The sequence below is a fragment of the Aeromonas sp. LsrichE-8G genome, from assembly GCF_022869435.1.
Taxonomy (GTDB): domain Bacteria; phylum Pseudomonadota; class Gammaproteobacteria; order Enterobacterales; family Aeromonadaceae; genus Aeromonas; species Aeromonas caviae.
Window position 1 is genome coordinate 1 of sequence record NZ_JALIHH010000089.1, and the last position, 45,079, is coordinate 45,079.

Genomic DNA, 45,079 nt, shown 5'->3' on the forward strand with positions numbered 1-45,079 from the left:
GCTTTGTCTCTGCCAGCCCGTGATTCCAGACATAACGAGCACAACCGCCCAACTGGCGCAGGCGTTGCGCTTGTTGGGCGGTCGGTTCGAGTCGGAACTTGTAGGCTTTCAGAATTTGCATTTATCGCTCAGTGTGTAGCATTATTACCATATCTATTAAGCCCGATTGAGTGACAGAATGCAATTCACTAAAATTAATAAATCACGCCATGCGACCTACGTTTTGCACGTACATTTGGTGTTTATCACCAAGTATCGAAAGCCGATACTGGGGGATCTGCATCACGCTTCCTTCGGTCAGTGTGCGGCAGAGGTTTGCAGAGATTTTGGTGCGGAACTGAAAGAGTGTGACGGAGAGGCTGATCATGTTCACATGCTGATAGAGTACGGCCCAACAGTGCAGCTATCGGTGCTGGTGAACTCGTTAAAGGCGGTCACATCAAGGCGACTGCGTAATGAATTTCTGGACTTGAGGGGTGCTTACAGCAAACCCGTACTCTGGTCACGCTCTTACTTTGTGGGCTCTTGCGGCGGAGCACCGTTGGAGGTGATCAAGCAATACATTCAAAACCAGCGGGGCTGACGCCCCGGCGAAATTCCCCTCCCACCTACGTCGGAGGGAGTCCCCTTTCGCATTTAAGATGGGGTTGAAGGGGCGATCGATCACCCCGTGTTCAACGTTGAGATCGAGCGGCGAGACGTAGACCCGCTCCCAGGGCAGCGCCATGGCATCGCGAAAGTAGTAACGCTCCCCCTTGTTCTGCAACTGGTCGTCCGTCACACGCCACAGATGCTGGCCCTGGCGATCGATGCGCACCCGCTCCATGCCATCCGGGGCAAGCCAACGCACCTGGGCATAGTCGGGATTGCGGTTCAGCAGGATGGTGAACTGGACGGCCAGGGTGTCACGGTCATTGCGAGCCGCCGCTTCGAGCAGGATGGGTTCTTCCGACATGCTGCGCACATGGCGCAGCGGCACCGCCAGCTCGCCGTCAAGGCGGCCGCTGGCAAGCGCCAGGAAGGTGCTCTCATCACTGCGAACGCGATAGAGCTCGCGCTCGATCAGTGCATTGCCCAGCAGATAGCTACCTGCCAGGACAAGCAGCAGAATAGGTGAAAACAGCAGGATATTGCTGTAAAAACAAAGAGGCCACCCGATTGGGTGGCCTCTTCACAGGAAAGTTCGTTGTCGATTAGACGCGAACGAAATCCAGGTGAACCAGCTTGTAGCGAACCGGGTGACGCTGGATAGCCTTCACGTTCACTTTGACTTCTTCACCGTTGATGACCAGGGTCAGCTCGGAGGAGTAGAACTCCGGCTTCTCTTGGGCCAGGATCAGCTTTTTGTGGTCCAGGGTAACGGACACGGCTTCTTTGCCTGCACCGTAAACGATGGCAGGAACCAGGTCAGCATGACGCAGGCGGCGGCTCGCACCTTTCCCCAGGTCAGAACGGACTTCAGCTTGGAATACGAAAGACATAGTGATTATCTCTTTTAAGATGAATGTATGGTGTTGACTGCGACCGGTCAGCACCTCGCAAAACGAGCGCGAATACTAGCACGGGCCCGGAGGGGATACAAGGAAAGAACCCGCGGCACTCTTCTCTAGGCAAAAGGCACTCCACCACGCCTCTCGCCATCCCCTAACGCCCCTGCTCCAGACGGGCAAACTGCTGCTGTCGCTGGGCCGGGCTCAGGGCATCGAATTGCGCCAGGGTCTGCGCTGTGGGGCAATAGAGGCGCAGCCCGGCCTGCACCTGGATCCCTTTGGCCATCCTGTCACGATTTTCCTGCACCAGCGCCAGCAGATAGCTGTAAGTATCCGAACCGCCGGCCTCTTTTGACTGAAGCTGGCTTGCGATACGCCACAGGGTCTCTCCCGCCGCCACCTGATGACAAACCCGCGATGCCTCCCCTGCCGCCGTGGCGGAAAGAGTCAGGGTCGCCTGCTCAGGGGCAGAATCTGCGGTGGCCATGGGCTGTGCATCTCCCTGTCTTGCCAAGGCCTGGATGGCGACTCCCTGCCCCCCCAGCCGTGCGAGCAAGGGCTCCCCCAGGGGCATCCGTGCCTTCCTCTCCCGAGGCAGGGAGAACTCGGCGACAAAGGCGACAGCGCCCGGGACTTCGAACGAGGGGGTCGAGGAGGCGGCTTGCAGTACTGATTGGTGGGGCGCCATGCCATAGGCCATCTCATCGATGCGCTTTAGCCTGGCCAGGTAAGCCTTGGAGAGCTGGGCCTCCCCTTCGAACAGATCGAAGGGGGGCACCAGCCGGGCAGGAAAGAGGATCTGCCAGCGGCCGTTCTTCTTTCTCTGTTCAAGAGGGGGAAACTGATTGCCCCGCCAGGCCGCAAAAATGGGCGGCACGGGGCGCTGCACCGGATAGTACTCCGGGTTGAGCTGCACCCAGGTTTGTTCCGCAATGGGTTGATACCCGCTGATGTTGACCAGTGCCACCCCCAACCAGATCCCCAGCATATGACGGCCTCCCTTCCCTTTGGCGTCCCGTTGCTTTCACACTATGGCTCAGAAAACAGATAGATAGCAGCTTAGCACTGGGCAATGGCGCTCTGCACCCGTTTATCCGAGATGGGGTATGGCGTCCCCAGTTGCTGGGCGAAGAAGGAGACTCGCAGCTCCTCGATCATCCAGCGAATATTGGCCACCTCGGTGGGAATAAGCTGGGATTTGGGGATCTTGGCCAGCAGCGCCTTGTACTCCGACTCCACGCTGTGCACCTTGAGCATGTAGACCCGATCCCGGTTGGGATCGATGGCGAGCTTCTCGAGACGACGCTCGATGGCCCGCAGGTAGCGCAGCAAGTCAGGCAGCCGCTGCCAGCCGGTCTCGGTGACAAAGCCCTTGTGGATTAGGTTGCCGAGCTGCTGCTGGATGTCGGACATGGCAAAGGCGGTGTCGAGCTGCATCTTGCCCTTGAGCCGCTTCTTGATCTCGTGGGATAGCGTCAGCACGCCTTCCACCTGCTTGGCCACCTCCACCACCGCATCGTTGAGCTCGGCGCGGACAAACTCCTTGAGCGCCTCGAAACCGGCCTCGTCCCAGGCCATGCCGCCGTGCTGCTCAATCAGCTTGTCACAGCCGCAGGCGATGCAGTCATCGATAAGCTCGGCCACCTTGCCAAACGGGTTGAAATAGAGCCCGAGCTTGGCCTTGTTGGGCAGCTTTTCCTGCAGGTACTTGATGGGAGATGGCACGTTGAGCAGCACCAGCCGACGCTGGCCAGCCCACATCAGCTGCTGCTGCACCACAGGACTTTCCACCAGCTGGATGGCGACCGAATCCTTCTGATCCACCAGGGCCGGATAGGCTTTCACCTCGAAACCGCCCCGCTTCTGACTGTACTCCTGGGGCAACTCGCCAAAGCTCCACAGGGTGAGGCCAGACTGCTCGATGTCATCGTCCGCCACTTGTGACAGGGTCTCCTGCACCTTGCCACGCAGGGACTCTTTCAAGGCCTCCAGATCCTTGCCTTCCGCCACCTTCTTGTGTTTGTCGTCCACCACCCGGAAGGTGAGTTTCAGGTGATCGGGCACCGCAGCCCAGTCCCAGGATTCACGGGGCACGGTCACACCGGTCATGCGGCGCAGCTGGCGCTCCATCTCGTCCAAGAGCGGCCCCTGTTCAGGGTTGATGCTGGCGAGCAGCGCATCGGCATAATTGGGGGCCGGCACGAAGTTCTTGCGCATCGGTTTTGGCATCGACTTGATGAGGGCGACCAACAGCTCGTGACGAAGCCCCGGGATCAACCACTCGAACCCCTTCACCTCCACCTGATTCAGGAGCGGCAGCGGGATATGCAGGGTCACGCCATCGGCGGCCTCCCCCGGCTCGAACTGATAGGTTAGCTTGAGCTTGAGACGCCCCTGCTGCCAGAAGTTGGGGTAGTCGAGATCGCTGATGTGGGCCGCGTCCCCCTTCATCAACATCTCTTTTTCGAAGTTGAGCAGCTCGGCGTCCTGCTTTTGCGCCTCCTTCCACCACTTGTCGAAGTGACGGCTTGATATCACCTCCTCCGGCAAACGGGCATCGTAGAAGCGGAACAAGTCCTCGTCATCCACCAGGATGTCGCGACGCCGCGACTTGTGCTCCAGCGCCTCTACCTCGGCCAGGAGCTTGCGGTTATCGCTGAAGAAACGGTGACGGGTCTCGAAATCCCCCTCCACCAGCGCGCGGCGGATGAAGAGCTCGCGGCACAGGGCCGGATCGATGCGGCTGAAGTTGATGGTGCGCTCGTTGACCAAAGTCAGACCATAGAGGGTCACCTTCTCCTTGGCCATCACGGCGCCGTTTTTCTTCGACCAGTGAGGGTCGCTGTGGTGCAGCTTGATGAGGTGACCTGCCAGCGGCTCCACCCACTCCGGTTCAATCTTGGCGTTGATGCGGGCGTAGAGGCGCGAGGTCTCCACCAATTCTGCGGCCATCACCCACTTGGGCGGTTTCTTGAACAGACCCGAGGCCGGGAAGAGGTGGAAACGGCCATTGCGGGCGCCGAGGAACTCGGGCTTCTCCAGATCCTTGTTGCCGATATGGCTCAAGAGGCCGGTCAGCAGGGCGCAGTGCACCGTCTTGAAATCTGCCGGTTCCTGATTGGCTTTAAAACCCAGCTCCTTGACCGTCTGACGCAGCTGGAAGTGAATGTCCTGCCACTCGCGCACCCGCAGGTAGGAGAGAAACTCCTTCTGGCACATGCGGCGAAACGGGTTGCTGCCAAGGGCATCCTGCTGCTCTTTCAGATAGTTCCAGAGGTTAACAAAAGCGAGGAAGTCGGAATCCTTGTCTTCAAAGCGTCTGTGCTGCTCGTCGGCGGCCTGCTTTTTCTCCATGGGCCGCTCGCGGGGATCCTGAATGCTGAGGGCGGCGGTGATCACCATCACCTCACTCAGGCAGCCGGTCTGCGCCGCACTGATCACCATCTTCGCCAGACGCGGATCAAGGGGAATGCGCGAGAGCTGGCGACCGATCTCGGTCAGCTGCAGTTTGGCTTCGCGATCGCCGGTGGCGGGCAGCTCGCGCACCGCCTCCAGCTCTTTCAAGAGGGTCAGACCGTCCTTGATATGGCGCGACTCGGGTGGCTCGACGAAGGGGAACGCCTCCATATTGCCAAGGCCGAGCGCCAGCATCTGCAGGATGACCGATGCCAGGTTGGTGCGCAGGATCTCGGGGTCGGTAAAGGCGGGGCGGCTATTGAAATCCTCCTCCGAGTAGAGACGGATACAGATACCGTCCGCCACCCGACCGCAACGCCCTTTACGCTGGTTGGCGCTGGCCTGGGAGACCGGCTCGATGGGCAGGCGCTGCACCTTGGTGCGCCAGGAATAGCGGCTGATGCGGGCGGTGCCCGGATCGATGACGTAGCGAATGCCCGGCACCGTCAGCGAGGTCTCCGCCACGTTGGTAGCAAGCACGATACGCCGTCCGGCATGTTGCTGGAATACCTTGTTCTGCTCGGCGTTGGAGAGGCGGGCGTAGAGCGGCAGCACCTCGGTGTCGCGCAGATTGAGCTTGCGCAGGGCATCGGCGGTATCGCGGATCTCCCGCTCGCCGTTCATGAAGATGAGGATGTCCCCCAGCCCTTCGCGGGCCAGCTCTTCCACCGCATCGAAGATCCCCTGCAGTTCGTCGCGCTCCTCCAGCCCTTCGCTTTTATCACTGACGAGCGGGCGGTAGCGCACCTCCACCGGATAAGTGCGGCCAGAGACCTCGATCACCGGCGCCTTGTTGAAATGACGGGAGAAGCGCTGCGGGTCGATAGTGGCCGAGGTGATGATCACCTTGAGATCGGGGCGCTTGGGCAGCAGCTGTTTGAGATAGCCCAGAATGAAGTCGATGTTGAGGCTGCGCTCGTGGGCCTCATCGATGATGATGGTGTCGTACTGGGTGAGCATCCGGTCGTTCTGGATCTCCGCCAGCAGGATACCGTCGGTCATCAGCTTGATGTGGGTATGCTCGCTCACCTGATCGGTAAAGCGCACCTTGTAACCCACGTAGTGGCCAAGCTCGGACTCCATCTCCTCGGCGATGCGGGCTGCGACGGTACGGGCCGCCAGACGGCGCGGCTGGGTGTGGCCGATGAAGCCCTTGACCCCACGCCCGAGCGCCAGACAGATCTTGGGGATCTGGGTGGTTTTGCCCGAACCGGTTTCGCCGGCGATGATCACCACTTGATGCTCTTCAATGGCTTTGGCGATCTCCCCCTGCTTCTGGCTGACTGGCAGATTGTCCGGATAGGTGACCTTGGGCACGCCCGCCAGACGGGACTGGTAGCGCGCCTGTGCCACATCCAGGTCAGCGGCGATGGTCTCGAGCACGGCAGCCTGCTTGGCTTCCGGCAGCTTCTTGACCCCGTGCAGTCGACTGGAGAGACGGCGGGCGTCGAGATTCATGCAGGCGGTAAGACGGCGGCGCAGCGCCTCGATAGAGAGAGACAAGGTACGAATTCCTTAAAAGAGTGCCCATCAAGGGCCATATCGATAGCTGGAGGAGATCCTAAAGAGCGAGGCTGGGCGGTGCAAGCCTTAAAGCGCCGCGCCAGCACATCAAGCCGGAGGCGTCATGACCGTCACGGATGAAAAGAGCAGGCCGGAGCCTGCTCTTTGAAAACAACCAGACAACACCGTTCAGACTCTGGCCTGATGCACGAAACAGGTGCCAAGCTGGGCGTGGATGGCCTGCATCACATTGTGGCGGTTGATGACCCCGAGCAGGCGCCCCTCCTCCACCACAGGATAGATCTTGGGCTTTTGACCCATCATCATCTCCGCCAGATCCAGGATGCTGGTGTCGGGGCCGACTGCCAGCACCTCCTTGCGCATCACATCCCTGACCTGGGCCACCTGTTCACAGTGGTAGGCCTCTTTCAACATGACGGCGATGCAATCCTGCTCGGAGACCCAGCCAATCAGATGTCCCTGGCTGTCCACTACGGGGCCGCCCAACTGATGACTGTTGAGAAATTTTTCCACCGCCGCCTGTACCATCATCTCTGCGCTGAAGGTGATGGGCTTGGTCTGCATGTAGTCCTTTGCCTTGAGTGATTCCATGACGCTTTCCCCCAACGAGCCTCCCGAGGGGAGGCAAGAGCCGGGCACTATGTCCGGCTCACTCCAAGCATAGTCCGCATGGATCAGGAGATGGATTGCAGCAAGAGCAAGAGCTCGTTCTGGCTGTGGCAGTCGGTCTTCTTGAACACCCCTTTCAGGGTGGAGCGCACGGTTTCCACCTTGACACCGCGCAGCTCCGCGATGTCGTTGCTGCTGTAACCCTTGCTCATCAGTACCAGCAGCTCCTTCTCGCCGATGGTGAGGGGATAGAGGCTGGCCAGCGCTTCGATGTCGGGGTTGAAGGCGTGCTCGGGGTCACGCAGCACCACTTCCACATAGCGTTCAAAGCGGCTGAGTCCGCTCATCAGGGTGCATTGGACCAGCAGCGGGCGCAGGTTAGGCTGACGGGGAATGGACATATAGGCGCTGGCGCCGGGCAGCAAATAGGCAAAGCCATTGAGGATCTCCTTGAGCTGGCGTTGCTGCTCCTTATTCTGCAAAGATAAAATGCCATTGATGGCCCGCAATTCCACATTTTCATCGGCGATACGGTTGAAGGCCACATTGGAATAATGAATATGCCCCTTGTCGTCTATGATGGCGCTGGGCTTATTATGGTTTTTCACCAGCTGTTGCAACTGATAGTTCTGGGTTTCCAGGGCCAGCAAGTTCCAATAATGGTGGCTCCAGGCCGCCAGTCCGGAATAGATTTCAGAGAGCGAGGTGAGGTCGCGACTACTGAAATCATCTTGCGCTGCACCACGGTAACTGCACAGGCTGCTCAGCCCACGCCCTTTCACCTGGCAGACGCCGCCGGCGGCGAATTGGGCGCCGAAACTTGCCAGCAGGCCCACCGAGCTTGAAATGCTGTTGGCGCTGACAATCCCCTTGCACCCTTTATCCAAGTAATGGTTGAACCACACATCCTGGCGATGATGTTGCAGGTAAAACTGCTGCTGGGCCTCGGTCAGACCGCTGGAAAAAAGCTTTATTCCGTCGCTCTTGTCATCATCCCGCAATAAAAACAGGGATGAACTACAGGAAACGTCGGCGCGAAATTGGTCCACGACGAGCTTAATGTCAGAATCATTAATACCGCACTCGTATAACTGGCTGATATAGGGCGATATCCTTTCTTTCTCTAATGCCTTCACACCCGAACTCCTAATTCTTATTTTTATTGAAGAGGCATCTTACTCTGCAATGGGATAGTCGAAAAGTAGTCAAATGAACAAAGGGTTTATGATTTATTCATAAATAGTCATGAATATAGGCTCATGAATGAATATGGCCAAAAAGGGTAAATAGCCGCTCATGTTTTTCCTGGCGCTGGTCGCTTACCTCCCTGTTTTACCTCTTGATGTCTCACCACCCACTCGCCATCCCGGCCCCTCTTCCCCCCAAGATCACGCTTTTCAACATTGGGGTCATCTGCATCCACACCGATTCACATGTTGCATTTTGGTGACTTTGGTGTTTCCATTTTGAGCGCCGGACGATATTGTATATACAAATCATCCCCTCAACGGAATTGAACCATGCGGACCACAAGGAGAGAAAATGGAACCTGAACACACGCTCACTGCACCGGCAGGATCAGGGGCCGGCATCAAGCTGCTGTTGGCCAGCCTGCTTGGCATCGCCATCTTTTTTGTTCCCTTCGAGCTTGGCGGGCGCAGCACCATAGTGGTGGATCACCTGGCCGGCTTTCTGATTGCCCAGCGCCCCCTTGCCCTGACCCTCATTCTCTTGCTCATCGCCTATGGCGCCATCACCCCCTTGCTGGATGGCCGCTGGCGCGCCCGTCCCATCGACAGGGTATTGAGCCTGTTCAAGCTGCTCGGACTGGCCCTGGCCATTTTGTATGTCACAGACTGGGGCCCTGCCTGGTTGATGACCCCGGATCGCCTCCCCTTCCTGTTCGACAAACTGGCAATGTCAGTGGGTCTCATCGTGCCTATCGGCGCCATGGCCCTGACCTTCCTGCTCGGTTTCGGCCTGCTGGAATTCATCGGGGTGCTGATGCAACCCGTGATGCGCCCCCTGTGGCGCACGCCGGGTCACTCCGCTATCGATGCGGTCGCCTCTTTCGTCGGCAGCTACTCGGTGGGCCTGCTCATCACCAACCGAGTCTTCCTCGCGGGCAAGTACACGGTGCGAGAAGCCGTCATCATCGCCACCGGCTTCTCCACCGTCTCGGCCGCCTTCATGATCATCGTGGCCAAGACCCTCAACCTGATGGGACACTGGAACTTCTACTTCTGGTCCACCCTAGTGATCACTTTCGTCATCACCGCCATCCTGGCGCGTGTTCCTCCCATCAGTCGCCTGGCTCACCATGGCGAGACCGACGAGCCGCTACCGGCTGGCATGAGCCGCTGGCAGGCAGCCCTCACCTGCGGCCTGACCCAGTCCCACCAGGCCGATCCCCTGCTGCGGCAATTGAAGGACAACCTCAGGGACGGTCTTCACATGGCCGCTGCCGTGGTGCCCACCATACTGTCCGTCGGTCTGCTGGGCCTGCTGCTGGCAAAGCACACCCCCCTGTTCGATCTGCTGGGCTGGCTGCTCTGGCCACTGACCTGGCTGCTGGATCTCGGCGAGCCGCTCGCCACCGCCAAGGCCCTCTCGGCCGGTCTGGCCGAGATGTTCCTGCCCGCCATCCTGCTCAAGGATGCCGACCTGCTGGTGCGCTATGTCGCGGCCGTGGTTTCGGTCAGCTCGGTGCTCTTCTTCTCTGCCTCCATCCCCTGCATCCTGGCCACCCGGATCCCGGTGAGCGTGGGACAGCTGGTGGTGATCTGGCTGCTGCGCACCCTGCTTGGCATCCTGCTGGCCGCCTTGTGCGGCAGGCTGGCGCTGGCCCTCGGCTGGCTCGGTTGACCAGGGCTCATAAAAAAACAAAGCGCCATCAGGCGCTTTGTTTTTATCAGGATTGTCTCAGGGGGCGATGACGGCGAACCGGCCGCTGTTGAAATCATCTATCGCCTGATGGATCTCTGCCTCGCTGTTCATGACAAAGGGGCCATAACCCACGATGGGTTCATCGATGGGCTCGCCACTCAGCAGCAACAAGCTGGCCTCGCCCTCCGCCTCCAGCATGAACTCCTCCCCGTTGGGATCGAGCAGCACCAGTTGTGCTTCGCCCGCGCGCTCCTGACCGTTGATAATGAGAGAGCCCTTGAGCACCACCAAGGCGCTGTTCCATCCCGCTACCGCCGGCAGCACCACGCTGGCCCCGCCCTTGAGCCGCAGATCCCAGATGTTCATGGGCGAGAAGGTTCGGGCTGGCCCCTCTACCTCGCCTTGTTGCAACCCGGCATCGTTCCCGGCGATGATGCGCACCCGCACATCGCCCTCCTTGAGGCTCAGTTGCGGGATGCTGTCGCTGGTGATGCCCTGATAACCGGGCGTCGACATCTTGTGTTTGGCGGGCAGGTTGACCCACAGCTGCACCATGTCGAGGGTGCCACCACGACGGGTGAACCCCTGGGAGTGGAACTCGTCGTGCATGATGCCGGCGGCGGCCGTCATCCACTGCACGTCTCCCGGACCGATGATCCCCCCCTGGCCGGTCGAGTCGCGATGGGCGACCTCCCCTTCATAGACGATGGTGACCGTCTCAAAACCACGGTGCGGGTGTTCCCCCACGCCCCTGGCATGATCGGCGGGCTCGAAATGTGCCGGGCCAGCCCTGTCCAGCATCAGGAAAGGGCTCAAGGCGCGGCCATGGGTCTGATACGAGAACAGCGAGCGAACCGGGAATCCGTCGCCGACCCAGTGTTGTCGAGGGGCGCTGTAAATACCGATGACTCTTTTCATGATGCTCTCCTGGGTGATCGTCACGGGATGTGCCGTTGCTCGCATTGTGAGTCTGGAACGCTGCGTCCGGTAGACGTAAAATTGGCCATCAGCGTCCTATTTTGTGAACGATAAACCCATGCAACAGGATCTCAACGACCTCTATTTCTATGTCCAGGTGGTGGATCACGGGGGCTTTGCCCAGGCCGGCAGGGCCCTCGGCATGCCAAAATCGCGGCTCAGCCGCCGCATCGTCATGCTGGAGGAGCGACTCGGAGTGCGCCTTATCCAGCGTTCCACCCGCAGCTTCACCGTCACCGAACTCGGGCAGGCTTATTACACCCGTTGCCGGGCCATGCTGGTGGAAGCCGATGCGGCGCAGGATCTCATCGCCGCGACCCAGAGCGAGCCTTGCGGTCTGGTTCGCATCGCCTGCCCCATCGATCTGCTGCACGCCCACGTAGGGAGGATGCTGGTCTCCTTCGCCCTGGCCCATCCCAGCGTCAAGGTGCAACTCGTCGGGGTCAACCGGGCGGTGGATTTGGTCGCGGAGGGGTTGGACATGGCGCTCAGGGTGCGACCACTGCCCCTGGAGGACAGCGATCTCGCCATGCGGGTGCTGGGTTATGCGACCCAGTGTCTGGTGGCAAGTCCGGCCCTTGTCGCGTCACTCGGCATGCCCCGGGCCCCCGCAGATCTGCTGTCATGGCCGAGCCTCGGTCACGGCGCCAGCCTGGAAGGCCATCACTGGACCCTGCTGGGCCCCGATGGTGCCCGAGTCAAACAGCACCACAGCCCCCGCTTTGCCACCACCGACATGCAGACATTGCGTCAGGGGGCGATCGACGGGCTCGGGGTCGTGCAACTGCCCACCATGATGATGAATGAGCCCCTGGCCGATGGCCGGCTGGTGCGTCTGCTCCCCGACTGGGCACCGCGCCAGGAGGTGATCCACGCGGTCTTCCCCTCACGCCGCGGTCTGCTGCCTGCCATCCGCGCCCTCATCGATCATCTGGTCGAGGGCTTCTCCCCCCTGGGGCAGGCAAGTACGCAGCTCCCGCCATGATCTGTGCATGGCCGTTCCCGGGGGTGCCAACATGCAAAAGGCCAGAGCTTGGCTCTGGCCTTTTCATTTTTCCCCTTCTCAGAGGAGGAGAAACGCATACGGGCAGGATCCTCAGAAGGGCATTTTGAAGCCCGGGGGCAATTGCATGCCGCCGGTCAGCTCGCCCATCTTGGCCTTGTTCTGCTCTTCCACGCGGCGCACGGCGTCATTGACGGCGGCGGCGACCAGATCTTCCAGCATCTCCTTGTCATCTTCCATCAGGCTGGGATCGATCTCGATACGACGCACGCTGTGGCTGCCGGCCATGGTCACCTTGACCATGCCTGCACCCGCCTCACCGACCACTTCCATCTGGGCCAGCTGCTCTTGCATCTTCTGCATGCGCTCTTGCATCTGTTGGGCCTGTTTCATCAGGTTACCCATTCCACCTTTACCAAACATAGATCGTCTCTCGTCTTGAAATCCGGCATCCAGCGCCGGGCTGTGGGTTCATCTGCCCTAAGTGGGGGCAGCCAAAGGTCTTTTCAACCGGGGACAAACCCCGGCACGGTTTTTTCACCGCAACTCAGCGACTCAGGGGTTCGATGCTCTCGGGATGGAGCACGGCGCCGAAACGCTGCAGCAAGAATTGTACGTTGGGATCCGCCGCCAGATCCCGGCTCACCTGTTCACGCACCCCGAGATAGAGACGATGCTCTATCTCGAGCGGCGTCTCCCGCGCGGGATCCGAGCCCAGGGTCACATCGATGTGAACCGGGCCGCCCAGCTCGGGACCGATGATCTCGGCCAGATCGGCGCGGGCCTTGTCGCTCACCAGATGGCGCTGCTCGGGTTTGAGCAGCAGGGAGACCCGATTGCCTTCCCGGGTCATCACCGCGTTGATGGCCAGTTGACGCAGCCGACCACCCACCCCGGTGCGGGCGATGAGCTCGGCCCAGGCGTCCCCGCAATTGACCAGCAAGGACGAGGGGATCAGACGGGCGACCTCCCCCTCCTCTTCGGGCTGGGCGTCGCTCTCCAGGGCATCCCAGTCGATAGTCTCCATCAACGCAATGGCGGGCTGAGGCTCGCTGGCGGCCACTGGAGGCGCGGCAGACACCATAGCGGCAACCGCAGGTGCCGCCGTATCCGCGCTGCCGACGTCAGCGCCCAGATCCCAGGGCGGCAGATCCTCCTGCGAAGGAGATGCCATGGTGGCGGGAGCTGGCTGGGCGGAAGTCACTGCCCGCGTGGGCAACGGGGCACTGGCAAACCCCTCGTCAAACCCCTGATTCAGATACTCTTCGTAGTCACTGGCCCCCTCTTCATAGGCATCCAGAGGGGGCAGGTCGTCATACCCCGTTTGCATGGCAGATCCCTGCCCCGGCATCTCGGGCCGCGCCGCTGGTTGCACCTCGGCCTGGGGCGAATTCGCGACGGCAGGCATCGGGGCCGGTTTGGTCGCGGCCACCGGTTTGACGGGAGTGACTCGGGGGGGCGCGGCGTTTGCACTCTGCTCGCCACGCAGGCGGCTTCGCAGCAGATTGCGCTTGCCAAGCAGGCTCTGCATGCTGGAGGTCGAAGAGATGGCGACGTCTTCCCCTTGGACCTCAACCTGCTGCGTCTGCCCGGCGTCATCCGCCGCCAACGGCGCAGAGGCTGGCTCTGCTGCAGGCGGACTGGCGGGCACCACGGCCTCGTAGCCCATCCGTTCGGCCTCACGCAGCAGCTCATCCTGCTCGGCAAAGAGCGGATCCAGCACTGCGCCCTCCTCCGCCTTGGGTGCGGGGGCGACGTGCTCGGCCTCAAGGACCGATGCTGGCGCGGCGGGAGCCTGTGGTGCTGCGCTGGCAGCCGGGGCCGGCTCAGCCCCCTGGGGCTTTCCCGGCAGGAGCGGCGCGCTTTCCCTCGCAGCCGCCATCACGCCGGAGTGCCCTGTCATGAGAGGTTGGGCCGCCAGGTTGGCGGGATGGACCACCTCGCGCCGGGGAGAGAAGGCCAGCATCCGCAGACAGGTCATCTCCAGTGCGGTGCGCCCGTCAGGGGCCCAGGGCAGATCCTTGCGCCCCCCCAGCACGATTTGATAGCAGAGCTGCACCTCTTCCGGGCTCATGGCTCCGGCGAGCTGCAGCAAGGCATCGGCATCCGCCCCCTGCTCCTGCACGCTCGCAGGCAGCAGTTGCGCCATGGCCACCCGGTGGAGCAAGGCTTCCAGCTCGGCGTGAAGCTGATCGAAATCCGGCCCCAGGGTAGCAATCTCGGTGATCTTGGCCATGGTAGCGGGTGCATCCTGGCGCAGCACTGCCTCCAGCAACTGGTGCAGGTGGTGATGATCGAGGGTCCCCAGCATGGCGAGCACGCTCTCCAGGCGCACGCTGCCGTTGCCGTGGGCCAATGCCTGATCGGTGAGGCTCAGGGCATCGCGCATGCTGCCATCGGCCGCCTTGGCCAGGGCCAGCAGGGCGCGAGGCTCGAAGGGTTGTCCCTCCTGATCCAGCACCCATTCGAGCTGCCTGGCAATCTGGGTCTGATCCAGACTCTTCAGATGAAACTGCAGGCAGCGCGAGAGGATGGTGATGGGGAGCTTCTGCGGATCCGTGGTGGCCAGCAGGAATTTCACATAGGGGGGCGGCTCTTCCAGGGTTTTGAGCAGCGCATTGAAGCTGTGGCGCGACAGCATATGCACTTCATCGATGAGGTACACCTTGAAACGACCACGGGCCGGACGGTACTGGACGTTGTCGAGCAGTTCGCGGGTGTCTTCCACCTTGGTGCGGGACGCCGCATCGATTTCCAGCAGATCGACGAAATTGCCCTGATCGATCTCGCGGCAGGTATCGCACACACCGCACGGATGGCTGCTGATCCCCTGCTCGCAGTTGAGGCTCTTGGCCAGAATGCGGGCGATGGTGGTCTTGCCCACCCCGCGGGTCCCGCTCAGCAGGTAGGCATGGTGAAGCCGTCCCTGATCCAGGGCATTGGTCAGGGCAGTCAGCACATGTTGCTGGCCGACCACTTGTTCAAACGTATGGGGGCGCCATTTGCGCGCCAAAACCTGATAGCTCATAGATCTCGATGCTGGGAAACGAGGCATTGAGGCTGGATGCTAACACAAATGGAGGGCTGGCTGTATGGGGGATGCGCCGCCTTGGGAGGGATCGCTTGAATTTCAAACCGGTGCCCGTTCAGGCACCGGTTTGCGGCAGAAAGCAGGGTGACGAGGCCTGCCGCGCGAAGGGGCGATTTACGCCCCCGCGAGTTCCACCAGAGAGACCACCTTGACGCCGGCGGCGGTCAGGCGGGCATCACCGCCCAGGGACGGCAGGGAGATGATGAAGGCGGCATCCGCTACCTCACCGCCGGCGCGGCGGATGAGCTTGACGGTGGCATCGACGGTGCCGCCGGTGGCCAGCAGATCGTCCACCACCAGCACCTTGTCACCGGGCACGATGGCATCGGTGTGCAGTTGCAGGGTGTCGGTGCCGTACTCCAGGGCGTAGGACTCCTCGATGACGGCGCGGGGCAGCTTGCCCGGCTTGCGCACCGGCACGAACCCCAGCCCCATGGCGTAGGCAACCGGGGCGCCGAAGATGAAGCCACGGGCCTCGGTGCCGACAATCTTGGTGATGCCTTGATCACGGTAATGATCGGCCAGCAGATCGATGGTGGCCTTGAAGGCCTCGGCATTCTCGATCAGGCTGGTGATGTCGCGAAACAGAATGCCCGGCTTCGGATAGTCGGGAATGGTCTTGATGCTCGCTTCGATAAACTTCAGGGTTTCCGGATTCATTATTTGACCGCTTATTTTTTGAGCCCTGCCATGGCGGCGCACGGGGTCTCCGCCTGGGGGCAATAAAAAGGCCCGTCACGCAAAAATGACGAGCCGACTCCATAGCATTATTGCCGCGATAGCTTAGGGATTTCACTTCTTCATTGCAACCGGCTCCAGCACCGGCAGACGCATCAACCAGGTGAGCAGGATCACCATTATGACAACCAGCAGCCACCTCACCCAGGGCAACGGCACCACCAGCAGCGATACCGAGAACGAGATCAGGATAAAGATGATGGCGCGGCGTCTCGCGTGACGGCGAATGCCGCGATACTGCTGCCAGTCGAGGATGGGGGGGCCAAACCAGGGATGCGCCAGCAACCAGCCATGAAAGCGGGGGGAGGAGCGCGCAAACAGCGCCGCCGCCAGCAACATGAAAGGGGTGGTCGGCAGCAGGGGCAGGACTATCCCGACTATCCCGGTGGCGAAGGCAAGCCAGCCCAGGGCCATCAGACACCAGCGTTTCATGGGTACTCCTCTGCATGTATCTCTGCCTTTAGCCTAACAGAGTTGGCCCGGAAGCTGACAGCCTGGCCCAGTCGGCGGCCGTCGATTGGGGTCATCGAGTGGGCAGACGGCTGACAATCCCGGCCATTGCCACTACAATCTGCGCTCTTTTTTCTCCCCTTGTCTTCGGAAGCAGCTATGCGCGTTATTTTGGCCCCCATGCAGGGGGTGCTGGATCACCTGATGCGGGAGGTCCTCACCTCCGTCAATGATTACGACCTCTGCGTCAGTGAATTCATCCGGGTGGTCGATCAACTGCTGCCCGCCAAGGTCTTCCATCGCCTCTGCCCCGAGCTGAAACAGGATGGCAAGACCCGTGCGGGGACCCCGGTACGGGTGCAACTGCTGGGACAACATCCGGAGTGGCTGGCAGAAAATGCCATACGGGCCATCGAGCTCGGCTCTCCCGGGGTCGATCTCAACTTCGGCTGCCCTGCCCCCACGGTCAACAAGAGCAAGGGGGGCGCCGTGCTGCTCAAGGAGCCCGAGACCATCTATCGCATCGTCAAGGCGGTGCGGGAGGCCGTGCCTGCCCACCTGCCGGTGAGCGCCAAGATCCGTCTGGGATACGATGACAAGGATCTCTATCTGGACAACGCCCAGGCCGTCTATCAGGGGGGGGCCAACGAGCTGGCGGTGCATGCCCGCACCAAGCGCGAAGGCTACAAGGCGCCGGCACACTGGGAGTACGTGGACGCCATCCGCCGCGCCCTGCCCATCCCCGTCACCGCCAACGGCGAGATCTGGAACCATGCCGATGCCCTGACCTGTGCCCGGGTGTCCGGTTGCGATGCCCTCATGGTGGGCCGGGGCGCCATCTCCCTGCCCAACCTGGCCAACGTGATGAAGACGGGGTGTGCCCACATGAGCTGGGCCGAGGTACTGCAACTGATGGTGACCTACACCGAGCAGGATCTGGCGAGCGACAAGGCCGACTACTACCCGAGCCGCATCAAGCAGTGGTTCTCCTACATAGTGCGGGAATACCCCCAGGCCGACGAGCTGTTTCGCCGTATCCGCACCATCAAGACCGCAGAGGAGATCCGCACCGCCCTCGAGCGCGAGTGCGCCTCACAGGCCTAGACTTGGCCGCCACCCCGCGGCGCCCTATGATGAAGGCTTATTGACAGGAGGTCAGGATGCAGGGAGTACCGGTCAACTTTACCCATCAGCACGACAGGGCCGATTTTCGCGCCCTGCCGGGGCAGCCTGCGACCGAGCTCTATCGCGCCCACATCCAGCACCACATCTTCGATCCCCATAGTCACGAGGGGTTTGGCCTCGGTGTCATCGAGTGCGGTGCCGAGCGCTTTCGCTATCGCGGCAGCCAGCTCCTGGCCGGTCCCGGCAGCCTGGTGCTGATGAACCCCGATGAGCTGCACACGGGCGAGTCAGCCTGCGAGCAAGGGTGGCGCTATCGCATGCTCTACCTGCCCGCCGATCGGCTCGAGGCCATCAGCGGCGAGCGCGACTGGCATTTCACCGATGCCGTGCGAAGCGATCCGCGCACTGCCCCCGTCCTGCAGGCGGCCCTGGATGCCCTCTGGCACTGTGACAGCGAGCTCGCCGCCGACGGCCTGCTGCTAAGGGTGTGCGAGACCCTGCGCCCCCATGCCCGGGCCCTGGCGGCCCCGCGCGAAGCGGCCCACCCTCTGGGCCGCGCCATCGACTATATGCAGGCCTGTTTCGCCCGCCCCATTACCCTGGCCGAGCTGGCCGGTGCAGTGAATCTCAGCCCCTACCACTTCCAGCGCAGCTTCAAGGCCCGCTTTCACGTCACCCCCCAGCAGATGTTGATGGCCATCCGCCTGCAGCGCGCCAAGGGGTGGCTGGCCGCAGGCCTGCCTGCTGCCGAGGTGGCCGCCACCTGTGGTCTGGCCGATCAATCCCACCTCAACCGTGCCTTCCTGCGCCGCTATGGCACCACCCCGGTCCGCTACCAGAAACAGGTGCAGGCTGGCCGCTAAAGCGCAATCTGGTTCAATACGCCCCCCTTCCCCCCTGCTAGGCTGGCCTCCTTCTTCTTTACCGGATATGAAACATGTTGATCGGAGTCCTGTTTGCCCTGCTGGCCGGCCTGATGTGGGGGCTCATCTTCGTCGCCCCCCTCTTGGTGGACGGCTACCCCCCCGCCCTGCTCGCGAGCGGCCGCTACCTCGCCTTCGGCCTCATCGTGCTGCCGCTCGCCTGGCAGGCCCGCAAACACCTGGCGGCCCTCTCGGCCAGCGACTGGCGAGAGGCCCTCGCCCTTACTCTGGTGGGGAACCTCCTCTACTACTTCTGCCTGTCGGGGGCCATCTTGCGCATCGGCTCGCCCCTGGCGGCCATGTTTATCGGCACCCTGCCGGTGGTGACGGCCCTGGCCGCCAACCGCCTCTATGGCGCACGGGACGGTCGCCTCTCCCGCACCCGGCTCTACCCGTCCCTGGTGCTGATGGGGGCCGGCCTCTATCTGGTCAACAGCGCCGAGCTGATCTGGCACACCGAGGCGCGCACCGAACAACTGCTTGGGCTCGCCCTGGCGGTGGGCGCCGTGCTGTGCTGGACCTGGTATCCCCTGCGCAACGCCCGCTGGCTGCGCGAGCACCCGGGCCGCAGTCCGGCCGTCTGGGCCACCGCCCAGGGGCTGGTGACCCTACCGGTAGCGCTCATTGCCTATCTCGGCAGCCTCGGCCATCTTGCCCTGAGCGCACCGGACTTTCCCCTGCCCTTCGGGCCGACGCCCCTGCGCTTCGTGCTGCTGATGGGGGCGGTGGGGCTCTTCTGCTCCTGGCTCGGCACCCTGTGCTGGAACGAAGCGAGCCAGCGCCTGCCGACCGTGCTGGTCGGGCCGCTCATTGTGTTCGAGACTCTTTCGGGGCTCTTGCACGCCTTTATGCTGCGCGGGATCATGCCCCCCATGAGTACCCTGGTGGGTGTCGTCTGTCTGGTGGCGGGGGTGCTCTACGTCATCACCGGCAAGCCGCAACCGCAGCCGGAAAAACGCGCCAAAGCACGGTTAACTTGACTCATGTCATCTTGATAAACTGCATCTTTCCCTATACTGGCCGGGTTTTATGACTCGTCTTTGGGGGCTGCAGTGTGTGAAGTGACGCAAGCCCGGTTGGCCGAATGGCATGAGCGCCTTCTGACCGACTGGGCGCAAACAAGAGAAGAGCTGATGGGTCAGCTCAAGGCCTGTCGACAAGACGACTGGGCACAGAAGGTGGAGAATTGCGAGCGGGATCAACTGGTGGATCTGACCAGTCGTCTCGATCTGCCCAAGGTGGCGCAGAGTGTGGCGCGCCTCAAGCGGCTCGACGCCGCGCTCTGCCAGATGGATCTGGGGCTCTATGGCTTCTGCTCCGATTGTGAGGAGCCGCTGCTCCCTGAACAGCTGGAACAGGATCCGACTCTGCAACGCTGCCCGCGCTGCGAAGCCCGCTACCGCAAGGGATTCCACGCTCACGAACTCTGATGGGGGCACCCTTTGTGCCCGCCATTTCCCTCCTCCACCCCTTCTCGCTTCCCATCATAACCAACCCCCTGGCGCGACGATCCCGGCAACCCCGGGGGCAGCCGCACAGGCATGAAAAAAGGGAGTCATGGACTCCCCTTCTCGTACTGCGTACTCGTCACTGTGCCAGCAGGTGGCCTACCAGCTCATGACGCCACCCTTGCAGCAGCATGGGCTTGTCCGCCCTGGCCCGCTCCTCGGCACTCATGCGCCAGCTCCAGGTGAAGTACTGGTGGATGATCTTCTTGCTCGCCACCAGCTCCGGCGGAATGTTGCTGGCCTTGGCCTTCTCCTCCACCATGGCCTTGATGCGCTTGAGCTCGGCCTTGTACTGGGGGAAGTCCACCAGACGGCGGATGGGATCGGGCCAGCTAGCAGGGTCGCTCTGCTGGGCGGCGGCGACGATGTCCAGCATACGCTTGCCGTGGATCTTGATCTCGATGGGCGAGAGGCCCAGCTCGTTGAGATCCCGAAGCGAAGCGGGACGACGCTCCGCCACCTTGAACAGGTGCAACTCCTTGACCACGAAGTTGAGGGCGAGATCCCGGCGTACTGCTTCCTGCTGGCGCCAGGCGGCCAGCTCGCGCAGGATGGCCAGCTCGCGGCGACCCAGTTGCCAGGCGTTGACGATCTCGAGGTAGGCCTGACGGGGATCGCTGCCCTGGGTCTTGCGGGCGGAGTGGTTCTGGCACTCCTGCTCGAACCAGGGGAACTTGCCGCTCTCGCGCAGTCTGGCCATCACCTTCTCGTAGAGGGGCATGAGGTAGAAGACATCCGCCGCGGCATATTCCAGCTGACGAGGGGTAAGGGGGCGCGCCAGCCAGTCGGTACGGGCCTGATCCTTCTCAAGCTCGACCCCGAGGAATTCGTTGACCAGGGCGCCAAACCCCACCGACACGCCATGGCCCAGGAAGGCTGCCGCCAGCTGGGTATCGTGCATCTGGTTGGGCAGGTGACCCGCCTGATGCTGGATGAGTTCCAGATCCTCACCGGAGGCGTGCAGGATGGCAATCTGTCCGGCCCGACCGAGACGCTGCCACAAACCGGAGAGATCCAGGGTCAGGGGATCGAGCAGGGCAAGCTGCTTGCCATCGTAGATCTGGAACAGACCGAGCTGGGGATAGTAGGTACGGGTGCGAACGAATTCGGTATCGATGGCCAGGGGAACGTCGGCCAGAGAAGCGAGATACTGATCCAGTTCGGCTTGCTGTGAAATGAGTTGATATTGCATCGTTGCCTGCACGTTGGTCGGATCCAGAAAGAAAAAACCGTGGATGTCCCACGGTTTTGCATAACGACAGCGCTGGACTGCAAAGCAGTGCATGCCGGTTACTGCTTGGCAATCTCCTCGTCGCGCAGCACGCGGCGCAGGATCTTGCCCACGTTGGTCTTGGGAAGTTCGTCGCGAAATTCTACCAGTTTCGGCACCTTATAGGCAGTCAGATGTTTGCGGCAGTGGGCAATTATCTCCTCTTCCGCCAGCTTTGCATCTTTCTTGACCACGAAGATCTTCACCTGCTCGCCGGACACCGGGTTGGGTACGCCGACGGCGGCCACCTCCAGCACCTTGGGATGCAGGGCAACCACGTCTTCTATCTCGTTCGGGTAGACGTTGAAGCCGGAGACCAGGATCATGTCCTTCTTGCGATCGACGATCTTGAAGAAACCCTGCTCGTCGCATACCGCGATGTCGCCGGTGCAGAGCCAGCCATCCTGCATCACCTCTGCGGTCGCCTCCGGGCGCTGCCAGTAGCCGGTCATCACCTGAGGACCGCGCACCTGCATCTCGCCGGGGGCGCCCCGTTCGGTGACCTGGTTCCCCTCGTCATCCACCAGACGGATCTCGGTGGAGCAGACCGGCAGGCCGATGGAGCCGTTGTAATCCACCAGGTCATAGGGGCAGACGCTCACCAGCGGCGAGCACTCGGTCAGGCCATAGCCCTCCAGCAGCGGGGTGCCGGTCAGCCCCTTCCACTGCTCGGCCACCGCCCGTTGCACCGCCATGCCGCCACCGATGGTGAGCTTGAGCTTGGCAAAATCCATGCCCTTGAACTCGTCGTTGTTGACCAGGGCGTTGAACAGGGTGTTCACTCCGGTGATGCAGGTGAAAGGATACTTCTTGATCTCTTTGACAAAACCCGGGATGTCGCGGGGGTTGCTGATGAGCAGGTTGTAGCCCCCCAGACGCATGAACAGCAGGCAGTTCACCGTCAGGGCGAAGACGTGATAGAGCGGCAGCGCCGTGACCACAAACTCCTTGCCGCGCTCCAGCACGGGGCCATAGACACCGAGGCACTGCTCGACGTTGGCGATCATGTTGCGATGAGTCAGCATGGCCCCCTTGGAGAGGCCGGTGGTCCCGCCGGTGTATTGCAGGAAGGCGATGTCCTGGTTGCTGATCTCGGGTTTGATGTACTGCAGGTAGCGCCCCTTGGCGAGGGCCTGGCGCATGGTGCTGGCATGGGGCAGGTTGTACTTGGGCACCAGCTTCTTGACGTATTTGACCACGAAGTTGACCAGGGTCCCCTTGGCCAGCCCCAGGTTGTCTCCCATCCGGGTCAGGATCACATGCTTGACCGGGGTGTCATACACCACTTTTTCCAGGGTGTGGGCAAAGTTGGAGACGATGACGATGGCCTTGGCGCCGGAGTCTTTCAACTGATGCTCCAGCTCGCGCGGGGTATAGAGGGGGTTGACGTTCACCACCGTCATGCCGGCCCGCAGGATGCCGAATACCGCGATGGGGTATTGCAGCAGGTTAGGCATCATCACGGCCACCCTGTCCCCCTTGCCGAGCTTGAGCTCGTTTTGCAGGTAGGCGGCGAAGGCTCGGGACTGCTCCTCCAGCCGGCGGTAGGTAATGGTCTGCCCCATGTTGACGAAGGCGGGCTGATCGGCGAACTGGTTCACCGACTCTTCAAACATCTCGACCAGAGAGCCGTATTGGTCTGGATTGATCTCGGCGGGCACCCCTTCTGGATAACGCTTCAGCCAGACTCTTTCCACGAACTTCTCCTGCATAACTCGCACCTGTGCGCTCACTGTGTTGCCTCCGTCCCTGTCACATCCATTTCAATCAATTGTTTTAAGTTCATGCTCTAATGCCGCACATATTTACATAAGGCAACATCAATTAACAGTGAATTAACAACGGGAAATGTGAGGGAGAAAGCAAACCTGACATGATTCAAAGCCGCCGATCCTACCGGATTTGAGCGAAGTTTTCGATATAAACGGCGGTTTCTGATGAATTTTCCATATGAAAATGATGGCCTCCTGCCACTGTCACCCGTTCAATGTGGCCAAAGGCCGCCTCCCGCAACTGCCACTGTGCCAGGAGCCCGGGGAAGCCCTGCTCTCCCCGGATAAAGAGCACCGGACAGACGATGGCCCGGATCAGGGCCTGGGCCTGCCCCTCGCTCATGCGCAGGGGCGAGAGATCGCGAAGACGGGGATCACTGCGCCAATACCAGCGCCCTGTCCGCGCCTCCAGTTGTCGCTCGCAGATAAGGCGTGCCGCACTCGGGGGGATGTCTGCCACCTTGCAGCGGGCAGCCACCGCCTCCTCGAGGGTGGCAAATCCACTGGTTGCACGCTCACGGGTACGAGTGCGGTTGAGGATGGCGCGGCGCAGCTGCCCCGGTACCTCCTCGTCGGGCTGGCTCAAGGGGCCGAGCCCCTCCAGCAGAATGAGCCGCTCGATTTGTTCGGGAAAAACGCCGGCATAGGCAGAGGCAATCAGCGCCCCTAGGGAGTGACCAAGCAGGATGAAACGCTGCCAGCCCGCGGCCTGGGTGATCTGGTAGAGATCATCCAGCCAGTCCACGAAGACATAGGGAGTCGACTTGTGATCGGAGTGACCATGGCCCGGCAGATCGACGCAGACCAGATGAAACGCTCCCAGCCAGGGGGCCAGAGGCAAAAAGCTGGCACCGTTGTCGAGCCAGCCATGGAGGGCCACCAGCAGCGGTCTGCCCTCCTGACCATTGTCCAGCAGGGCGATGTGCCGCCCGTCCGCCAGGCGCAGCCTGCGCTCCTGCAATGTCGCCGTCATCCGGGCTCCTCAGCGGCGCAGGGGCCGTCTGGGCCAGAAGGGATCATAGAAAGGATCGTAAAAGTAGGGATCCATGTAGCGGATCTCCACCTCCTTCACCGGTGGCCACAGCTTGCTCCCCGTCACCTTGAGTACCGAGAAGCGATACTTGTGCTCGCCAATCTGGCTGTCCACCGGCTTGTCGAGGGTGCCGAGCACCGTCAGGCTGCGACCCTTGGCATAGAGGGTCGGGTCGACAAACCCCTGCATGATGGCGAGAAAACGACCTGGGCTCTGCTCGGTCTGCTCCGGCACCCCGTTGGACTTGAGGGGCAGATAGACCACCTCGATGACACTCTGATCCGCCTTGTTGTGGACCGCCGAGATGACACCGCTCCAGCGGGCCGGCTTGCTTTCCATCCCCTGCAGGGCGGGTTGATAGGCCACTAGCTGATCCGCAGGCTCATAGGCAAGCTCTTTGGGCACCGTGCTGCAACCGCCCAGCAGCAGCCCCACCAATCCCAGCATGATCACGGATTTTCTCATTCGTCTCTCCTTCATCGTCCGACAAAGCAGCCCGGGGCAGCTGTTGCCGCCTATTCGCGACCCGGCAGTTTCTTCCAGGTCACCTTGTCACGCAGATAGACAGGGGTGGCCTGCTCTACCGGCACCGCCTCACCCGCAAGCCAGGCCTGGCGTGCCAGAGGCAGCATGTCGGCGGCCGCCGGGAAACGCACCTGGCTTGGGGTCAGCACATCTGCCAGGCCGTCCAGAGTCTCGCCATAGGTTTCAAAACCGGTGCCAACGCAGCTCACCGCGCCAGTCAGCTTGTCACGGGCCTGCACCAGTGCGGCTGGCTCGCTCACCACCTCCTCGCCCACCAGCGTCATCACCCCGTCCACCAAGGCGTAGTGGCCGAAATAGACCTCGTCCATGCGCGCATCGATGGCGGCAAGCACCTGCTCGGCCCCTTCCAGCTTATGGGCCCCCTGGGCCATGGCCGCCAGGGTGGAGACACCGATCATCGGCACGCCGGCACCAAAGGCGAGCCCCTGGGCCACGCTGATCCCGATCCGTACCCCGGTGAAGGAGCCAGGCCCACGACCGAAGGCGATGGCGTCGAGCTCATCCAACGATAGACCGGCTTCATCCAACAGAGCCTGAACCATGGGCAGGATCTTGCGGGTATGGTCACGGGGCGCCTCTTCCCAGCGGGAAAAGAGGGTATCGCCCACCAAGAGGGCTGCGGAGCAGGCTTCGGTGGCGGTATCCACGGCCAGGATCTTCAACTCATCCATTCTTTTTATTCTCTTCACATCAGTCAGTTAAATCGTCAGCATGGCCAAGGCCTGCCGTCATGCATGGCCGGGGGCAATCAGCCCCGGCGCGGCGGACTCACTCCCGTGGTCCGAAAAATTCTCCCAGGGTCGCCAGCTCCCGGGTCCGTGGAATGGCAGGCAGGCTCTTGATGAAGGTGGCGCCATAGGGCTTGTTGACCACCCGAGGATCACAAATAACCAGTACGCCGTGATCACTGCGATCACGGATGAGCCGCCCCACCCCCTGCTTGAGGGCAATCACCGCCTTGGGCAACTGCAGCTCGGCAAAGGGATCCCCCCCCTTGAGCTTGCAATCCTCCACCCGTGCCTTGAGCTGGGGATCGTCCGGGCTCGCAAAGGGCAGCTTGTCGATGATAACACAGGACAATGCCGCCCCCCGCACGTCTATCCCCTCCCAGAAACTGCTGGTGGCTACCAGCACGGCCCGACCGTTCTCCACGAAGGTCTTGAGCAGCCGCTGCTTGTTGTCTTCCCCTTGCAGCAGGACGGTGCGGCCGATTTCCCGGCGCAGCACCTCAGCCACCTGGCGCATCACCTGATGGCTGGTGCAGAGGAAAAAACATCCCCCCGGCGTCTTGTTGATGAGGGGGATCATCAGGGTCGCCAGCTGCTCCCCGCGCCCGAAGGCATTGGGCTCTGGCAAGAAACGGGGTACGCACAGGCGCGCCTGCTCGGCGTAATCGAACGGACTGTCGAGAATGAGTTCGGCGCTGCCGGCCAGCCCCATCTCGGCGACGAAGTGGGCGAAGCGATTGTCCACCGTCAAGGTGGCCGAGGTGAAGACCCAGGCCACCTCGGGGCGCTGCACCTCGGCACCGAAGCGCTCGGCGACCGACAGCGGCGTCAGATTGAGGGTAAAGTGCAGACGCGAACAGTCATACCAGTAGGAGAAACCGGTCTGGTTGACCGCCAGCACCTCCCCAAGGCGAGTACGCAGCTCGCTGATGCGCTCGAAACAGTGATCCAGCTGCTCGCCACGCCCGAGCGCCAGTTTCAGCACCTCGTAGCAGAGCCCGAGCGCGTCGTTGAGGCGAGCCAGCGCCTGGGCCCAGAGCGGCTGGCGCAGCAGGTCTCGGGTGTTGCCGCGCCCCCCCTCCACGCCGAAGGCCAGACGCAGATCCTGGCTGGCGATGGCGAGCCGGTCCGCCGCCTTGCCGAGCTGGGCCATGTCGTGAGCCTCGGCCCGATAAGCCAACTGGATGTCCTGGGCCAGATCCTGGATGGTGCGGCTGCCCACCGACTTGCCGAAGTAGTGGCTGGCGATCTCGGGCAGTTGGTGCGCCTCGTCGAACACATAGACCTGCGCCTCGGGCACCAGCTCGCCAAAGCCGGTGTCTTTCACCGCCATGTCGGCGAAAAAGAGGTGATGGTTGATCACCACCACCTGGGCCTCCATGGCGCGGCGGCGGGCCACCACCAGGTGGCAGTCGTCATAGTAGGGACAGTCGCGGCCCAGGCAGTTCTCGTTGGTGCTGGTGACATGGGGGAGGATCTCGGCATTCTCCTGCAGCCCCGGAATGTCCCCCACATCGCCATTGTCCGTGGTGGTGGACCAGGACTTCACCTTGACCAGATCATTGAGCACGTCGGGCTTTTGCAGGTGGGATTCGGCGAGCAGGCGGTTCATTCGCTCGATGCACAGGTAGTTGCTGCGCCCCTTGAGCAGGGCCACAGGCCGCGTGTAGTCGAGCGCCCCCGTGATGGTGGGCAGATCCCGATAGAAGAGCTGCTCCTGCAGATTCTTGGACCCGGTGCTGATCACCACCCGCTTGCCGGATTCCAGCGCAGGCACCAGATAGGCATAGGTTTTGCCAGTGCCCGTTCCAGCCTCCACCAGCAAACGGCCACCTTGCTTGATGGCGCGGGACACCGCCTCGGCCATCTCCAGTTGCGGGGCACGGGCCTTGAAGCCGTCAATATGGCGGGCCAGGGGGCCGTCTGGCTTGAACAGGGTCTGGATGATGGTCAAAGGCATGTCCCGTTGCAAAAGCGGGCATTATGCCAAAAGCGCGGAAAAAGCGGGACTGATAATGCGTTCAGACGAAGAGATCAATCCGGTGGTCCGGATCCGGTTTGTGATCATCATCCTGTACCGCTGGTTGATCAGGCTTTGGCGGCTGCTCTCTCTGCTGGTGATGCTGGCCACCGCCGCCATTGTCGGTGCCTATCTTGCGCAGCTGATGTTTCTGGCTGATCTGGGTCACCTCCCGCTTGATGTCATCCGGGCTCGGTGTCGAGGGTGCACGGGGCAGGATGGGAAATAATAGGTCCTGGCTGGGCATGATGTCGCCTCCTTTGGCATCTCATTGTCTAGTTATCGACCAGAAAACCGTTTTCTCAACTTTAATCGTCCTGATCACATTTTTCGGTTGCATTTTCTGTCAAGGCAGGTAGTTTAAATCGGGCGTCAACAACGGCATCTGATTTGTAAAGGATTGATTACATCATGAAGTTCACCACCCTGAAGACTCATCATCACCATCATCATCCCGAATAGTCTTTCAGGAGGTTGACTGCTGGAAGACACTTAACTGGTGACTTCCAAAAGGACCGCAAGATTCATAAACCCTCGGAAGCACATACTTCCGAGGGTTTTTTCGTTTTTGACTAAAAGGAAATCGAGCAATGGAAACACAACGTCTGCGCATCGCCATGCAAAAATCCGGTCGTCTGAGCCAGGATTCCCAGGCCCTCTTCAAGAGCTGCGGCCTCAAGATCAACCTGCGGGAACAGCGCCTCATCGCCCATGTCGAGAACATGCCCATCGACATTCTGCGAGTGCGTGATGACGACATCCCGGGTCTGGTGATGGAAGGGGTGGTCGATCTTGGCATCATCGGCGAGAACGTTCTCGAAGAGGTGCAGCTCATTCGCGCAGCCCAGGGGCAGCCCTTTGCGGTGAAGACCCTCAAGCAGCTCGACTTCGGCGGCTGCCGCCTCTCTCTGGCGGTGCCGGACGATGTCAACTACACAGGACCCGAGAGCCTGGCCGACAAGCGCATCGCCACCTCCTACCCCGGTCTGCTCAAGCGCTTCTTCGACGAGAAGGGCCTGGGCTTCAAGAGCGTGATGCTGGGTGGCTCGGTGGAAGTGGCCCCCCGCGCGGGTCTGGCCGATGCCATCTGCGATCTGGTCTCCACCGGCGCGACCCTGGAAGCCAACGGCCTGAAAGAGGTCGAGGTGATCTACCGCTCCAAGGCCGTCCTGGTGCAGGCTCCCAACCCCCTGAACGATGCCAAGCAGAAACTCATCGACACCCTGCTGCCCCGCATCCAGGGGATGCAGCAGGCGCGCGAAAGCAAATACATCATGCTGCACGCCCCCAAAGACAAGCTCGATGCCATCACCGATCTGCTGCCGGGGGCGGAGCGTCCCACCATCATGCAGCTCGCCGGTGACACCAACCAGGTGGCCCTGCACGTCGTCTCCAGCGAAACCCTGTTCTGGGAGACCATGGAACAGCTCAAGGCCCTGGGTGCCAGCTCCATCCTGGTGCTGCCCATTGAAAAGATGATGGAATAAGCCGAGATGATGGAATAAGGAAGACACATCATGCAGACCCTGATCTGGAAGACCCTCTCCCCCGCCCGGCAAGCCGAGGTCCTGACCCGGCCCGCCCTTGGCGACGAAGCCGACATCGGTACCGTGGTGCGAGACATCATTGCCGCGGTACGTAGCCGGGGCGATGAGGCCCTGCGCGAGCTGAGCCAGCGTTTCGAACGCGCGCCCCGCGAACAGCTTCGGGTGAGCGACGCGGAAGTGGATGCCGCCTGCGCTCGACTCGGTGATGACATCAAGGGTGCCATCGAGGCCGCCATCGCCAATATCCGTACCTTCCACGCCGCCCAGGTACAGCCCGTCGTCCGAGTCGAAACCCAGCCCGGGGTACTGTGCGAGCTGCGCACCCAACCCATCAGCCGGGTCGGCCTCTATGTCCCGGGAGGCAGCGCGCCGCTCCCCTCCACCGTGATGATGCTGGCCATTCCGGCAAGCCTGGCCGGTTGCCGTGAGGTGGTGCTCTGTACCCCGTCTCCGGCGAGCGACGAGATCCTGTTTGCCGCCCGCGCCTGTGGCGTCCGTCAGGTGTTCGCCATCGGCGGCGCCCAGGCCATCGCGGCCATGGCCTATGGCACGCAAACCATCCCCAAGGTGGACAAGATCTTCGGCCCGGGCAACGCCTATGTGACCGAAGCCAAGGGCCAGGTTTCCCGTGACTGGCGGGGCGCCGCCATCGACATGCCAGCCGGCCCCTCCGAGGTGCTGGTGATCGCAGACGAGAGCGCCAACCCGGCCTTCGTGGCATCGGATCTGCTCTCCCAGGCCGAGCACGGCCCCGACAGCCAGGTGGTGCTGGTCACCACCTCCGCTTCCCTGGCCGATGCCATCGGCAGCGAGATCCAGGCGCAACTCGCCGACCTCAGCCGCCGCGACATCGCCGAGCAAGCCCTGAAGGCAAGCCTGGTGATCCTCTGCGACAACCTGGAGGAGGCCTGCGCCATCTCCAACGCCTATGCACCGGAACACCTCATCGTGCAGACCCGGGCCCCCCGGGATCTGCTGGACAAGCTCGAGAACGCGGGCTCCATCTTCCTCGGGGCATGGACACCGGAGTCGGTCGGTGATTACGCCAGCGGCACCAACCACACCCTGCCCACCTACGGCTATGCCCGCACCTGCTCGAGCCTGGGGCTTGCCGACTATCAGCGCCGCTACACGGTACAGGAGCTCACTGCAGACGGCATTCGCGGCCTTGGCCCCATTGTCCAGCGCATCGCCCAGGCCGAGGGACTCGATGCCCACAAGCATGCCGTCACCCTCAGGTTGAACGCCCTGGCCGCCGAGCCCCAACAAACAGCACAGCAGAAGGATTTGTCATGAGCATCGTCAATCTGGCCCGTCGCGTCGTGCGGGCTCTCACACCCTACCAGTCCGCTCGCCGCATCGGCGGCAAGGGCCACGTCTGGCTCAATGCCAACGAGGCACCCCTGGCCTACCCCTTCACCGTCGAGGGGAGCCGCCTCAACCGCTATCCCGAGTGCCAGCCGGCCGAGGTGGTGAATGGCTATGCCGCCTACGCCGGGGTCAATCCGGATCAGGTGCTGGTGAGCCGCGGCGCCGACGAGGCCATCGAGCTGCTGATCCGCACCTTCTGCGAGGCGGGGGAAGATCAGATCCTCATCTGCCCCCCCACCTACGGCATGTACGCCATCAGCGCCGAGACCTGTGGCGTGGGGATTGTCGAGCAGCCATTGACCGCCAGCCGTCAGCCGGACTGGCCCGCCATCGCCGATCGCCTCTCTGACGTGAAGCTGGTGTTCCTCTGCTCCCCCAACAATCCCACCGGGGATCTGGTGGGCCGCAAGGGACTCGTCGCCCTGCTGGAGAAGGCACGGGACCGCGCCATCATCGTCGTGGACGAGGCCTACATCGAGTTCTGCCCGGAGGCCTCCGTGGTGGACCTGCTGGCCCAATACCCGAACCTGGTGGTGACCCGCACCCTCTCCAAGGCCTTCGCGCTGGCGGGGATCCGCTGCGGCTTTACTTTGGGGGATCCCGAGGTGATTGCCATGCTGGCCAAGGTGATCGCGCCCTACCCCATTCCCGACCCCATCGCCCAGATTGCCGCCCAGGCGCTCTCTCCCATGGGGCTGGAACTGATGCAGGAGCGGGTGCAGGAGCTCAACAAGCAAAAGGCGCTCATCAAGGCGGAGCTGCTTCGTCTGCCCTGCGTCAAGGAAGTGTTCGAGGACAAGGGCAACTTCGTGCTGGTGCGCTTCAAAGATGGCGCCGCCGTGTTCGCCGCCATGAAGGCCGCCGGCATCATCTTGCGTGATTTCTCCAGCAAGCCTGGCCTTGACAACAGCATCCGCATCACCATCGGCTATCAGGGCGAAATGGACGCCGTGCTGGCCGTGCTGCGTGACCTGCCCCCACCCTCTCTGTAAGACAAGCAAGGATGTAGCGATGAAAACCCCGTTTTTGTTTATCGACCGTGACGGCACCCTGATCGAGGAGCCGGTCACCGACAAGCAGGTGGACAGTCTTGCGAAGCTGCGCTTCGAGCCCATGGTGATACCTGTACTGCGTGAGCTCCAGGCCGCCGGCTACGTGCTGGTGATGGTGACCAACCAGGATGGGCTCGGCACCGCCAGCCTGCCCCTTGAAAACTTCCAGCCGCCTCACGACCTGATGATGCACCTCTTCGAATCCCAGGGCGTCACCTGGGAGCAAGTGCTGATCTGTCCCCACTTCCCCACCGACGGTTGCAGCTGCCGCAAGCCTCACCTTGGGCTGGTGAAGGAGTATCTCGCCTCGGGCCGCATCGACTTTGCCAACTCCTTCGTGATTGGCGACAGACAGACCGACATCCAGCTTGCCGAAAACATGGGCATCCGCGGCATACGCTACCACCCGCAAGATCACGGCTGGACTGCCATTCGTGATCAGCTGCTCTCCAAGGGGCGCGTGGCCGAGGTGGAGCGCTACACCAAGGAGACCCGCATCCAGGTGGCGGTGGATCTCGACAAGAGCGGTGGCAACCAGATCGCCACCGGCATCGGCTTCTTCGATCACATGCTGGATCAGATAGCGACCCACGCGGGCTTTCGCCTCAAGCTCAAAGTGAGCGGCGATCTGCACATCGACGATCACCACACGGTGGAAGATGTGGGATTGGCGCTGGGTCAAGCCCTGCGCCAGGCCCTTGGCAACAAGCGCGGCATCGGCCGCTTCGGCTTCGTGCTGGCGATGGACGAGGTGCAGGCGGTGATCGATGGGCGTCCCCGCCAGGAGGCTGACAACACCTCGCTGACCGAGCTGGACGTGGCCACGGCGCTGGATCTGAGCGGCCGTCCCTACTTCGTGTTCGACTGCCCGAGCGGCTTTGGTCGCGACAGCGTGGGAGAGATGGCCACCGAGATGGTGCCCCACTTCTTCCGCTCCCTCTCTGACGCCATGGCCATCACCTTGCAGATGAAGGTGGGCAGCGGCAACACCCACCATCAGGTGGAGGCGCTGTTCAAAGGCTTTGGGCGCGCCCTGCGCCAGGCCATTCGCGTGGAAGGGAGCGAGCTTCCCTCCAGCAAGGGGGTGCTGTGATGGGGAAACAGAACCTGGTCATCATCGACACCGGCTGCGCCAACCTCGCCTCGGTGCGCATGGCGTTCGAGCGCCTCGGCGTGCAGCCCAGGGTGAGCTGCAAGGCCGCCGACATCGAGCAGGCGGACAAGCTGATCCTGCCCGGCGTCGGCACCGCCATCGCCGCCATGAAGAACCTCAATGAGCGGGAACTGGTGCCCCTCATTCGCGCCGCCAAGCAGCCGCTGCTCGGTTTTTGCCTCGGCATGCAGATGCTGGCACAGGCCTCGGAAGAGAACATGAGCACCGATGGCAGCGAAGGAGCGCTCATCGACTGCCTCGGCATCGTGCCTGGCAGGATCCGCCTGATGGAGGTGGGCAACCTGCGCCTGCCCCACATGGGCTGGAACCAGATTGAGCACGACGAAACCCACCCGCTACTCAAAGGCATTCCCAGCGGCAGCTACTTCTACTTTGTCCACTCCTATGCGCTGGAGGTGACCGACGCGACCCTGGCGACCTGCGACTACGGCCTGCCCTTTACCGCCATCGTCGGGCGGGACAACTTCTTTGGCGCCCAATTCCACCCGGAGCGATCCGGCCCGGCCGGTGCCCGCCTACTGCAAAACTTTCTGGAGCTATGACAGGCATGATTATTCCCGCAATCGACCTCATCAACGGTCAGGTCGTGCGCCTCTATCAGGGCGACTACGGCCAGAAAACCGCCTACAGCGACAACCCGCAGGCCCGCTTCGATGACTATGTCAGCCAGGGGGCGGCGCAGCTGCACCTGGTGGATCTGGACGGCGCCAAGGATGCCAAGGCCCGCCAGTTGGCCCTCATCGCCCAGCTGCTGTCCGCTACCGAGGCACCGGTGCAGGTCGGCGGCGGCGTGCGCAGCGAACAGGATGTGGCAGACTTGCTGGCGGCCGGCGCCAGCCGGGTGGTGATCGGTTCCACCGCCGTCAAATCCCCGGATCTGGTGGCCAGCTGGATGGAGAAATATGGCCCCGAGCGCATCGTGCTGGCCCTGGATGTCAACATCGATGAACAGGGCAACCGCCACATCGCAGTGGCTGGCTGGCAGGAGAACAGCGGCATCTCCATCGAGGCGCTGATCGAGCGCTTCCTCCCCGCCGGACTCAGACACGTGCTCTGCACCGACATCAGCCGGGACGGTACCCTGGCGGGCACCAACGTCGAACTCTACCGGGATCTCTGTGCCCGCTACCCGAGCGTCGGCTTCCAGGCGTCCGGCGGTATCGGCGGCCTGGCGGATATCGAGGCGCTCAAGGGAACCGGCGTCAAGGGGATCATCCTAGGCCGAGCCCTGCTGGAGGGCAAGTTTGACGTGGCAGAAGCCATTCGCTGCTGGGGTGACGGCCGCGCTGCGTGACGCGCCCCTTTCCGGCATCAGACAGCCTGCCCATCCGGGCAGGCCTCTTTCTCCCCGATGGGGGCGAACCTTATGATTTGGCAGCAATTGGCTCTATACTCGACCTCACAGGGATAGCGTCATGGAAGACATATGTTGACACCTCACAACGCCACCATCCTGATCGTCGACGACTCACCCGAAAATCTGATGGTACTGACCGAATTGCTTTCGCCTCATTACCGCGTGCTGGCTGCGCAGAGCGGGGAAAAATGCCTGCGCATCGTCAGCGCGGATCCAAAGCCTGACCTCATCCTGCTGGATGTGATGATGCCCGGCATGGATGGTTATGAAGTGCTCAGGCAATTGCGTCAGTCCCCGATCAGCAGCCGTATTCCCGTCGTTCTGCTCACCGCCCTCGCCGACCCCCAGAGCGAGGAGTTCGGCCTCTCCCTCGGCGCCGCTGATTACATCACCAAGCCCATCAAACCGGTGGTCGTTCAGGCCCGGGTGCGTACCCAGCTGGAGGCCAAGCAGGCCCGTGACGGTCTGCAAAACCAGAATGCGGCGCTGGAAGCCGAGGTCGCGCGGCGAATGGCGGAAAACGACCTGATCCAGCAGGTCTCCATCCGCGCCCTCGCCCATCTGGCGGAGATCCGCGACCCCGAAACCGGCAACCATATCCTGCGCACCCAGGGCTATGTGCGTCTGCTGGCGAGCGCCCTGGCTGATCACCCCCGTTTCGCCGATACCCTGACCCCGGGTTACATCGACCTGCTGAGCCGCTCCGCACCGCTTCATGATATCGGCAAGGTGGGCATTCCCGACCACATCCTGCTCAAACCGGGCAAGCTGACCCCGGAGGAGTGGCAGATCATGCGCACCCACGCCAAGCTCGGCAGCGATGCCATCGAGGAGGCCGAACAGGACATGGAGCAGCCCCTGGCCTTCCTCACCCTGGCCAAGGAGATCGCCCACTGGCACCACGAGAAGTGGGATGGCAGCGGCTACCCGGACGGCTTGCAAGGGGACGCCATCCCCCTCTCGGCTCGCCTGATGGCGCTGGCAGACGTGTTTGACGCCCTCATCTGCGCCAGGGTCTACAAGCCGGCCATGAGCTACGACGAGGCTCGCGCCCTCATCCTCTCCGGCAGCGGCCACCATTTCGATCCCGATGTCGTGACCGCCTTCGATCGCCATTTCGACGCGTTCGTCACCATTGCCGAACGCTACCAGGATGGCAGCGAGGCCGTGGATGGCTGAGGCTCCTCTGACCCGGGCACATGTGCTCAACGTCGTGCTCACCTATGCCGCCGTGGCAAGCCTGTGGATCCTGCTCTCCGACAAGGCGGTGGAGTGGCTGTTCAGCACCCCTGCCCAGTTCGCCATGGCAAGCACCATCAAGGGCTGGCTCTTCATCCTCATCACGGCCCTCATGCTTTATGCCATGCTGCGTCGTCGCATCAGCCAGCCAGCGGTGACGCCCGCCCTCTCCCGGCGTCAGTGGATCCCCTTCCTGCTGCTCAACGGGCTCATCCTGGCCCTGACCGCCATGGCCATCGCCCGCAACATCGAACTGACCCGGGACACGGAAGTGGCCCGTCTCGAAGCCATCGCCGATCTCAAAAGCCGGCGCATCACCGAATGGCTCGACAACCGCGATCAGGATGTCCGCCAGATCATCGAGAGCCCGCGTTATGGTGCCCTGCCTCCTGATGGGCTGACGGCAAAGACACAGTGGCTGACACAACTGCAGGACGTCCTCTCGCTGCGTGGATTCCAGGGGGCGACCCTGCTTGATCCTGCCGGCCATATCCTGTGGCAGACCCCGGGGGCTGGCCCCGTGAATAGTCCCCTGCAGGCCGCCCTTTCCCGGGTTGAGGCAGGCAAGGTGCTCAGAGTGGCCCCCTATGTCGATGGAAAGGGATACGCCAGACTGGATTTTCTGGCTCCCCTCGGCCCGTCAGGCCACGGGACCACCGTCCTCGCGCTGCACATCATCGGTACTGACTGGGCCGATCGCATCCTTCGTACCTGGCCCATCCCAGACAGCAGCGGAGAAGCCATTCTGTTTCGCCAGCAGGGGGATCAGGTCCACTATCTGAGTAGCCTGCGCTATCGCCCGGAACCGGCTCTCACCCTGCACTATCCCGTCACCCACCCCACCCTGCTGGCAGCCCAGTATTTGCGGCTCGCCGAACGCGGCACGCCCCAGGTGCTTTATGGCCAGGATTACCGGGGCAGCGAGGTCTTCGGGGTTGTCTATCCGGTCATGAACACGGACTGGTACCTGCTGGCCAAGATCGACAAGGCGGAACTCTACCAGGCCACCTTCAAGGAGAGCGTCTGGATCGGTCTCATCGGCCTGCTGGTGCTCTTTGTCACCAACGCCGGCATCATCCTGCTGCGCCAGCACACCCGGCTGCAGATGGCCGAGCAGCTTCAGCACTCCCAGTCCCAGCGGCTGGAGGCGTTGCAACTGCTCTCCGCCATCGCCGACAGCTCGGAAGACGCCATCTTCGCCAAGAACAAGGAGGGCAGATACATCCTCTTCAACCGGGCCGCCAGCCAGTTTGTCGGCAAGCCGGTTGACGAGGTGCTGGGCCAGGATGATCTGACGCTCTTCCCGCCGCAGCAGGCGCAGATGCTGATGGCATCCGGGCGCCAGGTCATAGAGCGCAACCGGGTGCAGACCGAGGAGGAGTACCTGACCCTGCCCGATGGCGAGCATGTGTTTCTCGCAACCAAAGGCCCCTTGCAAGACAGCGAGGGGCAGGTGATCGGGATCTTCGGCATCTCTCGGGACATCACGGACTTCAAACGGGCCGAGGCCGACTTGCGAGAGCGCGAGGGGCTGTTCCGTGCCCTGGTGGAGCAATCCCTTGCCGGGATCTACATCATCCAGCAGGGTCGGCTCTGCTACATCAACCCCTGTTTTGCCCGACTGTTTGGCTATGACACCCCGGGGGCGCTGATCGCCGTTGGCCAGTTACACGCCCTTGCCGCTCCCAAGGACAGCACCAGGGTCGCCGAGCTGGTGCACGCGTGCGAGCAGGACGCGCGCGATATCCACACCCGCTTCAGTGCCCTGCATCAGCACGGGGAATCCCTGGAGGTCGAGCTGTACGGGCGGCGCGTCGACTACCTCGGCCAGCCCGCCATCATCGGCATTCTGCTCGATGTCACCGAACGGGAGCAGGTTGAACAGGCCCTGACCCGCCAGGCCAGCGAGCTGCGCCAGCAGAACCATGAGCTGGAGCGGTTCAACAAGGTGATGGTGGACAGGGAGCTCGCCATGCTGGCCCTCAAGCACCAGATCAACGGGCTCTCCCGTCAGCTCGGAGTGCCGCCCCCCTATCCCCAGGCCCCCATGCCACCGGAGGATCTCCCATGATGAGCTGGTCACCCCTGTGGCATGTGCGCCCCTCTACCCAGCGCTGGGGGATCTCCCTGCTGGCCGTGCTGCTGCCCGTTCTGATGTTGCAAATCCGTGTCCAGCTGCCCATCGCCTTTGGTGAGCGACCGCTGCTGGTTCTCTTCATGCTGCCCATCATCGTCTGCGCCCTGTTGGGGGGCTTGTTGCCTGGTCTGCTCTGCACCCTGATCACCGCCCTGGTCACCAGCTATTTCATGCTCCCCCCCATCTATTCACTGAGTGTCGAGGCTGGCCAGGATCTGGTGCAATGGTGCCTGCTCATCGCCAACGGTCTGCTCATCAGCGTGCTCAGTGCCGCCTTTCATCGCGCCCGGGCCAGAGAGGTCCTGCGCTGGCAGGAGCTGATGAACACCCAGAACCAGTTGCAGCAGAGCGAGAACCGCTTCCAGGTCACCTTCGAACAGGCAGCGGTCGGCATCGCCCTGGTCTCCCCCGATGGACACTGGCTGCGTGTCAATCAGCGGCTGTGCCACATCCTGGGCTACCGGGCCGACGAGCTCACCGGGATGACGTTCCAGCAGTTGACCCACCCGGACGATCTCTACCTCGATGAGGCCCATGTGGCCCGGATGCTGGCGGGAACTATCCCCCACTACACCCTGGAGAAGCGCTACCTGCACAAGGGGGGCGAGATCATCTGGACCACTCTGACGGTGGCCCTGGTGCGCGACGCCGAAGGCAATCCCGACTACTTCATCTCCATCATCGAGGACAACCGGCAGAACAAGGAGACCGAGGAGGCGCTGCGCCGCAATGAAGCCATACTGCGCGAGTCCCAGCGTCTCGCCAAGATAGGGAACTGGCGCTGGCGCGTGGCCGATGACAGCCACTTCTGGTCACCGGAGATCTATCGCATCTATGGCCGGGATCCGGCACTCCCCCCCGCCGTCTATCCCGAGGTCAGAAAATACTTCACCCAGGAGGGGTGGCACACGGTGGCCCAGGCCGTCGAGCGCTGCAGGCTGGACGGGCAGCCCTACGAGTGCGATGCCGAAGTGATCACGGAGCAGGGGGAGACCGCCTGGGTCATTGCCCGTGGGGCGGCGCTCAGGGACAGGGATGGCACCATACTCGAGCTCTACGGCACCGTGCAGGACATCACGGAGCGCAAGCTCGCGGAGCAGTGCCTGCAACACAATCAGCAGATGGCGCTCGATACCCAGCGTCGTGCTCGCCTCGCAGCCCTGAACCTGATGGACGACGCCATCAGTGCACGGGTGCGCGCCGAAACCGTCAGCAGCGCCCTGCGCGAGAGCGAACAGCGCCTGCTGATGGCCCAGGAAGGGGCCCATGTCGGCATCTGGGAATGGGACATGGTCAGCAACCGTCTCTTCTTCTCGCCGGAATGCGCCCGCCTCTATGGCCGCAGTGCCGAGGCGCTCGGCGAGCTGGCCGCCTGGCAAGCCTGCCTGCATCCGGATGACAGGCCGCACATCGAGCAGTTGCTGGCGGAGCGGGCGGTCAGCGGCGCCCCCGTCGAGCTGGAGTTCAGGATCCTGCTGCCAGATGGCGGCATCCGCTGGCTGGTGAGCAAAGGGAGCGTCTATCGGGACGCCCAGCAGCGACCCGTGCGCCTCCTTGGCATCCATCTGGACATCACCCAGAGCAAGCTGGCCGAGCAGCAGTTGCGCCAGTTGTCCCTGGCCCTCGAACAGAGCCCTGACGGCGTCTTCATCACCGACACCCGGGCGCGCATCGAGTACGTCAACCCCGCCTTCCTCGCCGCCAGCGGTTACCAGCAGCACGAGGTGATAGGCCGGACCCCGTCCCTGCTGCGCTCGGGCCTCACCCCGGATGCCAGCTATGTCGCCCTGTGGGATGCCATCAACCACGGCCAGCGCTGGCATGGCGAATTCATCAACCAGCGCAAGGATGGCTCCCACTACCAGGTGCTGGCCACGGTGTCGCCGATCCGCCAGGAGAGCGGTGAAATCACCCACTACGTCACGGTCCAGGCCGACATCACCGAGAAGAAACAGCTCGGCGAGGAGCTGGACCAGTATCGCTACCACCTGGAGGAGATGGTCAACGAGCGCACCCGGCAGCTGGCCCAGGCCCACCAGCGGGCCGAAAGTGCCAACCACGCCAAGAGCGCCTTCCTTGCCAACATGAGCCACGAGATCCGCACCCCCATGAATGCCATCCTGGGGCTCACCTATCTGCTCAAGCGCGACACCCGGGATCCCACCGACCTCGAACGGCTGACCAAGATAGACACTGCCGCCCAGCACCTGCTCAGCATCCTCAACGACATCCTGGATCTCTCCAAGATCGATGCGGGCAAGATGACGCTGGAGCTGACCGATTTCACCCTCACCGCCATGCTGGACAACGTCCGCGCCCTGATGAACGACCAGGCCAGGGCCAAGGGGCTCACCATAGTGACGGACATCGGCGATACCCCCGCCTGGGTGCACGGCGACATCACCCGCCTGCGCCAGGCCCTGCTCAACTATGCGACCAACGCCATCAAGTTCACCGAGCAGGGAACCGTCACCCTGCGCGTCAGGCTGGCCCGCCCCCTCACCACCGGCTACCTGCTGCGCTTCGAGGTGGAAGATACCGGCATCGGCATCACCCCTGCGCAGCGCGAGAAGCTGTTCCAGGCGTTCGAACAGGCGGATGTCTCCACCACTCGCAGATATGGCGGCACTGGCCTTGCAATCACCAGCCGGATCGCCGCCCTGATGGGGGGTGAGGTCGGAGTCACCAGCGAGCCAGGCCAGGGAAGCTGCTTCTGGTTTACCGCCAGGCTGTTCAAGGCAAAAGAGGACGCTCCTTCCCGGACCCCGTCCGAGCAGGGGAACCAACAGGCCTTCAGCTTCCCTCGCCACGCCCGGATCCTGCTGGTGGAAGACAACGCCATCAACCGGGAAGTGGTGCTCGAGCTCCTGTGCCACAGCGGCCTCGTCATCGAGACGGCCGTCAACGGCCAGGAGGCCCTGGCCCTCGTCAGCCAGCACCCCTTCGACCTCATCCTGATGGACATACAGATGCCAGTGATGGATGGCTACAGCGCCACCCGCGCCATCCGGGCCCTGCCCGGCATGGACAGGCTGCCCATCCTGGCGCTCACCGCCAGCGCCTTCGAGGAGGACAGAAAGGCGAGCGCATCGGCCGGCATGAACGATTTCATTGCCAAGCCCGTCACCCCCGCCAAGCTGTTTGAAGCCCTGCAGCGCTGGCTGCCCCAAGGCAAGGTCCCCGAGCTTGCCCCGGACGACAGCACTCGCCATCCCGTGACAGGCCCCCTTGCCCGCCTGCAGGCACACCCGGGTCTGGATCTCGACCAGGGGCTGGCGGCCCTCAACGGCAATCAGGAGAAATACCTGGCCCTGCTTCGCGACTTCATCCATGAGCATGGCCAGGACATGACCCGGCTGCACCGCCACTTGCAGGCCGGGGAGCACAGCGATGCAACCCGCATGGTCCATAGCCTGCGCGGCGTGGCGAGCACCCTGGGGGCACATGAGCTGTCGCGCCACTGCCTGGCCCTGGAGCAGGCCATCGCGGACGGCAACACTGAGCCCACCGGACTCATGTCATCCATCGATGAAGAGATCGCCGCCCTTTGCGCTCTGCTCGGGGACGATCTCGCCGCCCCGACCACCGATCTGGTGCCTCTGGGGGATCAGTGGCGCCAGCAACTGCTGGGCCAGATGGAAGCCCTGCTGGTGCAAAGCGACACCGCCGTGATCCCCCTCTACGAGCAGTATTCCGGTCCCCTTCGCCTCATGCTGGGGTCTCGCAGCGACACCCTGACCAGGCAACTGAAGGCGTTTGATTTTGATGCCGCCCTGCTCACCCTGCGCCAGCATATGGCAACGGACGAGACCCACCCGGACGATCGGGCTCCCCTCCCCGAGGCGCCAGCCTGCCATCCGGGGCAGGTCAAGGGCGACAAAGGGTTGAATCACTGAATGAAGTCATGCATATAGTGGGGTGCCCAGAGGCGACGAGACGGCCTGCCGGGCCTGTCGTTTCTCCCTTCATGGGCCCCCGTTCAAGGCATGCCAACCCTGTTCCCGTCCGCCGCCCGGGCCAACGCCGGCGGCAGAACGACGTTTCTTTAACCGTGCTTTACATGGAGCAATGAGCATGTTGTCAAAGCGTATTATCCCCTGCCTCGACGTCAAAGATGGCGTGGTGGTCAAGGGCGTGCAGTTTCGCAACCACGAGGTGATGGGCGGCATTGTCGACCTCGCCCGCCGCTACGCCGCCGAGGGCGCCGATGAGCTGGTCTTCTATGACATCACCGCCTCGAGCGACGAACGGGTAGTAGACAAGAGCTGGGTAAGCCGGGTGGCGGAAGTCATCGACATCCCCTTCTGCGTCGCCGGCGGCATCAAAAGCGTGGAGGATGCCCGCCAGATCCTGGAATTCGGTGCCGACAAGGTCTCCATCAACTCCCCCGCCCTGGCCGATCCCACCCTGATCACCCGGCTCGCCGAGCGCTTCGGCGTGCAGTGCGTGGTGGTGGGTATCGACTCCTACTTCGATGCCGCCCTCGGTCAATATCAGGTCAAACAGTTTACCGGCGACGAGAGCCGCACCCGCACCACCACCTGGACCACCCTGGAGTGGGTACAGGAAGTGCAGCGCCGGGGCGCGGGGGAGATAGTGCTCAACGTGATGAACCAGGACGGCATGCGTCAGGGATACGACCTTGAGCAGCTCAAGCTGGTGCGCGCCGTGTGCAAGGTGCCCCTCATCGCCTCCGGCGGCGCCGGGGCCATGGCGCACTTTCGCGATGCCTTTACCCTGGCCGACGTGGACGGGGCGCTGGCCGCCTCCGTGTTCCACAAGGGCCTCATTCCCATTCCCGAATTGAAACGCTGGCTGAAAAACGAAGGAGTCGCCATCCGTGAATAATCAAGCAGTAGACAATGCATTGCCGCTGGCCGAGCGCCTGGACTGGGCCAAGTGTGAGGGCATGATCCCCGCCATCGTCCAGCATTCCCTCAGCGGCGAAGTGCTGATGCAGGGCTTCATGACCCGCGAGGCGCTGGAAAAGACCCAGACCACCGGCCAGGTCACCTTCTTCAGCCGCAGCAAGCAGCGCCTGTGGACCAAGGGCGAGAGCTCGGGCCATGTGCTCAAGCTCGTCGCCATCACCACCGACTGTGATCAGGACTCCCTGCTCATTGCCGCCGACCCGGTCGGCCCCACCTGCCATCTGGGCAACCCCTCCTGCTTCGACGGCCACCCCGTGCCGCCGCTCGGCTTCCTGGCCGAGCTCGAACAGATCCTGGCATCACGCAAAGGGGCAGATCCCGCCACCAGCTACACCGCCAGCCTCTATGGCAAAGGCACCAAGCGCATCGCCCAGAAGGTGGGTGAAGAGGGGGTGGAAGTGGCCCTGGCCGCCATGGCGAAAGACAGAGAAGAGCTCATCAACGAATCCGCTGACCTGCTCTACCACCTGACCGTCTTGCTGCAAAACGAAGGCTTGGGTTTGAAGGATGTGGTGCAGCGCCTGCATGAGCGCCACACCAAGTAATTATTGAATTCTGTTCAACAAAACGGGCCCTGTGGGCCCGTTTCATTTCATGATTGTCCCCTCGCCGGGGGATGGCAGGCCCCGCGCCGCCCTCAGCCGATACGGGTCCAGAAGCTCATGTTGACCGAGTGATGGTCAAGCAGGGTCAGGTACTCCCCTGCCACGTCGTTGTGCAGCCACTGCTGGCAGTAGGCTTCCACCAGCGACTGGCTGGGGGCCATCACCACGTCCGCATAGAGGCCGTCGGCGCCGCGCAGCAGGCAGTGCATGATGAGCCCGGATTGCTGGACAAGAAACTCGGACTCGACCCGCCGTGACAGGGCGAGCAAATCAGCCTCCGTCACCCCTTCCCTGAGCCTGAAGGTGGCAAATTCGACGCCCCCTGCCTCTTGCATGTCACCCTTGATGATCATCTCGTTTTCTCCGTTGTGGATGGTCTGGAGAACCCAGCATAACGAAGGGCTACTGACAGCCTTGTGTCAGTCCTGAATGACCTTTTCGGCGCCACTGCGCCCAGGGGGAAACGCGTCCGACTGGCGCAGGGCAAGGTAATCGGCCAGGGTCGCGCCAGGTGGTGCCCCTTCTCCCGGTCGGCACGGCGCCAGGGTGTCGATGCGATCCACCCTGAAATCCCGGTAGGCCCGGCGCAGCGCACACCAGGCGCCGAGCGTCCAGCATCCGCCCCAGTAGAAGAGCCCGAGGGGAAAGAGCTGGCGTTCCGTCCTGCTGGCGCTGGCATCCCGGTAACCAATGTGCAGCCAGTGACCGGCCGTGATGGCGTCGTGCAACCTGTCCCAGCGAGCGTATGCAGGGTGCGCCGTGGAATAGTCCGGCACCCGCACCACGGGGACGCGAGGTGCCCGAGCCTCCTTGGCGGGCAGCGCCGCCTCAATCTTGGCGAGCAGGGCGCGGGCCGGATCGGCCATCCCCTTGCCCGTCAGCACCGCCACCAGGTTCACCCCGGTGATGAGGGCCTCCAGCTCGGCCGCACTCAGTTGCAACGGGGCCATTTCGAACCCCTCGCTCAGCCGATAGCCCAGCCCGGCTTCCCCGTAAACCGGAATGCCCGCCAAAGAGAGATCGTCGATATAGCGGTAGATGGTGCGCTCCGACACGCACAGGCGCGTCGCCAGATCCCGGGCGGTCAGGGGTTGATGCGCCCGCAGCAGGTTGGTCAGTTGAAACAGTCGATCCGATTTTCTCACAGGCATCCTCAGGCTCGCGGGACATGGCAGGCATGGTAAGCCGGAACGGGCTCGAAAGGCACGTCTTGTTGGCTGGCGACCGCTACCGGCGAGGCCCTGCTTCTTTACATCGCGCAACACAAAACGGGCCCGCAGGCCCGTTGATGGCGCGGCGCCTTTGTCGTCACGCCAACTGCTTGCGCAGCATGAATTTTTGCACCTTGCCGGTAGAGGTCTTGGGCAGCGGGGTGAAGATGATGCGCTTGGGGGCCTTGAAGTGGGCCATCTGCTCGCGGCAGAACGCAATGAGCTCGGCCTGGGTGAGCTCGCGCCCCTCCTTGAGCTTGACGAAGGCGCAGGGCACCTCCCCCCAGGTCTCGTCCGGCATGGCGATCACCGCGGCTTCTTCCACATCGGGGTGGCGATAGAGCACGTCCTCCACCTCCAGGCTGGAGATGTTCTCCCCGCCGGAAATGATGATGTCCTTGGATCTGTCCTTGATCTCCACATAGCCGTCCGGGTGCCAGACCGAGAGATCCCCGCTTCTAAACCATCCCTGTGCCATCGCCTCCTCGCTCGCCGCCGAGTTCTTGAGGTAGCCCTTCATGACGATGTTGCCCCGCAGCACTATCTCTCCCAGGGTTTTGCCATCCATGGGGACCGGCTCGCCGCTGACGGGGTTGATGACCCGCATCTCCCCTTGCAGGGGGGAGGCCACCCCCTGACGCGCCTTGAGACGGGAGAGCGTGGTGGCATCCTGCCCCTGCCAGCGTCTTTGCGGCTCGCACACCACGCAGGGGCCATAGGTTTCGGTGAGGCCATAGACATGGGTCACGGCGATCCCCATGGCCTCCATGCCGGCGATCACGGTGGCGGGCGGCGCTGCCCCCGCCGTCATCGCCTTGACGGGGTGTTCGAGTCCCTGTTTGAGGGCCGGATCGGCATTGTTGAGCATATTGAGCACGATGGGGGCGGCGCAGAAATGGCTCACCTTGTGTTCGCGCAGCGCCCCGTAGATGGCCGCCGCCTGCACGTGGCGCAGACAGACGCTCACCCCGGCGGTGGCCGCCAGGGTCCAGGGGAAGCACCAGCCGTTGCAGTGGAACATCGGCAGGGTCCAGAGGTAGACCGGGTGCTTGGGCAGCTCCCAGGAGAGGGCATTGTTGACCGCATTGAGGTGGGCGCCGCGATGGTGATAGACCACCCCCTTGGGGTTCCCCGTGGTGCCGGAGGTGTAGTTGAGGGAATTGACATCCTCCCCCACCTTAGCGCTTCGCGTCACAGGAGGGGGATTCCCATTACTGGGTGATAGCTGCTCGCGCAGTACCGGGTTCCTGCTTCATCGGGCGGCCTGATTGCACCACGCCTCCACAGGCTAAAACGGCGTGTCCC

At 62.6% G+C, this 45,079-nt stretch carries 39 protein-coding genes, 1 pseudogene and 1 other annotated feature; of the genes and pseudogenes, 18 read left to right on the forward strand and 22 right to left on the reverse strand.

Annotated features, from left to right (window positions below):
- Positions 1–121 (reverse strand): helix-turn-helix domain-containing protein (locus MUW49_RS22090; protein ID WP_348521188.1); only part of this gene is annotated, 121 nt, incomplete at its 3' end.
- Positions 122–178: 57 nt separating this feature from the next.
- Here MUW49_RS22090 and tnpA point away from each other — a divergent pair.
- Entirely contained in the window at positions 179–583 is a 405-nt protein-coding gene (gene tnpA / locus MUW49_RS13925) for an IS200/IS605 family transposase (protein ID WP_119197662.1), read from the forward strand.
- Between the two features lie 54 nt (positions 584–637).
- Here the strand turns inward: tnpA and MUW49_RS22095 are convergent.
- From MUW49_RS22095 to MUW49_RS13955, 6 genes and pseudogenes are all read right to left on the reverse strand, one after another.
- A pseudogene (locus tag MUW49_RS22095) lies at positions 638–1,129 on the reverse strand (sensor histidine kinase); the annotation flags it as partial.
- A gap of 64 nt (positions 1,130–1,193) precedes the next feature.
- The gene (rplY, locus tag MUW49_RS13935; RefSeq protein ID WP_010674717.1) at positions 1,194–1,481 is read right to left on the reverse strand and encodes a 50S ribosomal protein L25; all 288 of its coding nucleotides are present in this window, start codon (positions 1,479–1,481) and stop codon (positions 1,194–1,196) included.
- A gap of 163 nt (positions 1,482–1,644) precedes the next feature.
- A complete protein-coding gene (locus MUW49_RS13940) occupies positions 1,645–2,478 on the reverse strand; it encodes a hypothetical protein (RefSeq protein ID WP_113978433.1) in 834 nt (277 codons plus the stop codon).
- 71 nt (positions 2,479–2,549) lie between these two features.
- On the reverse strand, positions 2,550–6,449 hold the full coding sequence (gene hrpA / locus MUW49_RS13945; RefSeq protein WP_113978435.1) for an ATP-dependent RNA helicase HrpA: 3,900 nt from the start codon (positions 6,447–6,449) through the stop codon (positions 2,550–2,552).
- Positions 6,450–6,638: 189 nt separating this feature from the next.
- Positions 6,639–7,061, reverse strand: a complete 423-nt coding sequence (locus tag MUW49_RS13950) for a CBS domain-containing protein (RefSeq protein ID WP_010674714.1) — start codon at positions 7,059–7,061, stop codon at positions 6,639–6,641.
- 83 nt (positions 7,062–7,144) lie between these two features.
- Positions 7,145–8,215 carry a transcriptional regulator gene (locus MUW49_RS13955; protein ID WP_113978437.1) on the reverse strand — a complete coding sequence of 357 codons (1,071 nt, stop codon included), beginning with the start codon at positions 8,213–8,215 and terminating at the stop codon, positions 7,145–7,147.
- A 406-nt stretch (positions 8,216–8,621) separates the two neighbouring features.
- Between MUW49_RS13955 and MUW49_RS13960 the strand changes: the two genes are divergently transcribed.
- A complete protein-coding gene (locus MUW49_RS13960; RefSeq protein WP_010674712.1) occupies positions 8,622–9,944 on the forward strand; it encodes a YjiH family protein in 1,323 nt (440 codons plus the stop codon).
- 57 nt (positions 9,945–10,001) lie between these two features.
- Here MUW49_RS13960 and MUW49_RS13965 read toward each other — a convergent pair whose 3' ends face one another.
- Entirely contained in the window at positions 10,002–10,883 is an 882-nt protein-coding gene (locus tag MUW49_RS13965; protein WP_113978438.1) for a pirin family protein, read from the reverse strand.
- A gap of 118 nt (positions 10,884–11,001) precedes the next feature.
- On the opposite strand from MUW49_RS13965, the gene MUW49_RS13970 reads away from it, so the two are divergent.
- On the forward strand, positions 11,002–11,928 hold the full coding sequence (locus MUW49_RS13970) for a LysR family transcriptional regulator (protein ID WP_113978440.1): 927 nt from the start codon (positions 11,002–11,004) through the stop codon (positions 11,926–11,928).
- 111 nt (positions 11,929–12,039) lie between these two features.
- Here MUW49_RS13970 and MUW49_RS13975 read toward each other — a convergent pair whose 3' ends face one another.
- The 4 genes from MUW49_RS13975 to MUW49_RS13990 form a co-directional block, all read right to left on the reverse strand.
- Positions 12,040–12,369 (reverse strand): YbaB/EbfC family nucleoid-associated protein, encoded by a 330-nt coding sequence (locus MUW49_RS13975; RefSeq protein WP_005301028.1) that lies wholly within the window; start codon positions 12,367–12,369, stop codon positions 12,040–12,042.
- A gap of 124 nt (positions 12,370–12,493) precedes the next feature.
- A complete protein-coding gene (gene dnaX, locus MUW49_RS13980; protein WP_113978441.1) occupies positions 12,494–14,974 on the reverse strand; it encodes a DNA polymerase III subunit gamma/tau in 2,481 nt (826 codons plus the stop codon).
- A gap of 177 nt (positions 14,975–15,151) precedes the next feature.
- Positions 15,152–15,697: an adenine phosphoribosyltransferase gene (apt, locus tag MUW49_RS13985; protein WP_010674707.1), complete on the reverse strand. Its 546-nt coding sequence runs from the start codon at positions 15,695–15,697 to the stop codon at positions 15,152–15,154.
- Between the two features lie 132 nt (positions 15,698–15,829).
- A complete protein-coding gene (locus tag MUW49_RS13990; protein WP_039039141.1) occupies positions 15,830–16,207 on the reverse strand; it encodes a YbaN family protein in 378 nt (125 codons plus the stop codon).
- 177 nt (positions 16,208–16,384) lie between these two features.
- Here MUW49_RS13990 and dusC point away from each other — a divergent pair, with 177 nt between their 5' ends.
- From dusC to MUW49_RS14010, 4 genes are all read left to right on the forward strand, one after another.
- Positions 16,385–17,329 (forward strand): tRNA dihydrouridine(16) synthase DusC, encoded by a 945-nt coding sequence (gene dusC, locus MUW49_RS13995; protein WP_113978443.1) that lies wholly within the window; start codon positions 16,385–16,387, stop codon positions 17,327–17,329.
- 56 nt (positions 17,330–17,385) lie between these two features.
- A complete protein-coding gene (locus MUW49_RS14000; protein WP_113978445.1) occupies positions 17,386–18,213 on the forward strand; it encodes an AraC family transcriptional regulator in 828 nt (275 codons plus the stop codon).
- 74 nt (positions 18,214–18,287) lie between these two features.
- Complete coding sequence (locus MUW49_RS14005; protein WP_113978446.1) at positions 18,288–19,253, forward strand: DMT family transporter; 966 nt, start codon at positions 18,288–18,290, stop codon at positions 19,251–19,253.
- Between the two features lie 81 nt (positions 19,254–19,334).
- Entirely contained in the window at positions 19,335–19,703 is a 369-nt protein-coding gene (locus MUW49_RS14010) for a TraR/DksA C4-type zinc finger protein (RefSeq protein ID WP_113978448.1), read from the forward strand.
- Between the two features lie 157 nt (positions 19,704–19,860).
- Here the strand turns inward: MUW49_RS14010 and rnd are convergent, their stop codons facing one another.
- The 7 genes from rnd to MUW49_RS14045 all read right to left on the reverse strand — a co-directional run bounded on the left by rnd (position 19,861) and on the right by MUW49_RS14045 (position 27,397).
- Entirely contained in the window at positions 19,861–20,973 is a 1,113-nt protein-coding gene (rnd, locus tag MUW49_RS14015; RefSeq protein WP_039039174.1) for a ribonuclease D, read from the reverse strand.
- Between the two features lie 98 nt (positions 20,974–21,071).
- Positions 21,072–22,748 (reverse strand): long-chain-fatty-acid--CoA ligase FadD, encoded by a 1,677-nt coding sequence (gene fadD, locus MUW49_RS14020; protein WP_010674700.1) that lies wholly within the window; start codon positions 22,746–22,748, stop codon positions 21,072–21,074.
- Positions 22,749–22,944: 196 nt separating this feature from the next.
- Positions 22,945–23,796 carry an alpha/beta hydrolase gene (locus MUW49_RS14025; protein ID WP_042863844.1) on the reverse strand — a complete coding sequence of 284 codons (852 nt, stop codon included), beginning with the start codon at positions 23,794–23,796 and terminating at the stop codon, positions 22,945–22,947.
- A 9-nt stretch (positions 23,797–23,805) separates the two neighbouring features.
- Positions 23,806–24,321, reverse strand: a complete 516-nt coding sequence (locus MUW49_RS14030) for a Slp family lipoprotein (RefSeq protein WP_113978450.1) — start codon at positions 24,319–24,321, stop codon at positions 23,806–23,808.
- A gap of 50 nt (positions 24,322–24,371) precedes the next feature.
- Positions 24,372–25,073 (reverse strand): tRNA (adenosine(37)-N6)-threonylcarbamoyltransferase complex dimerization subunit type 1 TsaB, encoded by a 702-nt coding sequence (tsaB, locus tag MUW49_RS14035; RefSeq protein ID WP_161469920.1) that lies wholly within the window; start codon positions 25,071–25,073, stop codon positions 24,372–24,374.
- A gap of 97 nt (positions 25,074–25,170) precedes the next feature.
- Complete coding sequence (locus MUW49_RS14040; protein WP_113978451.1) at positions 25,171–27,090, reverse strand: ATP-dependent DNA helicase; 1,920 nt, start codon at positions 27,088–27,090, stop codon at positions 25,171–25,173.
- A gap of 61 nt (positions 27,091–27,151) precedes the next feature.
- Entirely contained in the window at positions 27,152–27,397 is a 246-nt protein-coding gene (locus MUW49_RS14045) for a hypothetical protein (protein ID WP_010674695.1), read from the reverse strand.
- Between the two features lie 190 nt (positions 27,398–27,587).
- Positions 27,588–27,712: a sequence feature (His leader region), on the forward strand.
- Positions 27,713–27,740: 28 nt separating this feature from the next.
- Here MUW49_RS14045 and hisG point away from each other — a divergent pair.
- The 11 genes from hisG to hisIE all read left to right on the forward strand — a co-directional run bounded on the left by hisG (position 27,741) and on the right by hisIE (position 42,503).
- Positions 27,741–28,637: an ATP phosphoribosyltransferase gene (gene hisG / locus MUW49_RS14050; RefSeq protein WP_113978453.1), complete on the forward strand. Its 897-nt coding sequence runs from the start codon at positions 27,741–27,743 to the stop codon at positions 28,635–28,637.
- A gap of 30 nt (positions 28,638–28,667) precedes the next feature.
- Complete coding sequence (gene hisD / locus MUW49_RS14055; RefSeq protein ID WP_041211399.1) at positions 28,668–29,993, forward strand: histidinol dehydrogenase; 1,326 nt, start codon at positions 28,668–28,670, stop codon at positions 29,991–29,993.
- On the forward strand, positions 29,990–31,060 hold the full coding sequence (gene hisC / locus MUW49_RS14060; protein WP_113978454.1) for a histidinol-phosphate transaminase: 1,071 nt from the start codon (positions 29,990–29,992) through the stop codon (positions 31,058–31,060). Before hisD ends, hisC begins: the two co-directional genes overlap by 4 nt.
- A gap of 19 nt (positions 31,061–31,079) precedes the next feature.
- Positions 31,080–32,213: a bifunctional histidinol-phosphatase/imidazoleglycerol-phosphate dehydratase HisB gene (gene hisB / locus MUW49_RS14065; RefSeq protein ID WP_042017604.1), complete on the forward strand. Its 1,134-nt coding sequence runs from the start codon at positions 31,080–31,082 to the stop codon at positions 32,211–32,213.
- Positions 32,213–32,836 carry an imidazole glycerol phosphate synthase subunit HisH gene (gene hisH, locus MUW49_RS14070; protein ID WP_113978456.1) on the forward strand — a complete coding sequence of 208 codons (624 nt, stop codon included), beginning with the start codon at positions 32,213–32,215 and terminating at the stop codon, positions 32,834–32,836. The genes hisB and hisH overlap by 1 nt, the downstream gene beginning before the upstream one ends.
- A gap of 5 nt (positions 32,837–32,841) precedes the next feature.
- Positions 32,842–33,588, forward strand: coding sequence for a 1-(5-phosphoribosyl)-5-[(5-phosphoribosylamino)methylideneamino]imidazole-4-carboxamide isomerase (hisA, locus tag MUW49_RS14075; protein WP_010674689.1), 747 nt, complete (start codon positions 32,842–32,844; stop codon positions 33,586–33,588).
- A gap of 132 nt (positions 33,589–33,720) precedes the next feature.
- Positions 33,721–34,830, forward strand: coding sequence for a two-component system response regulator (locus MUW49_RS14080; RefSeq protein WP_010674688.1), 1,110 nt, complete (start codon positions 33,721–33,723; stop codon positions 34,828–34,830).
- Positions 34,823–36,961, forward strand: a complete 2,139-nt coding sequence (locus tag MUW49_RS14085; protein WP_113978458.1) for a PAS domain S-box protein — start codon at positions 34,823–34,825, stop codon at positions 36,959–36,961. Before MUW49_RS14080 ends, MUW49_RS14085 begins: the two co-directional genes overlap by 8 nt.
- The gene (locus MUW49_RS14090; RefSeq protein ID WP_113978459.1) at positions 36,958–40,923 is read left to right on the forward strand and encodes a PAS domain S-box protein; all 3,966 of its coding nucleotides are present in this window, start codon (positions 36,958–36,960) and stop codon (positions 40,921–40,923) included. The genes MUW49_RS14085 and MUW49_RS14090 overlap by 4 nt, the downstream gene beginning before the upstream one ends.
- 178 nt (positions 40,924–41,101) lie before the next feature.
- Entirely contained in the window at positions 41,102–41,875 is a 774-nt protein-coding gene (gene hisF / locus MUW49_RS14095; protein ID WP_010674684.1) for an imidazole glycerol phosphate synthase subunit HisF, read from the forward strand.
- Positions 41,868–42,503: a bifunctional phosphoribosyl-AMP cyclohydrolase/phosphoribosyl-ATP diphosphatase HisIE gene (gene hisIE / locus MUW49_RS14100; RefSeq protein ID WP_029314506.1), complete on the forward strand. Its 636-nt coding sequence runs from the start codon at positions 41,868–41,870 to the stop codon at positions 42,501–42,503. The genes hisF and hisIE overlap by 8 nt, the downstream gene beginning before the upstream one ends.
- A gap of 92 nt (positions 42,504–42,595) precedes the next feature.
- Here hisIE and MUW49_RS14105 read toward each other — a convergent pair whose 3' ends face one another.
- From MUW49_RS14105 to MUW49_RS14115, 3 genes are all read right to left on the reverse strand, one after another.
- The gene (locus MUW49_RS14105; RefSeq protein ID WP_042881380.1) at positions 42,596–42,916 is read right to left on the reverse strand and encodes a hypothetical protein; all 321 of its coding nucleotides are present in this window, start codon (positions 42,914–42,916) and stop codon (positions 42,596–42,598) included.
- 66 nt (positions 42,917–42,982) lie between these two features.
- Positions 42,983–43,681 (reverse strand): YafY family protein, encoded by a 699-nt coding sequence (locus tag MUW49_RS14110; RefSeq protein WP_193550731.1) that lies wholly within the window; start codon positions 43,679–43,681, stop codon positions 42,983–42,985.
- Positions 43,682–43,871: 190 nt separating this feature from the next.
- Positions 43,872–45,011 (reverse strand): AMP-binding protein, encoded by a 1,140-nt coding sequence (locus tag MUW49_RS14115; RefSeq protein ID WP_280520808.1) that lies wholly within the window; start codon positions 45,009–45,011, stop codon positions 43,872–43,874.
- Between the last annotated feature and the right edge of the window lie 68 nt (positions 45,012–45,079).

Excerpts from the sequence above, each read along its gene's own strand:
- MUW49_RS13975 (WP_005301028.1), bottom strand. The coding sequence starts at position 12,369 with ATGTTTGGTAAAGGTGGAATGGGTAACCTGATGAAACAGGCCCAACAG.
- hisA (WP_010674689.1), top strand. The coding sequence starts at position 32,842 with ATGATTATTCCCGCAATCGACCTCATCAACGGTCAGGTCGTGCGCCTC.
- MUW49_RS13965 (WP_113978438.1), bottom strand. The coding sequence starts at position 10,883 with ATGAAAAGAGTCATCGGTATTTACAGCGCCCCTCGACAACACTGGGTC.
- hisF (WP_010674684.1), top strand. The coding sequence starts at position 41,102 with ATGTTGTCAAAGCGTATTATCCCCTGCCTCGACGTCAAAGATGGCGTG.
- dnaX (WP_113978441.1), bottom strand. The coding sequence starts at position 14,974 with ATGAGCTATCAGGTTTTGGCGCGCAAATGGCGCCCCCATACGTTTGAA.
- MUW49_RS13970 (WP_113978440.1), top strand. The coding sequence starts at position 11,002 with ATGCAACAGGATCTCAACGACCTCTATTTCTATGTCCAGGTGGTGGAT.
- MUW49_RS14000 (WP_113978445.1), top strand. The coding sequence starts at position 17,386 with ATGCAGGGAGTACCGGTCAACTTTACCCATCAGCACGACAGGGCCGAT.
- hisC (WP_113978454.1), top strand. The coding sequence starts at position 29,990 with ATGAGCATCGTCAATCTGGCCCGTCGCGTCGTGCGGGCTCTCACACCC.
- MUW49_RS13950 (WP_010674714.1), bottom strand. The coding sequence starts at position 7,061 with ATGGAATCACTCAAGGCAAAGGACTACATGCAGACCAAGCCCATCACC.
- hisH (WP_113978456.1), top strand. The coding sequence starts at position 32,213 with ATGGGGAAACAGAACCTGGTCATCATCGACACCGGCTGCGCCAACCTC.
- MUW49_RS14090 (WP_113978459.1), top strand. The coding sequence starts at position 36,958 with ATGATGAGCTGGTCACCCCTGTGGCATGTGCGCCCCTCTACCCAGCGC.
- rplY (WP_010674717.1), bottom strand. The coding sequence starts at position 1,481 with ATGTCTTTCGTATTCCAAGCTGAAGTCCGTTCTGACCTGGGGAAAGGT.
- MUW49_RS13940 (WP_113978433.1), bottom strand. The coding sequence starts at position 2,478 with ATGCTGGGGATCTGGTTGGGGGTGGCACTGGTCAACATCAGCGGGTAT.
- hisG (WP_113978453.1), top strand. The coding sequence starts at position 27,741 with ATGGAAACACAACGTCTGCGCATCGCCATGCAAAAATCCGGTCGTCTG.
- MUW49_RS14045 (WP_010674695.1), bottom strand. The coding sequence starts at position 27,397 with ATGCCCAGCCAGGACCTATTATTTCCCATCCTGCCCCGTGCACCCTCG.
- MUW49_RS14040 (WP_113978451.1), bottom strand. The coding sequence starts at position 27,090 with ATGCCTTTGACCATCATCCAGACCCTGTTCAAGCCAGACGGCCCCCTG.
- MUW49_RS14080 (WP_010674688.1), top strand. The coding sequence starts at position 33,721 with ATGTTGACACCTCACAACGCCACCATCCTGATCGTCGACGACTCACCC.
- MUW49_RS14030 (WP_113978450.1), bottom strand. The coding sequence starts at position 24,321 with ATGAGAAAATCCGTGATCATGCTGGGATTGGTGGGGCTGCTGCTGGGC.
- hisB (WP_042017604.1), top strand. The coding sequence starts at position 31,080 with ATGAAAACCCCGTTTTTGTTTATCGACCGTGACGGCACCCTGATCGAG.
- tsaB (WP_161469920.1), bottom strand. The coding sequence starts at position 25,073 with ATGGATGAGTTGAAGATCCTGGCCGTGGATACCGCCACCGAAGCCTGC.
- MUW49_RS14005 (WP_113978446.1), top strand. The coding sequence starts at position 18,288 with ATGTTGATCGGAGTCCTGTTTGCCCTGCTGGCCGGCCTGATGTGGGGG.
- MUW49_RS13960 (WP_010674712.1), top strand. The coding sequence starts at position 8,622 with ATGGAACCTGAACACACGCTCACTGCACCGGCAGGATCAGGGGCCGGC.
- rnd (WP_039039174.1), bottom strand. The coding sequence starts at position 20,973 with ATGCAATATCAACTCATTTCACAGCAAGCCGAACTGGATCAGTATCTC.
- dusC (WP_113978443.1), top strand. The coding sequence starts at position 16,385 with ATGCGCGTTATTTTGGCCCCCATGCAGGGGGTGCTGGATCACCTGATG.
- hisD (WP_041211399.1), top strand. The coding sequence starts at position 28,668 with ATGCAGACCCTGATCTGGAAGACCCTCTCCCCCGCCCGGCAAGCCGAG.
- MUW49_RS14025 (WP_042863844.1), bottom strand. The coding sequence starts at position 23,796 with ATGACGGCGACATTGCAGGAGCGCAGGCTGCGCCTGGCGGACGGGCGG.
- apt (WP_010674707.1), bottom strand. The coding sequence starts at position 15,697 with ATGAATCCGGAAACCCTGAAGTTTATCGAAGCGAGCATCAAGACCATT.
- MUW49_RS14105 (WP_042881380.1), bottom strand. The coding sequence starts at position 42,916 with ATGATCATCAAGGGTGACATGCAAGAGGCAGGGGGCGTCGAATTTGCC.
- tnpA (WP_119197662.1), top strand. The coding sequence starts at position 179 with ATGCAATTCACTAAAATTAATAAATCACGCCATGCGACCTACGTTTTG.
- MUW49_RS13990 (WP_039039141.1), bottom strand. The coding sequence starts at position 16,207 with ATGAAACGCTGGTGTCTGATGGCCCTGGGCTGGCTTGCCTTCGCCACC.
- MUW49_RS14085 (WP_113978458.1), top strand. The coding sequence starts at position 34,823 with ATGGCTGAGGCTCCTCTGACCCGGGCACATGTGCTCAACGTCGTGCTC.